Annotated in this window: 52 protein-coding genes (1 of these 52 running past the window's edge); 23 read left to right on the forward strand and 29 right to left on the reverse strand. The window is 59.5% G+C overall.

What is annotated here, in order from left to right; translation table 11 throughout:
- Positions 1-238: 238 nt before the first annotated feature.
- The 3 genes from QO005_RS24220 to QO005_RS13190 all read right to left on the reverse strand — a co-directional run bounded on the left by QO005_RS24220 (position 239) and on the right by QO005_RS13190 (position 2587).
- Positions 239-454, reverse strand: a complete 216-nt coding sequence (locus QO005_RS24220; RefSeq protein WP_370878071.1) for an integrase core domain-containing protein — start codon at positions 452-454, stop codon at positions 239-241.
- A gap of 237 nt (positions 455-691) precedes the next feature.
- Entirely contained in the window at positions 692-1681 is a 990-nt protein-coding gene (locus QO005_RS13185; protein ID WP_307158514.1) for a LacI family DNA-binding transcriptional regulator, read from the reverse strand.
- Positions 1682-2164: 483 nt separating this feature from the next.
- Positions 2165-2587: a RidA family protein gene (locus QO005_RS13190; RefSeq protein ID WP_307158515.1), complete on the reverse strand. Its 423-nt coding sequence runs from the start codon at positions 2585-2587 to the stop codon at positions 2165-2167.
- Positions 2588-2965: 378 nt separating this feature from the next.
- Here QO005_RS13190 and QO005_RS13195 point away from each other — a divergent pair, with 378 nt between their 5' ends.
- The 4 genes from QO005_RS13195 (at position 2966) to QO005_RS13210 (ending at position 8352) form a co-directional block, all read left to right on the forward strand.
- Entirely contained in the window at positions 2966-3907 is a 942-nt protein-coding gene (locus QO005_RS13195; protein WP_307158516.1) for an ABC transporter permease, read from the forward strand.
- 8 nt (positions 3908-3915) lie between these two features.
- A complete protein-coding gene (locus QO005_RS13200; protein ID WP_307158517.1) occupies positions 3916-4785 on the forward strand; it encodes an ABC transporter permease in 870 nt (289 codons plus the stop codon).
- A complete protein-coding gene (locus QO005_RS13205; RefSeq protein ID WP_307158518.1) occupies positions 4785-6599 on the forward strand; it encodes an ABC transporter ATP-binding protein in 1815 nt (604 codons plus the stop codon). Before QO005_RS13200 ends, QO005_RS13205 begins: the two co-directional genes overlap by 1 nt.
- Positions 6600-6780: 181 nt before the next feature.
- Positions 6781-8352: an ABC transporter substrate-binding protein gene (locus tag QO005_RS13210; protein WP_307158519.1), complete on the forward strand. Its 1572-nt coding sequence runs from the start codon at positions 6781-6783 to the stop codon at positions 8350-8352.
- 256 nt (positions 8353-8608) lie between these two features.
- On the opposite strand, the gene QO005_RS13215 is transcribed toward QO005_RS13210, so the two are convergent.
- The 8 genes from QO005_RS13215 to QO005_RS13250 all read right to left on the reverse strand — a co-directional run bounded on the left by QO005_RS13215 (position 8609) and on the right by QO005_RS13250 (position 16092).
- Positions 8609-9220: a cytochrome b gene (locus QO005_RS13215; protein WP_307158520.1), complete on the reverse strand. Its 612-nt coding sequence runs from the start codon at positions 9218-9220 to the stop codon at positions 8609-8611.
- Between the two features lie 2 nt (positions 9221-9222).
- Positions 9223-10008: an anti-sigma factor family protein gene (locus QO005_RS13220; protein ID WP_307158521.1), complete on the reverse strand. Its 786-nt coding sequence runs from the start codon at positions 10006-10008 to the stop codon at positions 9223-9225.
- On the reverse strand, positions 10005-10511 hold the full coding sequence (locus QO005_RS13225) for a sigma-70 family RNA polymerase sigma factor (protein WP_307158522.1): 507 nt from the start codon (positions 10509-10511) through the stop codon (positions 10005-10007). Before QO005_RS13225 ends, QO005_RS13220 begins: the two co-directional genes overlap by 4 nt.
- 6 nt (positions 10512-10517) lie before the next feature.
- Positions 10518-10910 (reverse strand): COG4315 family predicted lipoprotein, encoded by a 393-nt coding sequence (locus QO005_RS13230; RefSeq protein WP_307158684.1) that lies wholly within the window; start codon positions 10908-10910, stop codon positions 10518-10520.
- Positions 10911-11038: 128 nt separating this feature from the next.
- A complete protein-coding gene (locus QO005_RS13235; protein WP_307158685.1) occupies positions 11039-11602 on the reverse strand; it encodes a YceI family protein in 564 nt (187 codons plus the stop codon).
- 196 nt (positions 11603-11798) lie between these two features.
- Complete coding sequence (locus QO005_RS13240; protein WP_307158523.1) at positions 11799-13178, reverse strand: MmgE/PrpD family protein; 1380 nt, start codon at positions 13176-13178, stop codon at positions 11799-11801.
- Between the two features lie 79 nt (positions 13179-13257).
- Positions 13258-14571, reverse strand: a complete 1314-nt coding sequence (locus tag QO005_RS13245; protein ID WP_307158524.1) for an NAD(P)/FAD-dependent oxidoreductase — start codon at positions 14569-14571, stop codon at positions 13258-13260.
- Between the two features lie 453 nt (positions 14572-15024).
- A complete protein-coding gene (locus tag QO005_RS13250; protein ID WP_307158686.1) occupies positions 15025-16092 on the reverse strand; it encodes a LacI family DNA-binding transcriptional regulator in 1068 nt (355 codons plus the stop codon).
- A gap of 238 nt (positions 16093-16330) precedes the next feature.
- Here QO005_RS13250 and QO005_RS13255 point away from each other — a divergent pair, with 238 nt between their 5' ends.
- The 7 genes from QO005_RS13255 to QO005_RS13285 all read left to right on the forward strand — a co-directional run bounded on the left by QO005_RS13255 (position 16331) and on the right by QO005_RS13285 (position 23389).
- Entirely contained in the window at positions 16331-17311 is a 981-nt protein-coding gene (locus QO005_RS13255) for a substrate-binding domain-containing protein (protein ID WP_307158525.1), read from the forward strand.
- A 118-nt stretch (positions 17312-17429) separates the two neighbouring features.
- Complete coding sequence (locus QO005_RS13260) at positions 17430-18920, forward strand: sugar ABC transporter ATP-binding protein (protein ID WP_307158526.1); 1491 nt, start codon at positions 17430-17432, stop codon at positions 18918-18920.
- Positions 18913-19926: an ABC transporter permease gene (locus QO005_RS13265; RefSeq protein ID WP_307158527.1), complete on the forward strand. Its 1014-nt coding sequence runs from the start codon at positions 18913-18915 to the stop codon at positions 19924-19926. The genes QO005_RS13260 and QO005_RS13265 overlap by 8 nt, the downstream gene beginning before the upstream one ends.
- Positions 19926-20921, forward strand: a complete 996-nt coding sequence (locus QO005_RS13270) for an ABC transporter permease (protein WP_307158528.1) — start codon at positions 19926-19928, stop codon at positions 20919-20921. The genes QO005_RS13265 and QO005_RS13270 overlap by 1 nt, the downstream gene beginning before the upstream one ends.
- A gap of 1 nt (position 20922) precedes the next feature.
- Positions 20923-21771, forward strand: a complete 849-nt coding sequence (locus tag QO005_RS13275; RefSeq protein ID WP_307158529.1) for a sugar phosphate isomerase/epimerase family protein — start codon at positions 20923-20925, stop codon at positions 21769-21771.
- Positions 21772-21800: 29 nt separating this feature from the next.
- Positions 21801-22523, forward strand: a complete 723-nt coding sequence (locus QO005_RS13280) for a nucleoside triphosphate hydrolase (RefSeq protein ID WP_307158530.1) — start codon at positions 21801-21803, stop codon at positions 22521-22523.
- Complete coding sequence (locus QO005_RS13285; RefSeq protein WP_307158531.1) at positions 22520-23389, forward strand: D-psicose 3-epimerase; 870 nt, start codon at positions 22520-22522, stop codon at positions 23387-23389. The genes QO005_RS13280 and QO005_RS13285 overlap by 4 nt, the downstream gene beginning before the upstream one ends.
- Positions 23390-23524: 135 nt before the next feature.
- Here the strand turns inward: QO005_RS13285 and QO005_RS13290 are convergent, their stop codons facing one another.
- From QO005_RS13290 to QO005_RS13330, 9 genes are all read right to left on the reverse strand, one after another.
- Positions 23525-24514, reverse strand: coding sequence for an ROK family protein (locus tag QO005_RS13290; protein WP_307158532.1), 990 nt, complete (start codon positions 24512-24514; stop codon positions 23525-23527).
- On the reverse strand, positions 24496-25197 hold the full coding sequence (locus QO005_RS13295) for a ribulose-phosphate 3-epimerase (protein ID WP_307158533.1): 702 nt from the start codon (positions 25195-25197) through the stop codon (positions 24496-24498). The genes QO005_RS13290 and QO005_RS13295 overlap by 19 nt, the downstream gene beginning before the upstream one ends.
- Positions 25194-26009: an alpha/beta fold hydrolase gene (locus QO005_RS13300; protein ID WP_307158534.1), complete on the reverse strand. Its 816-nt coding sequence runs from the start codon at positions 26007-26009 to the stop codon at positions 25194-25196. The genes QO005_RS13295 and QO005_RS13300 overlap by 4 nt, the downstream gene beginning before the upstream one ends.
- Positions 26006-26839 carry a sugar phosphate isomerase/epimerase family protein gene (locus QO005_RS13305; protein WP_307158535.1) on the reverse strand — a complete coding sequence of 278 codons (834 nt, stop codon included), beginning with the start codon at positions 26837-26839 and terminating at the stop codon, positions 26006-26008. The genes QO005_RS13300 and QO005_RS13305 overlap by 4 nt, the downstream gene beginning before the upstream one ends.
- Complete coding sequence (locus QO005_RS13310; protein ID WP_307158536.1) at positions 26839-27915, reverse strand: Gfo/Idh/MocA family protein; 1077 nt, start codon at positions 27913-27915, stop codon at positions 26839-26841. The genes QO005_RS13305 and QO005_RS13310 overlap by 1 nt, the downstream gene beginning before the upstream one ends.
- A gap of 103 nt (positions 27916-28018) precedes the next feature.
- A complete protein-coding gene (locus QO005_RS13315) occupies positions 28019-29098 on the reverse strand; it encodes an ABC transporter ATP-binding protein (protein ID WP_307158537.1) in 1080 nt (359 codons plus the stop codon).
- Between the two features lie 5 nt (positions 29099-29103).
- Positions 29104-29961: a carbohydrate ABC transporter permease gene (locus QO005_RS13320; protein WP_307158538.1), complete on the reverse strand. Its 858-nt coding sequence runs from the start codon at positions 29959-29961 to the stop codon at positions 29104-29106.
- Positions 29962-29995: 34 nt separating this feature from the next.
- Positions 29996-30877 carry a carbohydrate ABC transporter permease gene (locus QO005_RS13325; protein WP_307158539.1) on the reverse strand — a complete coding sequence of 294 codons (882 nt, stop codon included), beginning with the start codon at positions 30875-30877 and terminating at the stop codon, positions 29996-29998.
- Positions 30878-30961: 84 nt separating this feature from the next.
- Positions 30962-32215, reverse strand: coding sequence for an ABC transporter substrate-binding protein (locus tag QO005_RS13330; RefSeq protein WP_307158540.1), 1254 nt, complete (start codon positions 32213-32215; stop codon positions 30962-30964).
- A 127-nt stretch (positions 32216-32342) separates the two neighbouring features.
- Between QO005_RS13330 and QO005_RS13335 the strand changes: the two genes are divergently transcribed.
- From QO005_RS13335 to QO005_RS13345, 3 genes are all read left to right on the forward strand, one after another.
- Complete coding sequence (locus tag QO005_RS13335; RefSeq protein WP_307158541.1) at positions 32343-32717, forward strand: CidA/LrgA family protein; 375 nt, start codon at positions 32343-32345, stop codon at positions 32715-32717.
- Positions 32710-33408: an LrgB family protein gene (locus QO005_RS13340; protein ID WP_307158542.1), complete on the forward strand. Its 699-nt coding sequence runs from the start codon at positions 32710-32712 to the stop codon at positions 33406-33408. The genes QO005_RS13335 and QO005_RS13340 overlap by 8 nt, the downstream gene beginning before the upstream one ends.
- 118 nt (positions 33409-33526) lie before the next feature.
- Positions 33527-34765 carry an ROK family transcriptional regulator gene (locus tag QO005_RS13345; RefSeq protein WP_307158543.1) on the forward strand — a complete coding sequence of 413 codons (1239 nt, stop codon included), beginning with the start codon at positions 33527-33529 and terminating at the stop codon, positions 34763-34765.
- Between the two features lie 189 nt (positions 34766-34954).
- Here QO005_RS13345 and QO005_RS13350 read toward each other — a convergent pair whose 3' ends face one another.
- Together QO005_RS13350 and QO005_RS13355 are read right to left on the reverse strand one after the other, a co-directional pair.
- Entirely contained in the window at positions 34955-35428 is a 474-nt protein-coding gene (locus tag QO005_RS13350) for a chemotaxis protein CheW (protein WP_307158544.1), read from the reverse strand.
- The gene (locus QO005_RS13355; protein ID WP_307158545.1) at positions 35428-37395 is read right to left on the reverse strand and encodes a methyl-accepting chemotaxis protein; all 1968 of its coding nucleotides are present in this window, start codon (positions 37393-37395) and stop codon (positions 35428-35430) included. Before QO005_RS13355 ends, QO005_RS13350 begins: the two co-directional genes overlap by 1 nt.
- A gap of 369 nt (positions 37396-37764) precedes the next feature.
- Between QO005_RS13355 and QO005_RS13360 the strand changes: the two genes are divergently transcribed.
- From QO005_RS13360 to QO005_RS13370, 3 genes are read left to right on the forward strand one after another with little or no spacing between them, the layout of a single operon-like run.
- Positions 37765-39171: an LLM class flavin-dependent oxidoreductase gene (locus QO005_RS13360; protein WP_307158546.1), complete on the forward strand. Its 1407-nt coding sequence runs from the start codon at positions 37765-37767 to the stop codon at positions 39169-39171.
- A gap of 29 nt (positions 39172-39200) precedes the next feature.
- Complete coding sequence (locus QO005_RS13365) at positions 39201-40469, forward strand: SfnB family sulfur acquisition oxidoreductase (protein WP_307158547.1); 1269 nt, start codon at positions 39201-39203, stop codon at positions 40467-40469.
- Between the two features lie 9 nt (positions 40470-40478).
- Positions 40479-41741 carry an SfnB family sulfur acquisition oxidoreductase gene (locus QO005_RS13370; RefSeq protein ID WP_307158548.1) on the forward strand — a complete coding sequence of 421 codons (1263 nt, stop codon included), beginning with the start codon at positions 40479-40481 and terminating at the stop codon, positions 41739-41741.
- Positions 41742-41790: 49 nt separating this feature from the next.
- Here the strand turns inward: QO005_RS13370 and scpA are convergent, their stop codons facing one another.
- Positions 41791-43929 carry a methylmalonyl-CoA mutase gene (gene scpA, locus QO005_RS13375; protein WP_307158549.1) on the reverse strand — a complete coding sequence of 713 codons (2139 nt, stop codon included), beginning with the start codon at positions 43927-43929 and terminating at the stop codon, positions 41791-41793.
- A 106-nt stretch (positions 43930-44035) separates the two neighbouring features.
- On the opposite strand from scpA, the gene QO005_RS13380 reads away from it, so the two are divergent.
- Both QO005_RS13380 and QO005_RS13385 read left to right on the forward strand, forming a co-directional pair.
- Positions 44036-44305 (forward strand): type II toxin-antitoxin system ParD family antitoxin, encoded by a 270-nt coding sequence (locus QO005_RS13380; RefSeq protein WP_307158550.1) that lies wholly within the window; start codon positions 44036-44038, stop codon positions 44303-44305.
- Positions 44295-44654, forward strand: a complete 360-nt coding sequence (locus QO005_RS13385) for a type II toxin-antitoxin system RelE/ParE family toxin (protein ID WP_307158551.1) — start codon at positions 44295-44297, stop codon at positions 44652-44654. Before QO005_RS13380 ends, QO005_RS13385 begins: the two co-directional genes overlap by 11 nt.
- A 28-nt stretch (positions 44655-44682) precedes the next feature.
- Here the strand turns inward: QO005_RS13385 and QO005_RS13390 are convergent, their stop codons facing one another.
- Positions 44683-46695, reverse strand: a complete 2013-nt coding sequence (locus QO005_RS13390) for an acetyl-CoA carboxylase biotin carboxylase subunit (RefSeq protein WP_307158552.1) — start codon at positions 46693-46695, stop codon at positions 44683-44685.
- A 14-nt stretch (positions 46696-46709) separates the two neighbouring features.
- Positions 46710-48242 (reverse strand): acyl-CoA carboxylase subunit beta, encoded by a 1533-nt coding sequence (locus QO005_RS13395; protein WP_307158553.1) that lies wholly within the window; start codon positions 48240-48242, stop codon positions 46710-46712.
- A 225-nt stretch (positions 48243-48467) separates the two neighbouring features.
- Here QO005_RS13395 and QO005_RS13400 point away from each other — a divergent pair, with 225 nt between their 5' ends.
- The gene (locus QO005_RS13400; protein WP_307158554.1) at positions 48468-49907 is read left to right on the forward strand and encodes a helix-turn-helix domain-containing protein; all 1440 of its coding nucleotides are present in this window, start codon (positions 48468-48470) and stop codon (positions 49905-49907) included.
- A gap of 41 nt (positions 49908-49948) precedes the next feature.
- Here the strand turns inward: QO005_RS13400 and QO005_RS13405 are convergent, their stop codons facing one another.
- The 4 genes from QO005_RS13405 to QO005_RS13420 all read right to left on the reverse strand — a co-directional run bounded on the left by QO005_RS13405 (position 49949) and on the right by QO005_RS13420 (position 54671).
- Entirely contained in the window at positions 49949-51196 is a 1248-nt protein-coding gene (locus QO005_RS13405; protein ID WP_307158555.1) for an SfnB family sulfur acquisition oxidoreductase, read from the reverse strand.
- A gap of 53 nt (positions 51197-51249) precedes the next feature.
- The gene (gene sfnG, locus QO005_RS13410; RefSeq protein ID WP_307158556.1) at positions 51250-52353 is read right to left on the reverse strand and encodes a dimethylsulfone monooxygenase SfnG; all 1104 of its coding nucleotides are present in this window, start codon (positions 52351-52353) and stop codon (positions 51250-51252) included.
- Between the two features lie 172 nt (positions 52354-52525).
- The gene (hutC, locus tag QO005_RS13415; RefSeq protein ID WP_307158557.1) at positions 52526-53248 is read right to left on the reverse strand and encodes a histidine utilization transcriptional repressor HutC; all 723 of its coding nucleotides are present in this window, start codon (positions 53246-53248) and stop codon (positions 52526-52528) included.
- Positions 53249-53324: 76 nt separating this feature from the next.
- A complete protein-coding gene (locus tag QO005_RS13420; protein WP_307158558.1) occupies positions 53325-54671 on the reverse strand; it encodes a formimidoylglutamate deiminase in 1347 nt (448 codons plus the stop codon).
- 125 nt (positions 54672-54796) lie between these two features.
- Between QO005_RS13420 and hutI the strand changes: the two genes are divergently transcribed.
- The 3 genes in view from hutI to hutG are tightly spaced (at most 1 nt apart) and all read left to right on the forward strand, a layout consistent with a single transcriptional unit that may run on beyond the window.
- Positions 54797-56038 (forward strand): imidazolonepropionase, encoded by a 1242-nt coding sequence (gene hutI / locus QO005_RS13425; protein WP_307158559.1) that lies wholly within the window; start codon positions 54797-54799, stop codon positions 56036-56038.
- A complete protein-coding gene (gene hutH, locus QO005_RS13430) occupies positions 56035-57570 on the forward strand; it encodes a histidine ammonia-lyase (protein WP_307158560.1) in 1536 nt (511 codons plus the stop codon). The genes hutI and hutH overlap by 4 nt, the downstream gene beginning before the upstream one ends.
- 1 nt (position 57571) lies before the next feature.
- On the forward strand, positions 57572-57671 hold the beginning of the coding sequence (gene hutG, locus QO005_RS13435; protein ID WP_307158561.1) for an N-formylglutamate deformylase. It continues 710 nt past the right edge of the window; the window shows 100 of its 810 coding nt (coding positions 1-100); it begins with the start codon at positions 57572-57574; its stop codon lies off the right edge, out of view.

The raw sequence follows: 57671 nt of genomic DNA on the forward strand, positions 1-57671 counted from the left end.
GCGGGGTGGAGCAGCCCGGTAGCTCGTCAGGCTCATAACCTGAAGGCCGCAGGTTCAAATCCTGCCCCCGCAACCAATTCCAAACATAAATCAATTACCGCTCCCATCAGGGGGCGGTTTCGGCGTTCTAAGGACTGAAAACACAAACAAACTAATCTTTGACCCGAGGTAAGGTGGTGCAGATGTTGCCCTGAGACCCACTTGTCTCCTGTTTTCGGAAGAGTGTCTGGCTTTGAAGTCAGGCCTCGTTTGGCATGTTTTCCATTACCTTTGTCATTGCGAACTCCCGGGGTGATATCGCCCAGCGAAAGTGTTGTTTGTTGCTGCTATAATCATTTTTCCATGCAGTGATTGCGGCTCGGGCTTGAGTAAGGGACGAGAAGAGGGTCTCGTTGAGGAAACTGCCATTGAAGTTTTCAAGGAAGCCGTTCTGCATCGGCTGGCCAGGGGCGATCTAGTGCCATTCGATCTTCGTCTCTTGGTTTGTATGTAAGGATAGCCATACTGGTTATCTCCGTGGCGTTGTCCGAGATAATTATCTTCGGCTTTCCCCGCCTAGCGACGAGACTGCCCGTTTGCGGACAAACCGAGCGCGAAACAGGTAAGTTTCGCCGATCAAGAATAGAGGCTAAGCGCCAACCGCAACTGCACTTTTCCCGGAAATTCTCTCACTCGCGTCTGGGGTTTGGCATTACCAGCGGTTTCTGCCGCAGCTCGCTCTCACGATCAGTTCGTAGGGAAGTATTTGCGCCTGCGTTTCGCTCAGGTCATCCGAGATCGATCTGAGCAGCGTCTGCGCGCCGACATATCCAAGGTCACGCCTTGGCACGGATACGGTTGTCAGCGGTGGGCTGAATGCCTCGCTGACCGGGTGATTGTCGAAACCCACGAAGGCAATCTGCTCTGGGACCTTGATCCCGACTTCCCGGCAGGACTGTATGGCGCCGAAAGCCAGTTCATCGCTTGCGCAGAGGACCGCATCCGGCAGATGACGCCGTGTGAGAATGTCTCTGAGGGCCTGTCTGCCGGACGTGATGGTGAAGAACGGCAGGTGCATGACTTCAGCATGGGCCTCAAGGCCCGCTTCGGCCATGGCCGCATGATATCCTTTTGCGCGCGCCGCGAAGATGGAGCTTTCGCGTGGGCCGGAGAGATGCAATATCCTGCTCCGGCCGAGCGATATGAGATATTGTGTCGCCTCAAGGGCCGCGCTCTCATTGTCGATCCCGATAAATGGCACGCCGGGAAAATCAACCGGGCGGGAAACGGCAACAATGCGTTTTGCATATTGTGGAAGCCCCTGGAATTCCTCGGGTACCCTTCCGTTCAGCAGAATCAGGCCATCGGCGGCTCCGGTAATCAGCTGCCTTGCAAGCGCATTTTCACGCTCTTCATTGCCTTTGGTGCTGCCGATGATCACACCGATTCCATGTTCTTCCAGCGCCTCTTCCACACCGAGAATGACATCGGGATGGGAAAAGGCGGCAATGTTGGGAACGATGACGAGGATCTGATGGGCCTGGCGCGAGCGCAGCATCCGGGCGTTGTGGTTGGCAACATATCCGTTCGCCTTCGCGATGGCGGCGATCCGGTTGCGGGTCTCCTCCGTGACGGATTGCGAGCCGGAGAGGGCTCTGCTGACCGTGGACGGATTCACGCCCGCGAGGCGTGCGATATCCACGATCGTGATGCTCGTTTTCGTTTTCGAGCGCCGGATATCCCTGTTGGAACTGCTCACTCTCATTGGCCTCATCAATGAACGAAGAATTTCGCTCGTGGCTGGTTGCGAGAGATGACACAGCACGCCGTTTTCTAGCGGCTGTTATGCGTGCTGTCTCGCTGTTGGCTCTTATGACCCGATCCGCGCGGACAGTCAAAAAGAACAGTGCGCGTGTGAAGTCCAACCCCACCGGGAGAGGCTTGGCCCTTTGCAGACATAACCGGCCGCCCGGGCGGGAGCGACCGGTATGCGCGTTCGAAGTCCCGATCTTCGTCTGGAGAAAGCACGAAACCGGGCTCCTGTTTCAGGCTGCCCCGAGGGCCTGCCTGTGCTCGATCTGAGCCGCGATCCCTAAGCGTTTCCGGCTTTCCCGGAAGCACTCCAACTCTCTGTTTTTAAACATTTCAGGACAGAAAACCGGTTTCCACTTTTCCTGCAAAAGCTTTAGAGGGAAACGTTGATATATTCCGGCCCGGCAGCGCCTGCGCCCTTATATGCCGTTACCTCGATTTCCACGCGGTAATCAGGTCCGCCAAGCGGGGGGCAGGTAACGGTGCTGCAGGGGTCGATACCGCGAAACTTTTCGCCGACAAACGCCATCACGGCCGCCGCGTCCTCAACATGCGGAATGACAACGCGGGAACGAACGACGTCGGCGAGAGTTGCGCCTACGGATGCCAATGCGCCTTCGATATTGTGAAAGCACTGCCGGGCCTGCTCGACCGGATCGGTCGACATTTCGCGTGTCTTGTAATTGCGGCCGGCGGTGTTGGAGACGAAGACCCAGTTATCGACGGCGACAACGCGTGAGTAGCTCTCCTTTTCCTCGTACAGGCTGCCGGACTTAACTTTAGTGACTTTGACCACAGGTCCATTCCTTCTTCATTCGGGAGATAAACAGGCGCATCCTGATTTTCTGCCAGCCCGTCCTGGGTTGGACGGTCACGGCCTTCCAGGTGATGCTCCTCTCGAAATACACACGTTTGCACAAAATGTGTATAGGCATCTCTATATCAGCGATAAAATGGACTCAATACCCGATAAAACGAAAAATTATCCGCAGAATAAAACATGCAAACGTATGCTTGACGAATGCGTGGGCCTTGTGTCTAATGAATGAAAATCAGGACGCGCTTATGAAGTGCGCGGGAACTCATTTCGCCCCGGCAGGCGACCGCAAATGTCTTTTGCGGTGGGGAAAGGCTTAGGCTTTGCCGCGCGCATGCCGCAGGGAGGGAGCTAAAAATGGTGTTATATTTGGCCAAACGGCTGGGCTTCGCCGTTGTCACGCTGTTCAGCGTGCTGACGTTGGTGTTCGTTATGATCCGGATTCTGCCCGGCGATCCGGTCGCCTTGATCCTGGGCGATCAGGCAAGTCCGGACAGCATTGCGGCAATGCGGGAAAGACTGGGTCTCGATCAGCCGATTTCCGTTCAGTATCTTCACTTCCTGGGGAATGCCGTGACAGGCGACCTTGGAAGATCCCTCGTAACGGGACGACCTGTTGCCGAGGATATTCTCCTCGTCTTGCCCTATACGCTCGAATTGACCTTTTCGGCGCTCCTTCTGGGTGTGGTGCTGGGTGTTCCGACCGGCGTCTGGGCAGCTGTCTATCGCAACAGAGCCCAGGATTATCTGTTGAGGACGGTATCGCTTCTCGGTCTTTCCCTGCCTGGCTTCGTCTCCGCCCTCATTCTGCTGATCGTATTCGCGATCAAGCTTCCCTGGTTTCCGGTGATCAGCGCAGGTGACGGCAGTGGTCTGTCGAACCGTGTCTGGCAGATGACCTTGCCTGCGGTTTCTCTGGGGCTGATCATGATGGCCTATGTGACACGCGTTACGCGGTCTGCGATGCTGGAAACGCTCGGTCAGGACTTTATCCGCACGGCCCGGGCAAAGGGTGTTACGCGGCGAACTGTCATCTGGCGGCATGCGCTTGGAAACTGCCTCATTCCCATCACCACCATCGTCGGGTTGAACCTCGGCATTCTGATCGGCAACTCGGTTCTGACGGAAATCGTATTTTCAAGACCAGGCCTGGGCAAGCTCATCCTGACGGCCCTCAGCCAGCGCGACTACACCCTGCTTCAAGGCATGATCGTCATCTACACACTCATCGTCGTCCTGGTGAACCTCGCGACCGATCTGACCTACGGCTTCCTCGATCCAAGGGTGCAATACAAATGAAGGCGTCCATGACAGTGTCCACAGCACGAACTCATAAACTTCCCCGGTTTTTCGCCGCCCTGGGCCAGCTCAATGCAACAACCTGGGCAGGGCTCGTCATCGTTGCCGTTCTCGTGGCTGCCGCCGTCTTCGCGCCGCAACTGGCGCCCTATGCTCCGGCAAAGCAGAATATTATCGACCAACTTGCGCCTCCGGGCGGGGACTATCTGCTCGGCGCGGATCAGTATGGGCGCGATACCCTGTCGAGAATTCTGTTCGGCGCGCGCTACTCCCTTGTCATCGGGTTTTTCGCCGTGCTTGTCGCCATGGTTCTCGGCACGATCATTGGCATGATCGCCGGTTTCAAAGGCGGAAGGACGGACGTTATCCTGATGCAGATCATGGATGTGGTGCTGGCTTTCCCCTCTCTGATCCTCGGCATTGCTCTGGTTGCGCTGATGGGGGCGACCATCACCAATATCGTGGCCGCCATAGCCTTCACCTCCATTCCGGCCTTTTCCCGGGTGGCCCGTTCCGCTGTGATAACCCAGCGGGACAGGGAATATGTGCAGGCATGTCGCGCCATGGGTTTTTCGCCAACCCGCATTCTTCTTCGGCATATTCTGCCGGCGATTCTTCCGGAAATCATGGTCATTGCCTCGCTCTGGATGGCCAATGCGGTTCGAACGGAAGCCTCTCTCGCCTTCATAGGTCTGGGCATCGCCCCGCCTGCGCCCACCTGGGGCGGCATGGTGCGCGATGGCTTCGAGAACATCCTGAGCTCGCCCTATCCGGCACTTTTCCCGAGCCTGGCAATCCTGTTGCTGGTGCTGGCCTTTAACCTGATCGGCGACGGTCTTCGCGATCTGATCGACCCGCGCATGAGGGATGCTTCGTGATGCAAGAGCAAACCATATTATCCGTCCGCGGTCTGAAGATTGCCCTGGGCAGGAAGCAGATCGTCCACAATCTGAGTTTCGACATTCCAGCCGGCTCGACGCTTGCGGTGGTGGGGGAGTCCGGCTCCGGCAAGAGTGTCACCTCGCTTGCGGTGATGGGATTGCTGCCGGAGGGGTTGGCGAAGGTCGAGGGCTCCATTTCCCTTCAGGGTCAGGAACTCGTGTCCCTGACGGAGTCAGAGATGCGCAGGGTCCGTGGCGGCAAGATCTCCATGATTTTTCAGGAGCCCATGACCTCGCTGAACCCGGTGCAGCGGATCGGCGACCAGATCGGTGAGGCCATCGCCATCCACAGGGGCCTCAAGGGACATGAACTGAGGAATGCCGTCCTCGACATGCTTCGCAAGGTGGGGATTCCGGATCCTGAACGGCGGATCGACAACTATCCCCACACCTTTTCCGGCGGCATGCGACAGCGCGTCATGATCGCCATGGCGCTCGCCTGTAGCCCGGCGCTCATTATTGCCGATGAACCCACCACCGCACTCGACGTGACCGTTCAGGCGCAGATCCTCGCCTTGTTGAAGGATCTCCAGCGTGAAACCAACACGGCTGTCCTGTTCATCACCCATGACATGGGCGTGGTTGCCGAAGTGGCTGATCGCGTTCTGGTGATGCGGGAAGGCAGGGAGGTGGAATCCGGTCCGGTCGAGCAGGTCTTTTCATCGCCGCAACATGCCTATACGCGCGTGCTGATCGAGGCGGCGCCGTCGGTTGCGGGCAAGCTCAGCCCGTCGAAAGAGCCCATCGAAACCCTACCGGCGCTTCCCATGACCTATCAGGGTGATCGCCCCGTTCTGGAGGTTCGTGATCTTTCCGTCCGTTTTGCCTATCGTGGCGGTTTTCTCGGCAGGGCAATCGGTCAGGTCCATGCGGTGGAAAAGGTCTCCTTCGCCATCGGCAAGGGCGAGACCCTGGGATTGGTGGGCGAATCCGGGTCGGGCAAATCCACCATCGGCAAAGCGATCATCGATCTGGTGCCCCGGCATGGGGGCGAGATCGTCATCAATGGAAAGACTGTGAATTACGGCAATTCCGACAGCCTTGCTGCGCTTCGGCGCGATGTGCAGATGATCTTTCAGGATCCTTTCGGTTCGCTCGACAGCCGCCAGACCATCGGCTCGGCCATCATGGAACCGATGCGCGTTCATGGCATCGTGTCGGGAAAGGAACTGCGCGAAAGGATGGAGTGGCTCCTCGATAAAGTGGGGCTCAATCCCAACCGGGCTGGCAGCCTGCCCCATGAATTTTCAGGTGGGCAGCGACAGCGGATCTGTATCGCCCGGGCGCTTGCCATGTCGCCGAAGCTGATTATCGCCGACGAAGCCGTTTCCGCGCTCGATGTCGCCATCAAGGCTCAGATCATTGATCTGATGATGGACCTGCAGCATGAGTTCCAGGTTTCCTACCTGTTCATCAGTCACGACATGGCTGCCGTCGAGAGAATATGCGATCGCGTTGCGGTTATGTATTTCGGCGAACTGGTGGAAATCGGCAGGCGGGACGATGTGATCGGCCGGCCGGGGCACAGCTATACCCAACGGCTGCTGTCGGCCATTCCCATCACCCATCCGCGCCAGCGGCATCTGCGCGAGAAGGAGCCTGGCGATATGCAGCCGCCCAGAAGCCCGATCAAGCCGATCGGTTTCGAGGCGGAGCAGCAATCCTGGGGCAAGATGAGCGAAGGGCATTTCATCCGCCGCCCCGTGCCTTCGACCGTGGCTGGTGAGAGCATTTCCAGGAAAACTGCCTAAAGCATGTTGCGTGAGGCTGAAAAGCCGTAACCGGCCTTCAGTCCGGCAGCCCGTCCATAATGCAGCGCTTTGGTTGGATGTCTTGCCTTGAGCCTCCGGCGGTCAGCCGGAGGGGCGGACGGGTTTGTCCATCGCGTCTTCGCTAGCCACCCATCAATCATCCACACAAAGGGGAACCACCATGAAAGTGAAATCCTGTCTTGCAGCAACAACGATTTTTGCATCGATCGCGGGAGGTGTTTTTTCAGTTCCGGCTCCGGCCTTCGCTGCAAAGACGGAACTGGTTCTGGGGGCTGCTGCTGCCGATATCGGCTCGCTCGATCCGCATTTTGCCAATAATACCTCGGACCGGACCGTTGTTGGCTGGATTTTTGGCGGGCTGGTCCGCTTTGCTCCTGGCTCGGCCAATCCCGAGACCATAGAGCCGGATCTGGCGGAGCGCTGGGAGAGCAGCGAAGACAAGTTAAGCTGGACTTTCCACCTTCGTCAGGGCGTGCAATGGCAAGCGGGCTACGGAGATGTCACCGCCGACGATGTGGTCTTCAGCCTCAACAAGACCAAAGACCCGAAGCGCTCGGCCTTTTCAGGAGATTACACCGCGTTCAAGACAATAGAGGCGATTGATCCCCACACGGTCAAGATTACGCTATCACGGCAGGTTCCAAGCCTGTTGGGTCTGTTGACCAATTATGCCGGCGGTTTCATCATCAGCAAAAAGGCCTATGAGGAGCGGGGCGAGGATTTCAAGCGCAATCCTGTCGGCTTCGGCCCCTTCTCGGTTCAGTCGGTCACGCCAGGCCAGGCGGTGACGCTGGTTGCCAATGAAACCTATTTTCGTGGCAAGCCACAGATCACCAAGGTAACCTACCGGTTTCTGCCGAACAATGCGGCCCGCGATCTCGCCTTCGATGCCGGCGAGCTCGATGCCGAGGCCGGGGTGCAGGATCAGCAATGGGTGCAGCGCATCACCCGAAATCCGGCTGTCATTGTGGATGCGTTCCAACCCGTTGAGCTTGCACTTTTACATATCAATGTCACAAAGCCGCCGTTCAACGATATCCGGGTCCGCCGGGCGCTCGCCTATGCGGTTGATGTGCCAGGGATCGTCAAATTTATCGGTCCGGTGGTGGGGCAGGCCCCTCAGTCGGTCATTCCCAGTTCCAATCTTGGCTTTACGGAGAATGCGGGTGTCCTGAAACATGATCCGGCCAAGGCGAAAGCCCTGCTGAAGGAGGCTGGATTTCCGGACGGGTTGAGCGTGACGATGATCGCCAGTCAGCTTCCGGGCATGGCAAGCGTCATGCAGGTTATCCAGGCGCAGGTCGCGGAATCCGGCATTACGCTCAATCTGCAGCCCGTCGAACATGCGAGCTGGCATCAGATGATCCGCAAGGATCTGAGCCCGATCGTCTACTACGGCGCTGCCCGGTTCCCCGTGGCAGATTACTATCTGACGCAGTTCTATCATTCCGCAAGCGCTATCGGACAGCCCGGCCAGGTCACCAATTTCAGCCACTGCAGTGTTGCCGACAAACAAATCGAGGCGGCCCGCACAGAAACGGATACCAGCAAGCAGATTGAACTGTGGCAGGAGGCGCAGAAGCTGATCGTCTCCAATGTCTGCGCCATCCCGATCATTGAAACCCGCACGGTATGGGCACACAGGAATACGGTCGACTGGGGCTACAAATTCGAGGGATCCATGTCGCTCGGCCCCCAGATCACCGAAAAGACCCGTATCAAGGGCCAATAAAGACCCGGTTGACCGGACGCAGGGGGCATCCCGGGGGGGGCGGGACGAGCTAGAGTCTGTCAGGTGCATAACGCATCAGACAGACTCTAGCTTCTCTTGTTTTCGCTTGTCTTTCAGGAAAGCCGGGTGCCACTTTTCGGTGACGCACTCTATTCCATAATTTAAGGTGTTACAGCGTCCTTTGTGCGTTTGATAAAACGCACGGCGCTGTAGGGCAGGTCGACATTCAGGATTTCTAAAAGAGTTGAAGGGTGTTTCATAGGCTGCCGTGTCGGATCCTCGGCAGCATGCGCTGAAGCGTTGCATCCTTACGCACGAAGTGATGCCAGAGCGCAGCGAAGAGATGCAGAAGAACCAGGCTTGCGGCCGTGTAGGATAGTGTCGCATGCACGGTCTTCCAAAATGCTTCCGCCTGGTCGGATATCGTCATGGGTAAGCCTGGTATCACGATCAAATTGAAAATATAGCTTGGGATCTGCAACGGTGAGGTTGAGGCGACCGCCCAGCCAGCGAGCGGGATCGCCACTGTCAGCAACATCAATAGGACGTGCACGCTACGGGCAGCGAGATTTTCGAGCGTCGCGCCACCATGCGGTTTCGGGTTAGGCCGGACAAGCGACCAGCCAAGACGGAAGACAGCGAGCACCAACACCGTAAATCCGACGGATTTATGCCACTGGAACAGCGTGAACTGCAGCGCCGGATCGACATCGGTCCCTGACATCACATAGCCGACACTGATCTGGCCGATGAACAGCAGGGCAATCGTCCAGTGGTAGAAGATGGAAAGCCAGTCGTAGGGCCGTCCCGAAGCGTTCTCGCTTTGCGACTGCCTTGCGGTTGCAGGTTTGATATTTTCTAAAGCCATGGTCAGCTCAATTGCTTGTAGGTTTCATCGGCCAGCACCTGCATGTGCTCCTTGGGCAGATCCCCGATCATGGCACAGCGGATCGTTTCGTCATTCCAGAACAGCGCTTGCAGGCCGCTTGCCCCGGTCGTCAGATGGGTCCATCTGATGGTGGTTTCGGGCTCATCGTCGGATGGGACGATATACAGTGTGACTCGCTGCCCGCTCTCATCCTGATACATCAACTGGGCCGCAGCTCCTTCCTTGCTTGGCAGCAACCTCCCGCCGACAAGTGAAAAGCCATGTGCCTTGAGATCGGGAATATCCAGCGGTCTGTTAAGCCGTTTCGACAGCCAGGTTTTCAACTGCGGGGCATTGGTACCCGAGACCTCGACGGGATGAAGCACCTCGCTCGCATAAAGCTTATGTGCTTGTGTTGCTTCCGCCAGCAACGGGTCGGGGGCAGCGTCTGCGGGCATGAGCAGTCCCCGGCCGAACCAACCGCCTGTCAAGCCCACTGCAAGCAGGACCACGGCGGCTGCGGCAAATCTGCGCCACGCAGCCCGTTCATCGCGGATGCGACGCTCCATGGCGTGCACATCGAGGCGGGATGGCAGCGGTCCCGTTGGCAGGGTAGCGTACAGCGCCTGCAAGGTTGAGGTCTGCTGGCGCCACATCTCTATTTTCTCAGCCGCATCCGGATGTGAAGCAAGATAGTCGGTGACAGCTTTGTGCTGAGCATCATCGAGCCGTCCATCTGCGAAGGCAATGAGGTCACTTTCGGTTATGCTTGGCTCGCCATTTCTCATTTTATGACTCTCAACTTTGGCTGGTCCTCTTGGGTCAGGCGGCTCAGGCTTGCGCGCGCCCGGCCAAGGCGCGACATCAGGGTCCCCACAGGGATGTCGAGCACATCTGCGGCTTCCGAGTAGCTCATCCCCTCCACCACGACGAGAAGCAGTGCTTCCCGTTGCTCGGGTGAGAGTTGCTCCATAGCCCGTGCCATTTCTGCCAGTGCCAGACGTCCACCCTGGGCGGCAGGGACGGACAACTCTCCCGTAACATCCTCGATCGGCACGGCCATGGGACGGCGCCGACGATCACGCAGATTGTTGCGGTATATGTTGAGAAGAATACTGGTGAGCCAAGGCCGCAGCGGTCCTTGCGGACGCCATAGCCCTTTTTTGCGGATTGCCCGCTCCAGACAATCTTGCACGAGATCGTCAGCCACGTCGCGATCATGCGTCAGAGCATGTGCGTAGCGCCGCAACCCGGGAATGCAGTCTGCGATTTCGTCCAGAAAATCGGGCATGGAAGCCTATTCCTTGACGATATGCCAAACGTTACCCACGCCATCTCCGGTCATATCACCAGGCTTTTTATCCATCTGCCAACGGTACAGCGGCTTGCCGTCATGCGACCACTGCATTGTGCCGTCTTTACGGGCAATTGGCTTGTAATCGCCCTTGACCCTGTCGCTCTTTTTTGCTTCGAGTGGCGGCCATTTCTTTGCGCAATCGTCAAAGCACACAGACACGTCTTTTGGGTCCTTGTCAAATGTGTAGAGTGTCATGCCCTTGGCATCGGTGAGGATCGTGCCCTTGTCGGTTTTCTTTTCCCTGATGGCACCGTCGGCATAGCTATCGGCAAGCGCTGCAGTCCCCGACATGCCAAGAAGGAGACTGGTCAGAAGCAGGTGATGTGGACGCATGATATTGTCCTTTTTCAAGAGAGGATGAGAGTAAGAGTGCTGTTCGGACATTTGGTCCTATGGGGGATAAACACCGGCCAGCGGCATTTAATCCCGGCACGGATCCTGTTTTTTGGATGACGGGAGCTTTATTTGATCCCCTTCAGATCCATGTCGAAAACGACAGCGTTGGAGTAGAGCGGTATGCCGATGCCCATGCCATACGGCACACGGAAGATCGTACCGGTGACATGGAAGGCAACGGATCCTGGCTTCTGTTCCACAAATGTCGCATGAAAGGTCTCCGTTCTGGAGACGCCCTTCGCTGTCAGCACCCCTTCGATCAGGGCGCTGGTCGGACCTTCCTGTACGACACGGCTCGAATGGAAGGTGATCTGCCGGTAATCGGTCACGTTGAAGACGGCGCTCGAGCGTAGGAAATTGTCTATGCGCTCCTGGCCGGTTTTAACGCTGGCAGGGTTCAGGGTTATTTCCACAAAGGACTGTGCTGGATGATCGGCATCAATGTCGAACCGGCCAGATATGTCGGGAAATCTGCCGTTTATGCCGGGGCCGGCGACCTGTGCAATGGAGAAGCCGATCCGGGATTCCGGATCGATACGGTAGCGTCCCGCAGCCGAAGAAAACTGCGATGCGGAAGCGCTTGCTGCGTTGAGGGCGACGGCTGTAGCGACTGTCGAGATAATTGACAGGCAACCAAGCGAAAGACGAAGCTTCAAGGTGGGATCTCCTCTGGGGCGGACGAAGATTGTCCACAGAGGAGAACACCGTGATTGCTGATTTAATCCCGTAACACCAAAAGAAGGGTGGAGGCTGCCGAGAAGATCACCATCCGGATTGAGTGTTGACCTCAGAGCCCTTCCGGTGAGCACGGGTTCACTGGACGTGCTATAAGTTTTTGGTTTTACGCATTTCCGGACGGAAAACCGCGCTGCAGTTTTCCTGGAAGTGTCCTAGCTCGGCAAGAAGCGGAGCGAGATGACCGGCCCGCATCTGCTCCAATGCGTTTTGCATGTCCACCATCGCGCCGGGTCGCATCTGGTGATAAGCCAGACGGTGGAATTTCTGGAACAGCATGTCCCAGTCCATCGGGTTGGTCGGCTCTCCCAGAGGGGCCATCACGGTTTCGGTGAAGACCGTATCTCCGCACGAAACGGAGATACGAGCTGGAACGGCTGCGGAAAAATAGCTGTCCATTTCCTTGTCCAGCACGACCTCGACCAGGGAAGCGATCAGGAGGGCTGCGTGGTCTTTCAGCAAGCCCGGATCGGTCATGGGCAGCAAGGCTTCGGGGCCGCGCGAGGCAGTCACCCCGAGACAGAACGGTGTGCTGAACTGTGCTGCCTCGAGTGTCTTGGGTGCCTTTTGATTGTTCAGCGTATGCACGCCCTTTCCGAAGGTTTCGACACGGATCCGGCTGATATCCTGAAAGGACAGTTTTTGATCAGCCATGATTTTGACCAGACCGTCTATCGGTGCATGGATCCAGCGGCAGCAGCTATAGGGCTTGAAATAAGCCGTCTCGATCAGCCAGCTTTCGCCAAAGCCGCTCAGGAGCGCCTCCGCACTGAAGTGCCGCGGGTCATCGAAAATATCCAGAGGTCCGGCAAAGCCCCGCTCGGCCAGAGAGAGGCTCATGAAACCATTCGCTGTCGCATGAGGAATGGCTTCCTTCACATGATTGCCGACCTGGGTAAATTCGGCCACTGGCATTTGCGGTGCCACCATTCCGGCGATGGAAATAGCTTCGGCCAGAACGCGGGGCGGAAGCCCCTTCAGCCAGCCGACAGCTGCTGCAACGGCCTGCCCGCACCATCGGCCACTATTGACGGTATCCAGGCGACGCAGATCGCGTGACGCGGCAATGCGAATGCCCACTTCGTATCCGATAGCAATGGCGGCTGGAGCGCGCGCTTCCAGCGCCGGATTTTCATGAACCGCCGCCAGTACCGCAGGAATGATGGACGCGCCGGGATGTCCTGCGGCGGCGCGGTGACCATCATCCAGATCGAGAATGGAGGCGGCGACAGAATTGGCAAATGCCGCGCCCGTCACAGACGTGCGGGCAGAGGTCAGCCATATCGGAACCGGCCCTTGCCCCCAGATGTCGATGGCTGCTTCTCGCCCGGCTTTGCCGCCCGGGGTGACGAGGCCTGCGACGGCAGCGGAAACCGTATCAAGGATAGAGCGGCGCGCCGCTTCGCTTGCAGAGGCCGGAACTGAATCCAGCATCGAGAGAAGGTTTGCAAGTTTTTCGGAGGTGTACATGAGACTTCCTGTGTATCGGACCGTGCAACACCAAAAGGCTCCGCAGTCAGCGGAGCCTTGATGCGAAAACCGCGAAGTGTCAGGCCGCCTTGGTCTTCCTGAAGCGTTCGAACCGGAAAAGTGCCGGGTCGATGGTGGGGCGATCGCCCGTCACCAGATCAGCCATCAGCTTTCCAGCACCCGGACCGATCCCGAATCCATGACCGGAAAAGCCGCTGGCGATATAGAAGCCAGGATTTCCAGGCACGGGGCCGATGACGGGCACGGCATCTGGCGTCACATCGATGAGCCCTGCCCAACTCTGCGTCAGCCGGCTCTTGGCAAAGGCGGGAAAAGCCTTGACCAGATGTGCAAAACCTTCCCGATTGAACCGCTCATACGGAGCGGGGTCCAGGATGCGAACCTGCTCGAAGGGAGTGATGTCGTCGGCGGCCCAACGTTTTGGAGTACGCCATTCCTGAATGAAGTGGTTGCCGACCCGCAAGGTCAGTTCTCGCCAGCTTTTGATGAGGGTCGGCATGAAATCCGTGAAAAGGCGAAAGCTGTCCGGCACGATCGGTGCAACATTGGCATTGCGCATGGCAACGGTGAAGCTGCCATCGAGGCGCCTGCGGAAGGAAAAATTATCCGCTCCGACCGGCATGTCCGGCACCCCTTCCACGGACGTCGCCCGCGCTACGGAGGCCAGAATTTTCAACTGCGGAAAATCCACGCCCATATTACCGCTGAAGAGCCTTGACCATGCGCCTCCGGCCAGGACCACGGACGAGCAGGCAATGGGTCCCCGTTCCGTGACGACGCCACTGATGGCGCCTGCCGTGCGCTCGATGGAGCGCACGGCGCATCCGGTCAGCACGTGAGCGCCTGCCCGCATGGCTCCCCTGGCAATGGCTGGTGTCGCCTTCAGCGGTTCGGCCCGGCCATCGGTAGAGGTATGAAGGGCTGCGGTAAAGTCGCCCGTGATACCGGGAAATTGCTGACCGAGTTCTTCTGATTTCAATAGCCGTGAATCCAGGCCGAAAGCGCGTGCGTGCACGAGCCACGCTTCATAATCCGCCTCCTGCCGCCTGTTGCGGCAAAGATAGGCAATACCGGTTTGCCGGAAGCCCGTTTCGTCCCCAATGCGGCTGTTCATGCCCTTCCAGAGCGCAAGACTTTCGATAGCCAGAGGTAATTCAGAGGGATCGCGGCCCATTTGCCGGACCCAGCCCCAATTACGGCCGGACTGTTCGCCGCCGATCAATCCCTTTTCGCAAAGCGCAACGCTGACACCCCGCTCGGCAAGGGTCAGGGCGGTGCATGCACCGACAATGCCTCCGCCGATGACAACTACGTCAACTTTCTCGGGCAGCACATTGCCGGTGGGGACGGCTTCAGGAATGATGCGGGACATGGTCTTGTTTCTCTCGGATAGCAGTGGATGCCAAGGCGAGGATGCGACCCCGCGTCCTCACCTTGAAAGAATTTCGAATATCCACCAGGGGCTGCTTTCACCGCCCTTGGTGGAAATGACGAAAACGATGTCGCATCGGATGACATGCAATCGTTTGCGAAATGGCTAGCGCTTGACTGACAAAAAATCAATTTAAAAAGCATAAACCCAATAAAATTCGCAAAAATCGCTGAAATTGATACGTGCAGACCTATGCATTAGAAATGGTCGGTTGCCGGGCCGGGAAATGAAAGGGCCTGCGCCGGGCTGGCCGCCATCGGCATGGCTTTGCGCTCTTGCAGGAACGGGCGCGGTGGTGGCGAGGCGGAATCCGGATGGCGCTGTCTGCTGCGATCCTGAAGGCAGGCATTGTGTTGCTTGAGTGGCGATTACCTGTTTGGCGGGGTGATGTTCTCAGCGGTGCTGGATGCTGTCCTTCAGCTCATCCAATGGCCCTTCCAAGGCCGTCCTTGGCAGGACGAGTTGTGGTGCGACCAGCACGATACGGGAGGCATTCGCCGGTGTGTCCAGGAGTTCGAAGCCTTTTTCCAGCATGTCCGCGATGTTGGGCCTGATCATGTAGACCGGAAAGGGCAGGAAGGAGCCGAAGGGGTCGTAGTCGAAACAGCCGACGACAATATCGCCGAAGGCTTCGCCGTCATGCTTGCCCATGAAGCGAAGCAATCCTTCGAAGTTGATCGACGAGTTGATGAAAAAGCACCGCGGCAGTCTGCCATGGCGCTCGTAAAAACGCTCGAAGGCCAGGGCGGTCATGCTCGGTGAGTAGCCGGTGCTTTCAATGTCATCGCTGGCATAGGTTCCGAAGATCTCCGCCTTTGCGGCATGAAAGCCGATGATCCGTTCGCGGCTGGCGTGATCGTTCCGCCCCCCGAACATGTAGACATCTTCCGGGAGGAGGGGAGCGGTTTGCTGCGCATGCCGGATAATCGCGGCGGTCAGTTCTCTGGCGCCGCGTCTGTTGTCGGAAATGACCGAACTTGCCAGCTCGCCCGGCAGGTCGATATTGACATGCGGTATACCTGCCCGCACACACACCTTGTGAACGCCGTCAGGGTCTGTGGCGCCTGCGATGAACAGGGAATCGATGGAATAGGCCACCAGCGATTCGACGGTTCGGCGCTCTTCGTCCGGATCGCGGCGGCCCGAGACGACGACCGGCAGTAGGCCGCGCCTGCGCGCCTGTGCCTCGAAGGTCTGCGCCATCGAGGAGAAAAAGCGCGTGTCGTAAACCGGCAAAAGCAATCCCGCCATTCCCGATCGTGAGCTTCTGAGCGCTCTGGCCTGCTGGTTGGCGGTATATTGATGTTCCTCGGCCAGGGAGATGATCTTTTTCGCCGTTTCTTCAGAAATGCGGCGCTTGCGCCAGGTGCCGTTCAGGACGGCGCTCACCGTGGAGGCTGAGGCACCGGATTTGACGGAAAGATCGTAAATTGTTGCTTTTTTTTGTTCTTTTTCAGTCATGCCTGAATCTCCCCACTTCTGACATTTTGTAGAGGACCAGCCCTCTTGACGAAAGTCCGCTGCATGATAATGTAATTGCACCATCGATTGTGCAAGAAAGAAATATCGATTGTGCAGGTGGTTCGCTTGAGGAGCGATCAGGGAGGAGCCTGGCACGGCCTGAAGAGTTGCGACGCGGCGCATCATGCTCTGCGGACCTGTCTTCGCGTGCCGGGGATGTTCAGAGGAGGAGGAACCCATGAAGAAAATTCTTGCAGTGGCGCTCGGTGTTTCGCTGGGGTTGCTTTCGTCAACGGCGTCATTTGCCGCCGAAACCAAGGTCGGCGTTGTTGTCAAGATCGGCGGCATCCCGTGGTTCAACGCCATGGAGGCCGGTATCAAGGAGCAGAGCGCAAAGCTTGGCGTGAATGGCTTCATGGTGGGGCCGACCAGCGCCGACCCGGCGCTGCAGGTGCGTGCCATCGAAGACCTGATTGCGCAGAAGGTTGATGTCATCGGCGTTGTTCCCAACGATGCCAAGGTGCTGGAGCCGGTGCTGAAGAAGGCCCAGGCCGCGGGCATCAAGGTCATTACGCATGAATCGCCGAAGCAGGCCGGTGCGGATTGGGATTTCGAACTGGCTTCCGCAAAGGGTTTCGGTGAAGCGCATGGCAAGTTGCTGGCCGAAAAGATGGGCGGCAAAGGCTCTTATGCCGTCTTCGTCGGTTCGTTGACAGTGCCGCTGCATAATGCCTGGGCCGATGCGGCCATTGCTTATATCAAGGCCAATTATCCCGACATGAAGCTGATTGGTGATCGCTACGGTGTTGCCGAGGATCTGGACAAGAGCCGGTCGACCGCGCTGGACCTCATGTCGGCCAATCCCGATCTCAAGGGCTTCCTGGCCTTCGGTTCGCAGGGGCCGATTGGCGCGGGCCGCGCGGTGGAAGAGCGCCGCAAGGACGGCAAGGTCTTCGTGATCGGACCTTTCTCGCCCGGGCAGGGCGCCAAGCTGATCAAGAGCGGCGCCTTGACCGGTGGGTTCATGTGGAACCCCAAGCAGGCCGGGGAAGTCTTCGTGACGCTTGCCGACCGCGTTGCCAAGGGGCAGGCGCCCAAGGCCGGTGAAACAATCGAAGGTCTCGGTACCATTCATCCCGATGGCAACACCATCGTCGTCGATCAGCTTTTGAAGATCGACAAGGAAAGCATCGACAAGCTGGTGTCCATGGGCCTCTGATCCGCGGTTCATCCAAGGGGCCGTGCGCGGAAGCTGACTCGTGCGGCCCTCTTCTTTCATGCCTGAGATCATTCAAGTGACTGCGCTGTCGCGCAGCCAGACGGGGAAACGCGCCATCATGAGTGCAGAACCGCTTCTTTCTCTGAAAAACATCAGGGTGACGTTCGGTGGAGTCCGGGCTCTCAAAGGCGTATCGTTTGAAGTCAATCCGGGTGAGGTGCATTGCCTGGCTGGTGAAAACGGCTGTGGCAAAAGCACGCTGATCAAGGTCATCACCGGTGTCTACACACCGGAGGAGGGGGCCGAACTGATCTTTGACGGCAAGCCGATTGCCGCCATGACGCCAACACTGGCGCAATCCCTCGGCATTCAGGTGATCTGGCAGGATCTGGCGCTGTTCGGTGAAATGTCGGTGGCCGAAAACATCGGTTTTCAGTTGGCGGTCAACGCCAGATACGGCCTGATTGACAAGCGCGCCATCGAAGAGGCGGCGAAAAAGGCCCTGGCACGGCTGGGCGTCAGCCTGGATATTCATCAACCCCTCAAAGAATTGCCGATTGCCCAGCGTCAGATCGTGGCCATCGCCCGGGCGCTGGTCGGCGAGGCCCGTCTCGTCTTCATGGATGAGCCCACCGCTTCGCTGACGCAATCGGAGGCGGATTACCTGATCGACATCGTGCGCACTCTTTCGGCCTCCGGCGTTGCGGTCGTCTTCGTGTCCCATCGTCTGGCGGAAGTGCTGGAAATCTCCCATCGCATCACGGTGCTGCGGGATGGGGCGCTGGTCGGGGTCTATCCCGTGGAGGGCATGACACAGTCACGCGTCACCGAATTGATGACGGGCCGCAATTTCGACAGCAATGTCATTGCCGCCGATCATGATGACGCGCCTGTCGTGCTTTCGGTCAGGAACCTGACGCGCCACGGTGAATTCACCAATGTGTCCTTCGACCTGCGGCGCGGAGAGACCTTGGGCATTACCGGCCTTCTGGGCGCGGGCCGCACGGAACTGGCCCTGACGCTGTTCGGTATGCGCAAGCCGCATTCCGGCGAAATTTTGCTGGAGGGGCAGAAGGTCAATTTCGGCTCGAACCGGGATGCGATCAGCGCCGGTATCGCCTACCTCTCCGAAGACAGGCTGTCGCTCGGGCTCAACCAGCCGCAGTCCATTGCCGATAACCTCGTCATGGCATCGCTGAACCGTTTGTTGTCGGGTGGCCTGATCTCGCCTTCCAGGAAGGCGTCTGTGGTTTCGCACTGGATCTCGGAACTGGGCGTCAAGATCGGCCTGCCGGAAGACCCGATCCGCACGCTTTCCGGTGGCAACCAGCAGCGGGTGGCGATAGCCAAGTGGCTGGCCATCGGCCCGAAGATCCTTATCCTCGATGCGCCGACTGTCGGCGTCGATGTCGGCGCGCGGGCCGGTATCTTCGAGATCGTCCGGAAACTGGCCGCGGAAGGCCTTTCGATCATCCTTATCTCCGACGAACCGCCAGAGGTCTATTTCAATGCCGATCGCGTCATCCACATGGTGGAGGGCCGTTTCCAGGCCGTCTATGACCCGCGTCATACATCGCTGCACACGTTGGAGGCCGCCGTCTATGCCTAGGCTCATCCAAGGTCATACGACCGAGTTCACCCTTCTGGCCGTGATGATCCTGCTTTGTGTCGGACTATCCTTCGGCACAGACCGGTTTTTTACCGTCTCCAATGCCTTTGATGTGCTGAATGTCTCTGCCGTCAATATCATCTTTGCAGTGGGGCTGCTGGTGGTGCTCATCTCCGGCGGCATCGACATCTCGTTTGCCGTCGCGGCATCGGTCGTTCAGTATGTCACGGTACTGGCGCTTGCTGCGCTGGGGGGTGGAAACTGGGCGGAAGGCTTTTTGATTGCCGGGGTCGTCGGCATCGGGCTTGGCTCCATCAATGCCTTTCTGGTCTATCGCCTGCAGATCATTTCCATTGTCGCGACCATCTCGACCTTCAACGTCTTCTTCGGCCTTCTGATGTTCTTCACCAAAGGCGTGTCGATCTATGACCTGCCGGACTGGCTCTCCACCCGCGTCGTGTTCTACGAGCACGAAATGGCGGACGGTTCCTGGGTGGAACTGACGCTTCCCGTCGTGGTGATGATCTTCTGCTGCCTGGCCACCTCCTTCATGATTTCGCGGACCACGACGGGCCGCAAACTCTATGCGTTCGGGGACAATCCCGAGGGTGCGCGGCGCTTCGGCATCAATATCGGCGCCATGCATTTCATCTCCTTCGGCTGGTTGGGGCTGATGGCCGGCATTGCCGGACTGATGCAGGCCCATTACGCGCAGGAGGTGGTGCCGAATGCGCTTTACGGGCGCGAGCTCGATGTTCTGGCGGCCACTGTACTGGGCGGCGCTCGGCTCGGCGGCGGCAAGGGATCGGTGCTGGGATGCGTGCTCGGCGTGCTGCTGGTCTCCATCACCCAGAACGGGCTCAATCTGATGGGGGTTTCTCCCTTCGCCTTCAAGATGATCGTCGGCGCCATCATCCTCGCCGCCATCACGCTGTCTTCTGCGCGGTTCGACCGGCTGCTGCCGGATGCCCTGAAGACATCCGCACGCAAGGGGGGCAAGCGGTGATGAAGACCTTCGTTCGGACATTCAATGCCATTTTCGGCGCGGATATGGGCGGGCCGGTGCTTGCCTTTGTCGCGGTCATGCTGATCTTCGGTCTGGCGGCAGACAACTTCCTTTCCATGGCGACCTTCGGTTCCGTGGCCTTCCAGCTTCCCGAACTCGGCCTGCTGACGCTGGCCATGCTGCTGCCGCTGCTCACCGGTGGCATCAATCTCTCCATCACCTTTGCGGCAAACCTCTCCGGGCTGGCAGCTGCCTGGGTGCTGCAAGCCCATGGCGGCGTGGATGCGCCTGCCAGCGCCTTCCTGCTGGCCTGCCTTGCAGCGCTTGTCACCGGTGCCGCTGCCGGTGCGCTGACGGGCATTGCCATTGCCTATACCCGCGCCCATCCGATCCTGGTGACGCTGTCGATGATGATCTTCCTCAGGGGGCTGGGGGAGTTTCTGACGCGCGGCGGCGATGTCTCCGGCTTTCCGGCCTATATTGCGCCCGTCGGTCATGGGTCGCTTTTCGGCCTTCCGATCCCGCTGCTGATCTTCATCCTTTGCGTGGCCGTCTGGCATGTGCTGCTGACCCGCAGCAAGCTCGGCTTCGGGCTGCTGATGATTGGCTCCAACATGGAAGCCGCCCACTATTCCGGCTTGAATACCCGCCGGATCGTGGTGCTGGTCTACACGCTGTCCGGCATCATGTGCGCGGTTGCCGGCCTCATCATGCTGGCCCGGTTCAATTCCGTCCGCGTTGGCCACGGTGAATCCTATCTGCTGATCACGGTGCTTGCGGCTTTTCTCGGCGGCGTCAATCCGTTCGGCGGCTTTGGGCGCGTGCTGCCGGTTTTCGTCGCCCTGATCGTGCTGCAATTGCTGTCGTCGGGCCTCAACCTGATGGGGGCAAACCAGCATCTCGCCACGGCGCTTTGGGGCGTGTTGATGATCGTGGTCATGGCCGCGCGCACGCTTGCGTCGCATTATCGCATTTTCATGAGAAAGAAGGCCTGACGTGCAAGGACTTGGCATTCACGCAATGATGTGGACCACGCGGTGGGACCATGCCGGGGCAGAGCGGGCCATTGCCGGTGCCGCCCATTACGCCCAGGATTTTATCGAAATCCCCTTGATCGATGTAGATGCCATCGATGCAAGCCACAGCCGTGCGCTGCTGGAAAAGCATGCGCTTCGGGCCGCCTGTTCCCTGGTTCTGCCGGAACCGGCCTGGGCCTCGGTGCGGCCCGATGCGGCCATCGACCATCTGACATCGGCGCTCGACAAGGCCGCCGAAATGGGCGCCGAGGCGCTGACCGGCGTAACCTATGGCGGCACCCATGAAAGAACCGGTTTCCCGCCCACTGAGGGCGAATATGACAATCTGACCCGGGCGCTCACGGCGGCCGCGAAGCACGCGAAGTCCCTTGGGCTTCAACTTGGCATCGAGGCCGTCAATCGCTACGAAAACCATCTGGTCAATTCGGCTGCCCAGGCGGTCGCCTTGGTCGAGCGGATCGGCATGGACAATGTCTTCGTGCATCTCGACACCTTCCACATGACCATGGAGGAGAAGGGCATCGCCAACGGCATTCTCGTCGCGCGCGATCACCTCAAATACATGCATCTCTCCGAAAGCGACCGCGGCACTCCGGGATATGGAAATGTGCCCTGGGATGCGGTTTTCGCGGCTCTGGCCGCCATCGGCTTCCGCGGCGCGCTCACGCTCGAAAGCTTCGCCAGCATGCCGGTGGAGATGGCGGGCGCCATCTCCACCTGGCGTCCCGTTGCCCCGAACGCCGAGGATGTCTTCGAAAACGGCCTCTCCTTCCTCCGCAACAAGGCGGTCCAGTATGGGCTCGTGTGAGCACAGGCGCGCAGGGAGGGAGAGAGTTCATGGCTGATACGGGTACGGCAGGTCTGGAGGCAACAGTCAGAAAGATCGCGGCAGCCTCCGCCGCATGTTTTGAAAGGCAAGGTCGCAGCCGGGTGCTCATCGCCATTGCCGGTGCGCCGGGTTCCGGCAAATCGACGCTGGCGGAAAAGGTCGTTGAGCTTTTGCGGGTTGAAGAGGGGCGTCAGGCAGCGCTCTTTCCGATGGATGGCTACCATTATGACGATGCCGTCTTGCGCGAGGTGGGGCGGCTCGCCTTCAAGGGCGCCATCGATACCTTCGATGCTCACGGTCTGCGGCATATGCTTGAGCGGCTGAAAGCCAATGAAGACGATGCGGTGGCGGTTCCGGTCTTCGACCGCGCAATCGAGATCGCGCGCGCAGGGGGGCGGCTGATCCCGCAAACGACGGAAATCATTGTCTGCGAGGGCAATTACCTGCTGGCGCGGCAGGCGCCCTGGGATCGGCTGAAGCCGATCTTCGACCTCACCATTTTCGTGGATGTCCCGGTGCAGGAGTTGCGTTCCCGCCTTGAGGAGCGGTGGCGCGGCTTTGGCCTTTCTTCGCAGGAGATCAGCCAGAAGGTCGAGGAAAACGATCTGCCGAACGGCATTTTCATCCAGTCAAACAGCGCGGAGCCTGATCTTCGCGTCAACAATAGCGCGGCAGTCGGCACAGCATCCGGCGAAGCCGCATCCATCCATCATGAAGGGAGGCATCCATGAAGCACGGAATCTACTACTCCTATTGGGAGCACGAATGGAGCGCCAAATTCGGCCCCTATATTGAAAAGGTGGCGAAGCTCGGCTTCGACGTGATCGAGGTCGCGGCGCACCATATCAATGAATACAGCGATGCCGAGCTTGCGGCGATCAAACAGAGCGCCATCGACAACAACATCATTCTGACCGCCGGGATCGGTCCGTCGAAAGCCAAGAACCTGGCCTCGCCGGATGCCTCGGTGCGCGCCGCAGGCAAGGCATTCTTCGAAAAGACGCTCACCAATGTTGCCAAGCTGGACATCAAGACCATTGGCGGCGCGCTGCATTCCTACTGGCCGGTCGATTATTCGCAGCCGGTGGACAAGGAAGGGGACAGGGCGCGCGGCGTCGAGGGCATTCACGGCATTGCCGATTTCGCAAACAATCTCGGCATCAATCTCTGCATCGAAGTGCTGAACCGGTTCGAAAACCACGTGCTGAACACCGCCGCAGAGGGTGTCGCTTTCATCAGGGATGTCGGCAAGCCGAACGTCAAGGTGATGCTCGACACCTTCCATATGAATATCGAAGAGGACAGTTTCGGCGATGCGATCCGCACCGCAGGCTCGCTTCTCGGCCACTTCCACACCGGCGAAAGCAATCGCCGCGTTCCGGGCAAGGGCCGCATCCCCTGGCACGAAATTGGTCTCGCGCTGCGCGAGATCAACTATACCGGCGCCGTCGTCATGGAACCCTTCGTCAAGACCGGCGGCACGATCGGGTCGGATATCCGTGTCTGGCGCGATCTGACCGATGGGGCAGATGAGGCGAAGATGGATGAGGATGCACGTAATTCGCTTGCCTTTTCCCGCTTCGTGCTGGGCGGGTGACGCGCCACAGCACACCTCGTCAGATAAAACCTATCGACATCATGTCCGGCGAACGCAGGTTCGCCGGACATGATTTTAGCTCGGATCAATTGAAACACCGGTTGCAAAAGCGTGATTTCAATGTTCCTGGAAAAGCTAGGGTTTTACACCCTCCGTGAGAAAAAGCAGCGCTGCTGCCCCCACCAGGCCGGAGTTCTGCCCAAGGGCGGCAGGCGTGACCATGACATCCTTGAAGGCAGGCATGGCCCATTGTGAGATATAGTTCTGGATGCCAGGCCGAAGCCGTTCGAACTCCTGGGAAAGCCCGCCTCCCATAATGAGGAGATCCGGGCTGAACATGTGAATGAGGCTGACGAACCCCCGCCCTAGAATTTGCGCTTCCTCATCGATCAGGCTGTTGGCAAGCCCATCTCCGGCACGCGCTGCCGCGAAGACGGAGCGACTGTCGATCGTGCTTCCGCCAGTTCCGAGCAAAGTCATCTCTTCACAGGAAAAGGCTCTTTCTCGCGCCCTTTGCGTAAACGCGGTGCCTGATCCATAGGCTTCGAAGCATCCTCGATTGCCACACGGGCAGAGCGCACCGTCCGGCATGACGGACATGTGGCCCACATGGCCCGCCATTCCCTTCCGGCCCCTCAGCACCCGGCCATCGGCAATCACACCGCCGCCTATGCCGGTGCTGACGGTGACGTAGACAAGGTGTTGCCTGCCTTTGCCAGCACCGAATTGCCATTCGCCAATGGCCGCGGCAATGCCGTCATTCTCCAGGGTCACCGGAAAATCGAACCGCTTCTGCAGTTCCGATTTCAGAGGAAAATCGGAAAATCCCAAGAGTGTCGGAATATCGCGGGCAATGCCGGAAACGGTATCGATCGGCCCGGGCGCGGAGACGCCAATGCCCATCAGCGGGATTGGCCCAAGGGAGGACGTCAACCCGTCGACGAGATGGCGAATTTGCGCAAGCACGCGTTCCGGACCCGCCGTGGCGGCGGTCGGCTCCTCAGCGCGCGCCAGCATACGCCCTGCCTCACTGATCAGCGCAGCCCGGACCCGCGTGCCGCCGAGATCGATGCCAACGGCAATTCGCTCTGATGCCGGATCTGCCGTCAGAGCGCGTGCAGCCATGCCATCCGGTCCGTCAATGAAGGAGCGTTGAAGGCGAGCGATCCCAGCACCACCGTTTCCGCCCCGTTCTGGCGCAGCAGTGGCACGGTATGTTCACGAATGCCGCCATCTGCGGCCAGCACGATCCGCTGCGCCGCTCCGGCTCCGGCAATAATCTTTCGCGCCGCACGCAGGCGCTCGCCCGCCCGTTCATCCAGCCCTTGCCCCTTGACGCCGATGGCGGTGCCGAGCAGCGTGACGAAATCGAGGCGATGAACGTAGGGCTGCAGCTTTTCAACGGGCGTTTCTACCTTCAGGACCATGCCGGCGGCAATACCGCGCCTTTCCAGAAGGTCGAGGGCTGCATTGGCAACGCTTTCATTTTCGGCGTGCAGGCTGATGAGATCGCTCCCCGCATCGGCAAATTGTTCGATCTGTGAAAGCAGGATTGCGTCCGCGACCATGAGATGAACATGGATCGGATGTTTGGAAATTCTGCGGATACCGGCAACCAGATCGGGAAAGAACAGCATGGCCGGGGCAAAATGTCCGTCGGCGACATCGATATGCAGAACATCGACGTGAGGATCGACGCGGGCGAGATCGTCGGCCAGCCGCACGAGATCGGCAGACCAGACGGAAAATTCCGCGATCAGCCGGTCCGCAGGAAGCTTGTTGATCCAGAGCTTGTCCGGTTTCGTCATTGGGGGAGATCCTTCAAAAATGAACTGATGGCGAGATGGAGATCGGCCAGATAGCGGCTGCGGCTTTCCGCTTTGGGCGTGATGTCCTTGAAGCGTGCGGAGGGGATGCGCTCGGCCAGTGCCCTGGCCGATGCAATGGGATGAATGGCATCCCGTGTGTGTCCGAGGATCAGCACGGGCAGGGAAAGCCGGGCGAGATCCTGATCGCTGACGCCGGGACCATCCTGCGAAATGCGGGTGAGCAACGCAGCCGTCACGCTCAACGGCTCCCGGTGGAAAAAGCCGGTCAGCGAAGCTAGATTGTCGGGCGCCTCCTGTGAGAGATGCCGCGCGGTTTCGCCAACCAGAAAGGCGGCTTTCGCCTCCTTAGCGGGCAGGGCCTGAAGAAGCCGCCCAACCTCGGCATTGGGCTGCATGTTGGCGGGCTGGGCTGCCGTGATCCAGGCTGGCCGCACCAGCACCAGTGCTTTCACGAGATCGGGGCGGTGAACCGCAAGCCGCAGCGCAATGGCCGCTCCCATGGAAATGCCGCCAATGGGGAGGGGAAAGGGCAGATGCGTTTCGATATAGGCGGCAATGTCCTCGGCGAAGGTTGCAATGGACAGGCGCGTCAGGTCACCGGCATGAGAGGGGCCATGGCCTCTGACTTCGACGGTGATGCGGCGAAAACCGGCCTTGGGCGGAAAGGCTTCATCCGTCTGATTGGCATCACCGCATAGGCCGTGCTGAAACAGCACCGGCGCACCCTGTCCGGCGGAATCGACATTCAGCACCGTTCCATCGGAGCATTTGAAAGCCTCGGATATCCTCATGGTCCGGCACCATGCAGGCATTGCATCAGGAAATTCGCGACACCGGCTGCTTCGGAAGCATCCAGTCCATGGGTGACAAGACCCTTGTCGAAGCCGATGGCCTTCAGCCTGCCTAGGTAATGCGGATAATCCAGCACACCCTTTCCGGCGGTGGCAAAGCTGCCGTCTGGATTGCGGTCCTTGGCATGGGCCATAACGATGCGGTCTGCGAGAAGATCGATGGCGGAAGCCACAATCCGGCGCTGTTCGTCCGGTGCCGCGCGCTCGAACAGATTGGCAGGATCGAGAACGATTTTCAGGCGCGGGCTTTGCAGGTCCTCGATCAGCCGATGTGCCTTTTCAGCGGAGTTGATGACATTGGCGAGTTCGGGCTCGATGCCGAGGTCCACTTCGTGGCGTTCGGCGATGTCAAGCGCAACGGCCATGGCGTCCAGAAGATCGCACCAGGCTTCGGGCGTGTTGTTGTCGGGATGCTCCTTCCACTGGTCGGCAGCGTCGCGCGTGCCGGTGCACAGCGTGATCAAGCCTGTCGACATGGTTCGGCATTGCCGGGCGATGACGTCAAGCCGCCGATGCCCGGCGCGGCGCACCTCGATATCGGGATGGATCATGTTGTAGGTGCCGGAGACGGCGACGATGCTGACCCCGGTGGTGGCGGAGGCCTTCGCAACGGCACGAGCCTCTTCCTCGGAAATGTCATCCGGCATAGAGGGCAGGCCGGAGCAGGCCATATTGTATTGCGTGCAGGCGAAACCCGCCTCGGCAACGGCCTTCAGCACATGCTGCGGATCTGTGCCCTCAAAAGTCTTGGCGAAAATCCCGATCTGCATCAGACGCCACCCGTGACATCTGCCAGTGCCACCGGTTTGCCGGTCTCCGCGGATCGGGCAATGGCCACCATGGCCCGCACGGAGGCAAGGCCGTCATCGACATCGGCCCCCTCCATTGGCGTTCCATCCAGAATGGTGCGGGCAAAACCTTCGACCTGGCGACGGTAGAAATGACCATCGGCCCCCAGCACGCGATGGGTTGCGCCATCGGCCTCGCGGAAGATATCGACCTCGCTGGTCTTGTAATACCAGGGATTATAGGTCTTGCCGATCACGCTGCCATTCTTGCCGTAAATCTGGAAACCCTCATGCCAGTCCATCCGTACCTGGACGGTAAGATCGAGGTGGCCAAGTGTGCCTGAGGCGAATTCCACATCCACGAACCAGCACCAGATGCCCGCGCGCTCGGAAAGCCGCGCCTGTACGGCGACAATGTCGCCAGCAAAATAGCGGGCGGTATCGATCAGGTGGCAACCATGGGCGAGCATATAGTAGCGCCGCAGATCGGCCTTTGGATTGGCGGAGGGTTTCTTTGCATGGGCGCTGGTGACGATCAGAGGCTGCACCGCATCCGTCATCGGATAACGGTGGGTGCTGTCGCAATACCAGGCCTTGAGCGCGATCATGTCGCCCATCTCATCGGCAATGAAAGATTTGGCCGCCTGAAGACCGGCATCGAAGCGCTTCATGTGGCCGACCTGAAATACCTTGCCGGATTGTTCGACGGCAGACTTCAACTCAAGGCATTCCTCTACCGTCAGTCCCACCGGTTTTTCGCAGAGGACATGCTTGCCGGCCTGCAGGGCGCGTAACGAAGCTGGCACATGGAAGGCGTCAGCTGTCGCGATGATCACGGCATCGATCTCCGGATCGGCCAGCATGCGGTCATAATCGCCATAGGTCTTTTCAGCGCCATGGGTGATGGCCATGCGCTCGCGTAGGTCATCGGCAATATCGCAGATCGCAAAGAGATCCGCATTGGCCGCTTTGGTGCAGCTTTCGAAATGGGCGGCCTGGGCGATCTGCCCCGCACCGAGCACACCCACCCGCAGGCGTCTTTCATGTTTGGCTGGCATTTTCGAAATCCTCTACTGTCGGGTCATGCCCTGGACGAAGGGTTGGGAGCATCATCGGACCGGCGTGACAGGAAGCTGGCCGGATGATGCTTCAGAAAAAAGGTTACAGCGCGAGACCGCTTGCGGCGTCGAACAGAACGGCTTTCGATAGATCGAGTGCGAAAGCGGCCTTCTCGCCGATGCGGACCGGGCTGCCGGTCGGCAGGCGCGCCATGATCTCCTGTTCGCCGCTGCGCAGGGCCACAAAGACATCGGGCCCGGTCGGCTCGATCACCTCGACATGGACATTCAGAACCGGACTTGCGGTTTTTTCCGTCGAGGCCAGCGACAGCCATTCCGGACGAAGCCCGAGCAGCACCTCATGCCCTTCCGGAAGCGATGTCCCGAGAGACGATGGCAGCGGCAGGGTGACATCTGCATCCGTCAGCGTCAGGATGTCGCCGATGATCCTGGTGCGCAGCAGGTTCATGGGTGGCGAGCCCATGAAGGTGGCCACGAAGACATTGGCCGGGCGATCATAGATGTCCTCCGGCGTCCCGAATTGCTGGAGAATGCCGTCCTTCATCACGGCAATGCGGGTTGCCATGGTCATTGCCTCGATCTGGTCATGTGTGACATAGACAATGGTTGCACCAAGCCGCTGATGCAGTTTCTTGATCTCCGTGCGCATCTCGACGCGCAATTTTGCATCGAGGTTGGACAGCGGTTCGTCGAACAGAAAGATCTTTGGCTGGCGCACCAGTGCCCGGCCCATGGCGACGCGCTGGCGCTGGCCGCCGGAGAGTTGGGCCGGGCGCCGCTTGAGAAGGTGTCCGATCTGCAAGAGATCGGCCACCTTGCCCACACGCTCCCGGCGTTCTGCCTTCGGCACTCCGCTCATTTCGAGGGAAAAGCCGATATTTTCCTCGACTGTCATGGCCGGATAGAGCGCGTAGGACTGGAACACCATGGCGATATCGCGCTCTTTCGGCTCCAGGCCGTCTACGGAATGTCCGTCGATGGTGATGCTGCCGGAGGTGTGGGCATCGAGACCTGCAATGATCGACAACAGGGTGGATTTGCCGCAGCCCGACGGGCCGACAAGCACCAGGAACTCGCCGTCCTCGATGGCAATGTTGATGTCCTTCAGAACCGCGAGGCTGCCGAAACTCTTGGTGAGATGGGTAATCGAAAGATGGGCCATATGTGTTATCCTTTGACGGCACCGGCCATCAGGCCACGGAGGAAATAGCGCCCGGCGGCGACATAGATGATGATGGTGGGCAGGGCCGCGATCATCGCCGCTGCCATATCCTCGTTATAGGCCTTGGTGCCGGTGGAGGTGTTGACGAGATTGTTGAGCGCCACTGTGACCGGCTGGTTGGAGCCGGCGGCGAAGGAAACGCCGAACAGGAAATCGTTCCACACGCCGGTGAATTGCCAGATGATCGACACCATGACGATTGGCCAGGAGATGGGCAGGAGAATGCGGAAGAAGACCGCCCAGAAACCTGCGCCATCGACCCGCGCCGCCTTGAAGATCTCGCCGGGCACCGTGACGAAGTAGTTTCGGAAAAACATCGTGGTAAAGCAGATGCCATAGATGACATGGACGAGAACGAGGCCGGGAATGGTGCCCGCAAGCCCGAGCAGGCCCAAGAGCCCAGCCATGGGAATAAGGACGATCTGAAAGGGAATGAAGCAACCGAAAAGGATGAGGCCGAACAGGATATTGTCGCCTCTGAAGCGGCAGATGGCGAAGACGTAACCGTTCAGCGCCCCCAGAGACACCGAGATCAGCGTGGCCGGAATGACGATCAGGAAGGAGTTGCCGAAATAACCCTTGAGACCGCCGCAGGTGACCCCGATGCAGGCCGAATTCCAGACGGATCGCCAGGCATCGAGCGTTGGCGTCTTTGGAAAGGACAGAAGATTGCCGCTGCGGATTTCATCCATGCTTTTCAACGATGTGAAGACCATGGAGAGAAGCGGCGCCAGAAAGGCGGCAGCGGCCACCGCAAGGCAGGCATAGACGAAAACCCGCCCGGCAATCCGGGATGCCCGCATTGCTGGTCTTGAACGGTTCGGCGGGCTTACACGATCAGGCGCGGCGATCATGGCGAAGCTCCGAATAGAGATAGGGAATGATGATGCTGGCAAGGGTGGCGAGCATGACCGTGGCGCTGGCGGCGCCAACTGCAAGCTCATTGCGGGTAAAGGTCATGGAATACATGAAGGTCGAAGGGAGTTCGGTGGAAACACCCGGCCCGCCCTTCGTGAGCGCCACGACGAGATCATAGCTCTTGATGGCAAGATGGGTTTCGATGACAAAAACCGTCAGGAAGACGGGGCGCAGGGCCGGAATGATGATGCGGATATAGACCTTGTGGATTGGGGCGCCATCGATGCGGGCCGCCCGCAGAATTTCCGTATCGATACCGCGCAGGCCCGCCAGGAACAGAGCCATGACAAAACCCGTCACCTGCCAGACGCCGGCAATGACAATGGTGTAGATCGCCATGTCAGGCTCGACCAGCCATTGGAACGTGAAGCTTTCCCAGCCAAGGCTGCGCATCATGTGCTCCAGCCCAAGGCCCGGATTGAGCATCCATTGCCAGATCACGCCGGTCACGACAAAGGAAAGCGCCATGGGGTAAAGAAAGACCGCCCGGAAAAATCCCTCCATCCTGATCCGCTGATCGATCAGAATGGCGATGAACAGGCCAAGGCAGGTGGCGCCGAGGATGTAGAGGCCGCCAAAGATTGCCATGTTTTCGACAGCCGTGATCCAGCGCGGATTGGCAAAAAGCCGCTCATATTGCCGCCAGCCGACAAAATCGAAACGGGCAAACATTTTCGACCCGGTAAACGACAGGATCGCGGTATAGGCAATGAAGCCGTAGACGCATACCGCGATGGCAGCGACCGACGGTGACAGGACAATGGCTGGCATCCCGTCCCGGAGGCGTTTTGAAATGGACATGGTTCTGTTCCGGATTGGCTTCTGGATAGCGCGACCGGTTCCGCCGCATGGGGCCTTGCGGCGAAACCTCTGGTATCGGCTCCGTCACCTTGCCGCGTCGATGGCCTTGACCAGCGCTGCCACGGCATCCGCAGAGGACATGTCGGAGTTGAAATGCTGGGTCACGACATCGAAGATGGCGCGCTGGATCGCAGCAGGTTCGGCGTGACCATGGGCAAGCGAGCCCATCATCGTGCCGGAGGCCTCGGCGGTCTTCAGGTCGGCCATGGATTTCTGGGCGCAGGCATCGAAGCTTGCGACAGAGACATCCGTGCGGGCTGGGATCGATCCCTTGACCTTGTTGAAGGCCTCCTGGAAGGACGGCGACATCACGCTGGATGCCAGCTTGCGCTGGGCTGCGACCTTGCCTTCGCCAACCGGGAACATGGCAAAAAAGTCGGTGTTGAACAGGAAGGAGCCGTCCGTGCCCGGGGCGGTGACGCAGAGAATATCGACACCCGGCTTCAGATTGGCCTTGACGATTTCACCCTTGGCCCAGTCGCCCATCAATTGCATGCCGGCCTCGCCCTTCAGCACCATGGCGGTGGCAAGGTTCCAGTCCCGGCCGGAGAAGTTGGGATCGACATAGCCGCGGATCTTGCGCATCTGGTCGAAGACCTTGAGCATCGTCTCCGAGGTCAAGGCCTTTTCATCGAGCTGAAGGATTGCCTTTTTATAGAAATCCGGACCGCCAATGCCCAGCACCACGTCATCGAAGATCGTCGTATCCTGCCAGGGCTGACCGCCATGGGCGAGGGGAATGATGCCCTTGGCCTTCAGCTTGTCGGCCACGGCGTTGAATTCATCCCAGGTCTTTGGCGGTGTCAGGCCGTTATCGGCAAAGACCTTTGCGTTGATCCACAGCCAGTTCGGGCGATGGATATTTACCGGCACCGCCTCCCATTTGCCGTCATGCACGGCAAAGGCCTTGATCGCATCCGGCACGACCTTGTCCCAGCCTTCCTTGGCTGCAACATCGCTCAGGTCGCCCAGCAGGCCTTCTTCCGACCACTCGTTGACCGCCATGCCCAGCAATTGCGCGGCGGTCGGCGGATTGCCCGAGGTGACGCGCGCCTTCAGGGCGGTTGCGGCAGCTTCACCACCGCCACCGGCCACCGGCATGTCCTTCCAGGTCACGCCCTGCTTCTGCAGGTCGTCCTTCAACACGCCGACCGCAGCCGCTTCGCCGCCAGATGTCCACCAATGCAGTACCTCCACGCTCTCCTCAGCAAAGGCGCTTGCAACCACGGAACTGCTGAAGAAAGCCGCAAGGGCTATCGTTCTTACCCTGAAATGCATAGTTTTCCTCCCTTGGGCGGACCCAATGCCACCCTTCCGCAAAACAACCAGATCCTCCTCTGTTTGTTTGGATTGAAAACAAACATAATACGCGGTAGGTGTCAAGCAGTGAACAAAGGAGCCTCGCATGCTGGCCGGATTAACGGTTCTTCTGGTTTTCCAACTGGCCGGAGAAATCCTCGCCTACAGTCTGGGCGGAGTTGTCCCCGGCCCGGTCATTGGCATGGCGCTGATGACCGTGACGCTTGCCGCCACGCGGCATGTGGAAAGTCTGCAGACGACCCATCAGCGCACCATCGCGACCTCCGGCGCCATTCTTGCCAATCTCGGCGTTCTCTTCGTGCCGGCAGGTGTCGGCATTCTCCAGCATCTCGATCTCATTCGCGAACGGGGATTTGCGCTGTTTGCCGTGCTGCTCCTGTCGACCGTGGTGACGCTGACGGTTACCGTCTGGGTCTTCATCCTGGTCAAGCGGCTTTCCGGAGGCTATGCCGATGAATAACAGTCTTTGGGTCTATCTCGCGACATCGCCGCTGATCTGGCTGACCGGGACGCTCGCCGTCTGGCTGGCGGCCAGAAGTCTGGCCGCGCTTCGCCCCGGCAACCCCTTGCTCAATCCCATCATGATCTCGATTGCGGTCATCACGACCGTGCTTTACCAGAGCGGCATTGCCTACAAGACCTATTTCGCGGGCGCGCAATTCATCCACTTTCTGCTCGGTCCGGCAACCGTGGCGCTTGGCATTCCGCTTTATGAAAAACTGCCGCTGGTGCGGCGAAACCTCATCCCCATGCTTGCGGCCCTGATCGTGGGGTGCCTGACGGCTGTAGGCTCGACCGTGTTCCTCGCACATCTTTTCGGCTTCACGCCATCCATTGTCGCCTCGCTTGCGCCGAAATCCACCACGGCGGCGGTTGCCATGGCTATTTCCGAAAGTCTCCATGGCGATCCGGCGCTGACCGCCGCTGTCGTCATTCTGACCGGTATCTGTGGTGCCATCATCGTGACGCCGATGATGAACGCCATGCGGATCAAGGATTATAGCGCGCGCGGCTTTGCCGTCGGCCTGACGTCTCATGGCATCGGCACGGCGCGCGCCTATTCGGTTGATCAGGTGGCGGGACTGTTCTCCGGCATCGCAATGGGCCTGAACGCGATCCTGACATCGCTGATCGTGCATCTCTTTTTTTGATAGGGTGCGGTGTTTCAGTAAAGCAGGAAATTGCTTTAAAAACTTGTTTTTACGCATTCCCTGACGGGAAACCGGTTCACATTTTTCTCAAGACAATACTCTAGATCGGGAGTTCGCGATGTCGATGCCAAGTGCCGTCCGGCACATCAACGAAAAACGGGTGCTGGATGTCGTTTTCCGCCAGGGCAAAGTCAGCCGTGCGAATATCGCCAGGGAACTCGAGATCACCCGCTCGACAGCCAGTAATCTTGTGGCGGGCCTGGCGGAAGAGGGGCTGCTGGTCGAGGACACATCGGAGGATGACAAGAGTGCCGGCACCGGGCGCCCGGGCACCTTTGTCCGGCTCAACCCGCACCACGCCCTGTTTGTGGGCGCCGATATCGGCGTGGGCCGGATCACGGTCGTGGCCCTCGATTTTGCAGGGGCGGTCGTTTCGCAACAGCATTTTCCGTTGGCGCCGGATCAGTTCGATCCGCAAGCCACGCTGCGGCAGCTTTCCGAGCGGGTAAAGGAAGTCGTGAAGCCCTATCAGCAGGAATACGGGGTCAAAGGCCTGTGCGTTACAGTTCCCGGTGTCATCGATAAATCCGGCATGGTGCTTCGCGCACCGTTTCTCGGGTGGCGCAGCGTTCCCATCCTGGAGGAACTTACGCAATTGCTGCCGGACATGCCGGTGATCGTCGCGGAAAACGATGCCAATGCCTTTGCCTTTGCCGATCACTATCGCAATGGACATCCTGTCGAGGAAACGGAAGTCTATCTGTTCCTGGACGCGGGCATTGGCGGCGCCATCATTTCCGGCGGGCAACTGTTACGGGGTCATGATGGTTATGCCGGAGAACTGGGCCACATGATTCTGGGGGAGCGCGGGTTTGTCGAGGTTGCGACACTGCCCGGTTCGTTTGAAAGCTTCATCGGGCGGGATGCGATCCTTGCCCGCCATCGGCACCATGGCGGACAGGCGGATGACATAGATGCGTTCCTCGCCAAGGCCGCCGGGCCGGATGAAGCCGCAGTTTCGGCCATGCGTGACTGGGCCTTTTATCTCGGTCGCGGCCTTGCCATCATCAGCAGTATCTTCAACCCCACCCGCATTGTTCTCGGTGGCCCGGTGGCTCGGCTTTTTTCCAGGTGTGAGGAGGATGTGCTGAGGAACACCCGCCAGAACCTGCTTTCAGACCATCCTGTTCCGGCTATTCTGCTGTCCCGGCTTGGCCTTGAGGGGCCGGCACTGGGCGGCGCTTCCATGCTTCACCGCAGCCTGTTTTCGGTTCAGGAAAGTCTGGTCTTTCGCAAGGGCCAGACCAGAGTGTTTTCAGGAAAAGGGGAAGCCGGTTTTCGGTCCGGAAACGCGTAAAAACAAAGATTCCCGCGTCCCATTGGCCTGCCCATGATACCTACAGCGAACCTTTGTGCGCCATATATGGCGCACAAAGGTTCGCTGTAGCGCTTTAAATCTGCTGCATAATTCCTTAAATCGATTCCGATTTAAGGAATTATGCAGTAGGGCAAAACCCGGATTTTACTCCGGGTTTCGCAAGGTGGTTCACGCCGCCGCAGCCCATTCGCCGCAGTCATCGTCCTTGAACATGCGTTCGAGGTTCAGCAGGCAGATCATGCCTGTGCCATGCACGATGATGCCATCGGAAAAATCCGTGCCGGTGCTGCTCGTGGGCGGAACGGGTTGCAGGTTTTCCGCAGGAACCGTCAGGATGTCGGAGACGGCATCGACCAGGAGCCCTACCACCGTATCGGCAACATCGGTGACGATGATGGCGCTGCGCTCGTTTGCCTGCATGCCCGGCATGCCGAGCTTGACGGCAAGATCGACGATGGGCACGACGGTGCCGCGCAGATTGATGACGCCGACGACCTCCTGCGGAGAATGCGGCAAGGGGGTTGCGGGGGCCCAGCCGCGAATCTCGCGGATCGCGGTGGTTTTCACGCAAAACTCCTGACCATGCAGCCGGAAGGCCAGGATCTCAAGGCCACCGGCTTGGCCATTCAGCACGGCGCGCATCAAAACTCCTCCCAGCTTTCAGCCTTGGCTGCCGTTTGCAGGCCCATGGCGCGGGCGACTTGCCCCACCATCCGCCGTGCGGGAGAGGCCACCGGGCGGTGTTGTGCCTCAGCGGCAACCGGTCTTGCCGAGCCTGAGGCCACCGCCGGAGCGTAACGGCTGGCTCCAGCAACCTGACCGTCGAGCTGGAACTGCGAAATCAGTTGGCGCAACCGTCCGGCCTCTGAAGCCAGCGAGGAACTGGCCGCCGTCGACTGCTCGACCATCGCGGCATTCTGCTGGGTTACCTGATCCATCTGGTTGACGGCGGTATTGACCTCGGCAAGGCCAACCGATTGCTCGCGGGAGGACAGAGCAATGGCATCGAGCTGGGTGTTGATGGTGATGACATGGGTTTCGATGGCCTTCAAAGCCTCGCCGGTTGCCCGCACCAGCGTCACGCCATTGCTGACCTCGCTGGCCGAGTTGCGGATCAATTCCTTGATCTCCTTGGCGGCCTGGGCTGAGCGCTGGGCAAGCTCGCGCACTTCCTGGGCAACGACCGCAAAGCCCTTGCCCGCTTCGCCCGCACGGGCGGCTTCGACACCGGCGTTGAGCGCCAGAAGGTTGGTCTGGAAGGCGATCTCGTCGATCACGCCAATGATGTTGGAAATCTGGCTGGAGGACTGTTCGATACGCTGCATGGCATCGACGGCATTCGAGACGACTTCACCGGACTGACGGGCCGAGTGATTGGCTTCCATCGCCACGTGGCGGGCTTCTTCCGCACGCTTCGAGGAGTTGGCGACATTGGTGGTGATCTGGTCAAGAGCGGCGGCGGTTTCTTCCAGAGATGCGGCCTGCTGCTCGGTCCGCTTCGACAGATCCTCGGCGGCCTGGCTGATTTCCCGCGAGCCGCTATCGATGGAGCCCGTGGCTTCGGCGACGGCTGCGAGGGTCTCGCTGAGCTGGTTGACGGTGGCATTGAAATCATTGCGCAGGCTTTCGAAATCGGAAGCGAAAGGCTGGTTCAGACGGAACCGCAGATCGCCACGCGAAAGATGCTTCAGGCCATCAGCCAGACCGGACGTGGCCTGGGCCATGTCCTCAGCGCGCTTACGGTCCAGTTCTGCCACGCGAGCGCGTTCTGCTTCACTGGCGGTGCGGACACTTTCAGCCTCACGTTCCAATTCCCGCGCCCGCAGACCGTTTTCCTTGAAGACCTGTACGGCCTTTGCCATGCCGCCTACTTCATCACGGCGCTCCGTGCCGTCCACGGTCACGGAGAGATCGCCATCTGCCAGAGTTTGCATGGTTGCGGCCACCTTGCGGATCGGCAGCACAAGCCAGGCGCGGATGGCAAAGAAGCCAATGGCCAGAACGATGGCCAGACCTGCGACGATAGCACCCACCGTCGCCATGGCGGCCTGGTTGGAGCCGTCAGACAACACCTTGCTCTTACTATCGGTCGACGCATTGAAGTCGTTGACGATCTGGCTGAATTTCGGGGTCACGGCCCGGAAAGCCGGCTGACATTCCTGAAGAAAAGCATTCTGGGCCTGCTGGACCTGTGCATCGGAATTGCCGCTTTGGCCCAATGCAATCGTGTTCTGGCAGGCGACATCGAGAATGCGCAGACCCTCGGTTTTTATCGCCTGAAGATCAGGGTTTTGCGGTGCCGCAGCCATGGCCGCGTCCATGAATTTTGCGAAGGAAGCGCGCGACTGGCTGATCTCCTGTGCAGCACTCGCATTGTCCTTGTCCGAGCGGGCGATTGTCAATTCAGCGATGGCCGTACGGGCGCCCTGCAGATTTCTGTTGGCCCGCGATACCGCCGTTGCCGCCGTTGCATCGTTCGACAGGAGATCGGAGTATGAGTTGTCGATTGAAAGAATACGCACGCCTGCATAACCGGCAACGCCGAGGGCAAAGACCCCGAACAGCGCCATAATGGTTAAAAATTTGCCAATAATCGGGAGGTTTTTCATAGAAGGTTTCCGGGTTTTGTTTCTTTTCAGGCCCGGAAAAGCGCAATTTGTTACTTTGTTCCGCTAGCGGTTCGAACATGATTAAAGATTTATGTATGAAATAGTATGATAGGTTGATAGAGCAACTTCAGATGACGCCTCGTCATCTTTGGGTTGCGTGAGGGGCGTGCCGAAGCAAGGGGAGTGGGTTTCGGCTGATAATGGATGCGCGTTGACAGGTGTTCGATGGGCAGCAGTCCGTTCTAGCGCTCCCCATGGGGCATGAAAAATTCTTCCGCCAAATCGCAAAATTATATTCTATAATATCTATAGAATTATAGCGGTTCTGCGATGCTTCTCCCAAGGCTTCATGCCAATGGGGAGAACACGATGACCGGCACAATCCATTTCAACGCCTTCGATATGAATTGTGTGGGGCATCAGTCACCGGGGCTTTGGGCGCATCCGCGGGATCGTTCGTGGAAATACAAGGATCTGGATTACTGGCAGGATCTGGCCCGCACGCTGGAGCGCGGCATATTCGATGGCATCTTCATTGCGGATGTCATTGGCTATTACGATGTCTACAAGGGCAGCAACTACCACGCCATTCATCAGGCCGCGCAGTTCCCTGTGAATGATCCGATCCAGCTTGCGGCTCCGATTGCCCTTGCCACCGAGCATCTCGGCATCGGGATTACGGCGTCCACCTCTTTCGAACATCCATACACCTTCGCCAGACGGCTGGCGACCGCCGACCATCACACCAAGGGCCGTATCGGCTGGAACATCGTCACCTCCTATCTGGAAAGCGGTGCCCGCAATGTCGGGCAATCCGGTTTGCAGCGGCATGACAATCGCTATGAGATCGCCAATGAATATCTGGAGGTGGTCTACAAGCTGCTGGAAGGTTCCTGGGAGGAGGGGGCCGTGGTTCGCGATCGGGAAAAGCGCATTTTCACCATCCCTGAAAAAGTTCATGAGATCGGCCATCACGGCAAATATTTCCAGGTGCCGGGCTATGGCTTGACCGAGCCTTCTCCGCAGCGCACGCCGGTGCTCTATCAGGCTGGCGCTTCCGGTCCCGGCAAGAAATTCGCCGCCGAACATGCCGAATGCGTCTTCGTTGCTGCCCAGACCAAGACCATTCTCAGAAATTACATCCGCGATATCGAGGAGCGCCTTCAGGCGGCTGGCCGGTCTCGCGACGATATCCGCATTTACAATCTCCTGACGGTGATTGTGGACGAGACGGATGAGAAGGCGCGCTCCCGCTTCCGGGATTATCTCGATTATGTCTCCTATGACGGCGCGCTGACCTTCATGTCCGGCTGGACCGGGGTGGATTTCTCCCGCTATGCACCGGATGACCTAGTGCGCAAGGTCGAGACCAATGCGATCCATTCCGCCATTGAAAGCCTTTCGGAAGGTGATCCGAACAAGCGCTGGACCATCCGCGAACTCGCCGAATGGGGCAGTATCGGCGGCATGGGGCCGGTCGTGGTCGGTTCGCCGCAGACGGTGGCGGATGAATTGCAGCACTGGGTGGAGGATACCGGCGTCGATGGCTTCAACCTCGCCTATGCGGTCACGCCGGAGACCTTCGAAACCATCGTCGACCTGCTGGTGCCGGAACTGCAAGCCCGCGGCGTATATCCCAAGGCTTACCGCCCCGGAACGCTGAGGGAAAAGCTCTTCGGCAAAGGTCCTTATCTTGCCGAAAATCATCCTGCAAACCGCTACCGCGATATCGAAGCCCTCAAGCGCAGCGAAGCGCTTCTGGCCACCGGCAGTTGACCCCTTCATCCAGAAACAAGGTATCGATCATGGGCACTCTTCCAGAGACGAAGTTCGACTATAGCGTTCACCCGCGTGTCAATTCCGCCGACCCCGTGCCGCCGCGTCCGCGCCCGGCGGTGCCGGCCCATATCATTCGCAGCGATGCCGAGGCCATTGAAATTGCCGAGCGGCTGGCCGAGCGGTTCAAGGTGGGAGCGGCGCTGCGCGATCGCGAGGGCCTGTTGCCGTTGGCTGAACTCGATGAATATTCGCAAAGCGGGCTGTGGAGCATGAATGTGCCCAAGGCCTATGGCGGGCCGGAGATTTCCTATGCCACGCTGGCCAGGGTCATTGCAATCATTGCCTCTGCCGATCCGGCCATTGCCCAGATCACCCAGAACCATCTGGCTGTGGTTGCGACGGTCGAACTGGACGGAACGGAGCAGCAGAAGCAATTGTTCTTCAATTGGGCTTTGTCCGGCCTTCGTTATGGCAATGCCTTTTCCGAACTGAAGAGCAAGACCGTGGCTGCCTTCGAGACCAAGGTGCGGTTTGAAGGCGATGAAGTCATCGTCAATGGCGAGAAATTTTATACGACCGGGGCGCTTCTCTCGCATATCGTGCCGATTGTCGGGGTGGATGAAACCGGTCAGGGCTATCTGGTCTTTGCCGAACGGGATGCGCCGGGCCTGACGGTCACCAACAACTGGTCGAGCTTTGGCCAGCGCACCACGGCCTCCGGCTCGGTGAAGATCGAAAATGTGCGGCTGCCGCGTGTCCGCGCCTTGAAGGTCACTTCTTTCGATCACCCGACCGTCGGCGGGCCGATCTCTCAGATCATCCAGTCGGCCATCGATGCGGGCATTGCCCGGGGAACGATCGAAGATACGATTGCCTTCATCAAAACCCATAGCCGCCCCTGGATCGACAGCGGCAAGGAGACGGCGGGTGAAGATCTTTTCACCATCGCCGCTGTTGGCGATCTGAAGATCAAGCTGCATGCTGCCGAAGCCCTGCTGGACATTGCTGGCCGGGCCATCGATGCGGGCCGCGCCAATCCGACGCTGGAAACGGTGTCCGAGGCCACGATCAAAACCGGCGAATCCAAGGTCTTGACCACGGAAATCGCTATTCTGGCCGCCAACAAGCTGTTTGAGCTGGCGGGTACCCGCTCCACGCTGGCCGAGCATAATCTCGATCGTCACTGGCGCAATGCCCGCGTTCACACCCTGCACGATCCGGTGCGCTGGAAATTCTTTCATGTCGGCAATTATTACCTGAACGGCGTGCACCCGCCGCGTCACGCCTGGAATTGAGGCCGTCTCATGAGCAGCGATGATCGCATATTGCACCGTCAGGCGGCGCTAGTGGCCGGGCGTCCTGCGCCGCATATTCCGCCGCGCCGCCAACCGGCGCACCGGATTGCCGACGATGCGGAAGCCATAGCCACGGCGGAGGCGCTGGCGCGGGATTTTGCCGGGGGTGCTGTGGCGCGGGATCGTGAGCGGCGCTTGCCGCTTGCTGAAATCGAGCGGTTTTCACAGTCGGGTCTTTGGGCCATCACGGTGCCGAAGGCCTATGGCGGTGCAGGCGTTTCCGCCGCAACGCTGGCCGAGGTGACCGCCATCATCTCGGCTGCCGATTCCTCCATTGGCCAGATCCCGCAAAACCATTTCTACATGGTCGAAGCCTTGCGGCTGGCGGGAACGGAAGAGCAGAAGCGGCATTACTTCAGCCGGATTCTGGACGGCGACCGGCTGGGGAATGCCTTTACCGAGATCGGCACGAAGACGCCCGTTGATTACAAGACACGCTTTGCCGAAAGAGACGGCAAGCTGCTGCTGAACGGCCAGAAATTTTATGCTACGGGCTCGCTCTTTGCCCATATCATTGTTGCGGTTGCCAAAAATGAAGCGGGCAGGGTGCATATCGTCTTTATAGACCGGGCAACGCCGGGGGTAGATCTGGTCGATGACTGGAGTTCCTTCGGTCAGCGCTCGACGGGAAGCGGCACAGTGACCTTCGACGATGTCGAAATATCGCCGTTTCAGGTGGTGGATCACGAGGTGGTTTTCGAACAGCCGACACCGATGGGGCCGCTGGCGCAGATCATCCATGCCGCCGTTCAGGTGGGGATTGCCCGGGGCGCATGGAAAGAAACCCTATCCTATGTGCGCGCCCATGCACGTCCCTTCTTCGAACTGGAGATTGAGCACGGCTACGAGGACCCGCACAGCATCCATGCGGTGGGGGATGTTTCCGTCAGGGTCCATGCCGCAAATGCGCTGTTGGCACGGGCCGGGCAACGTCTTGATGCCGCCATCGCTGCGCCGGATGCAAAGAGCGTGGCTGAAGCGTCCATCGCGGTTGCCGAGGTCAAGGCCTATGGGACGGAAGCGGCACAGCTTGCGGCCACGAAGCTGATCGAACTGGGCGGTGCCCGTTCGACGCTGGAGACCTACGGCCTCGACCGGTTCTGGCGCAATGCCCGCACCCATTCCCTGCACGATCCCGTGCGGTGGAAATATCACCATGTCGGCAATTATTACCTCAACGGTCAGTTGCCGCCTCGGCATGGGGCGATTTGAGATAAGCCTCTTCAAGGCGAGGATGCGTTACCATCCTCAAGCCTTGATATTACTGATTTCGCCGCCGCCCTTCCATGAGGTCGAGAATGGCGCGGGCGGCGTCCAGCACATTGGTGCCGGGGCCGAAGACGGCGGCGACACCGGCATCCAGCAGGAACTGGTAATCCTGCCGGGGAATGACGCCGCCGACCACGACGATCACATCCTTTGCGCCGCGGGCTTTCAGCGCGTCGATCAGCTGTGGCGCCAGCGTCTTGTGCCCGGCTGCCAGTGAGGACATGCCGAGAATCTGAACCTTTTGGGCAAGCGCCAGTTCTGCGGCCTCTTCCGGTGTCTGAAAGAGCGGGCCCGCGACGATCTCGAAGCCGATATCGCCAAAGGCGGAGGCAATCACCTTCGCGCCCCGGTCATGCCCATCCTGTCCCAGCTTTGCCACCAGCATTTTCGGCTTCAATCCCGTGGTTTCGGCAAAGCTTGAAAGCCTTGTCGTCAGCGTTTTGTATTCGGGGTCGTTGTCATAGGCCGGGCCGTAAATATCGCTCACCACCTCCGGTATGGCGGCATGATCGCCGAAGATGGCGCGCATGGCATCGGAAATTTCGCCGACAGTGGCACGGGCGCGCGCCGCCTCGACGGCGGCTTCCAGTAGATTGCCGTCACCGCTCTCCGCCACAGCTTTCAGCGCGGAAAGGGTCTCTTCCACCCGCTTCGTATCCCGTTGACGCCTGATCTGCTCCAGCCGCTTGATCTGCGAATTGCGCACGGCGGTGTTGTCGATATCGAGAATGTCGATGGGTTCTTCGTTCTCCAGCCGATACTTGTTGACGCCGACAATGATCTCATCGCCCCGGTCCACCCGCGCCTGACGGCGGGTGGCGGCTTCCTCGATCATCCGCTTCGGCAGGCCATCAGCCACGGCCCTGGTCATGCCGCCCATGGCCTCGACCTCTTCGATCAAGGCCCAGGCCTTCTCCGAGAGCTCATGGGTCAGGCTTTCAACGTAATAGGAGCCCGCCAGTGGATCGACCACCTTGGTCACGCCGGTCTCGTGCTGGAGGATGAGCTGGGTATTGCGGGCGATGCGGGCTGAAAATTCGGTCGGCAGGGCAATGGCTTCATCCAGCGCATTGGTGTGCAGCGATTGCGTGCCACCCAGCACGGCGGACAAGGCCTCATAGGCGGTGCGGATGACGTTGTTGTACGGGTCCTGTTCCTGCAGCGAGACGCCGGAGGTCTGGCAATGGGTGCGCAGCATCAGCGATGAGGGTTTTTTCGGCTGAAACTCCTCCATGATCCGCGTCCAGAGCAGACGGGCGGCGCGCAACTTTGCCGACTCCATGAAGAAATTCATGCCGATGGCGAAGAAGAAGGAAAGCCGCCCGGCGAAATCATCGACATTCAGGCCGCGCGCCAGGGCGGCACGCACATATTCGCGCCCGTCCGCCAGAGTGAAGGCCAGTTCCTGCACCAGCGTCGCGCCCGCCTCCTGCATGTGATAGCCGGAGATGGAAATGGAATTGAACCGTGGCATCTCCTTTGCCGTATAGGCAATGATATCCGCAATGATCCGCATGGAGGGTTCCGGCGGATAGATATAGGTGTTGCGGACCATGAATTCCTTCAGAATATCATTCTGAATGGTGCCGGAAAGTTGTGCGCGGGAAACACCCTGTTCTTCCCCGGTGACGATGAAATTGGCAAGGATCGGGATCACTGCGCCATTCATGGTCATGGAGACGGAAATATCCTGAAGCGGAATGCCGTTGAACAGGATTTTCATATCCTCGACACTGTCGATGGCCACGCCTGCCTTGCCGACATCGCCCACGACACGGGGGTGATCGGAATCGTAGCCACGATGGGTGGCAAGGTCGAAGGCGACGGACACGCCCTGCTGACCGGCGAGCAGCGCCTTGCGATAGAAGGCATTGCTTTCTTCCGCCGTCGAAAAACCGGCATATTGCCGGATCGTCCACGGGCGGCCCGCATACATGGTGGCGCGGGGGCCGCGCACGAAGGGGGCAAAGCCGGGCAGGCTGTCCAGATGCGCGATATCCTGCACATCCTCCTTCGTATAGAGCGGCTTGACGGCAATGCCTTCCGGCGTCTGCCAGACAAGCTTTTCCGGCGAGGCCTTCAACTCTTTTTCCGCCAGCGCCTGCCAGTCAGCGATGGTTTTTCTCGTCATTGGCCATTTCCTTCCGGTGCCGTCGCCGTCATGAGCGCGGTATCGAGATTGACGAAATTGCTACTGGGTAGCATGATGAGAGTGTCCATCATGGGAGTGTGCCACCATGACCGTAAAAGCATCGGTTTCCATTTCCGATCAACAGGAAGCGTTCGCCCGCCGACTCGTTGATGAAGGACGCTATTCGAGCCTGAGCGCGGTGGTGCAACGCGGGCTGGAACTGCTGCGCGAAGAAACGGAGTTGCGTGAAGAGGAACGCGCGGCTTTGCGGACCCTCGTTGAGCATCGGCGCCAAGGCAGTTTCCTCTCAGAAGACGAAAGCCACGAGCGTATCGAAGCCATGATTGCCGCGAAGAAAGCGCAATATGGGCTTTGAGGTTCAGCTTTCGGAAGAAAGCGAGATCGATCTCGCTTTGATTCTGGATCACCTGATAGAGGCTTATTGTGCCCTGGGCGACCCCATCGCCGATGCCGTCAATCAGGCTGCCGGGCGGCTTCGCAAGATCCGAGACGATATCTTCAGTATTGGCGCCAGTCCCTATCAGGGCACGCTTTCCCCGGACATAGCCGCCGGGCTGCGACATGTGACGAAGAACCGCGCTATCATCTATTTCGATGTCGATGATGCCCGACAAACGGTTCGGGTGATTGCCGTTTTCTTCGGTGGACAGGATCATCAACGGCACATGTTGGCAAGGCTCGGCAAAGGATACCGCGACGCCTGACCTTTGATGCCAGCCGTAAGAGCCCATCTTATTCGAACTCCATGATCAACTCATCCACTGCAAGGCTTTGGCCCGCGCCTGTGGCCACCCGTTTTACCACGCCCCGCCGCTCGGCTTTCAGGACATTCTCCATCTTCATGGCTTCCACAGTGGCCAGTGTCTGGCCCGCCTCCACCGTATCGCCGGGCTGGACGGCAATGCTGGTGATGACGCCGGGCATGGGGCAGAGCAGCATTTTCGAGGTATCCGGCGGCAGTTTTACCGGCATGAGGCTTGCAAGCTCCGCCACGCGAGGGGAGTAGACACGGGCCGTGAGATCAACCCCATTGTGCCGCAGCCGGATGGCGGAGCCCTTGAGGTCAACCTTCACGCCCAGCTTTTCGCCGTTCAGCAGAAAATGCGCATGGGTCTGGCCCGGCTGCCAGGTGCTGGCAAGGGTGATGGTGTCTTGCGTTTGCGCAAATTCGACGCGGTCGATGTCGCCATCCGCTGCCAGTGTCACGGCGTGGCGCTCCTCTCCCAGATCCACCACCCAATCCGCGCCGATCACCCGGGCATGGTTGCCGATAGTGCCGGAAATCTGCGCCGCGCGCCTCTGGAGCCTCTGGTGAATGACGGCGGCAATGGCAGCGAGCGCCTGCGATGTGCTGGCATCCGGTCTGACGCCGGAGAAGCCTTCTGGAAACTCTTCCGCAATATAGGCCGTTGTCAGTCTGCCGGAGCGAAAACGCTCTTGCCCCATGACGGCGGACAGGAAGGGGAGGTTGTGGCCTATTCCCTCCACCTCGAAATCATTCAGCGCGGCTTGCATTGCATCGATGGCGGCTTCGCGCGTTTCACCCCAGGTGCAGAGCTTGGCGATCATCGGATCGTAATACATCGAGATTTCACCGCCCTCGAAGACGCCGGTATCGTTGCGCACCACCGTGCCATCGGCCTGCCTTCCTTCCTGCGGCGGCCGGTAGCGGGTGAGACGACCAATCGAGGGCAGGAAATTGCGATAGGGGTCTTCCGCGTAAAGGCGGCTTTCGATGGCCCAGCCGTTGAGCGTCACATCCTCCTGCGCAAAGGACAGCTTTTCGCCCGAAGCCACGCGGATCATCTGCTCCACCAGATCAAGGCCCGTGACAAGTTCCGTCACCGGATGCTCCACCTGCAGCCTCGTGTTCATTTCCAGGAAATAGAACTGGTTGGCCTTGCCATCGACGATGAATTCCACCGTTCCGGCGGAATGATAGCCAACGGCTTTCGCCAGCGCCACGGCCTGTTCGCCCATGGCCTTGCGGGTGGCGGCATCCAGAAAGGGTGAGGGGGCTTCCTCCAGAACCTTCTGGTTTCGCCGCTGGATCGAACATTCGCGCTCGCCGAGATAAAGGCAGGCGCCGTGCTTGTCGCCCAGAACCTGAATTTCGATATGGCGCGGCTCGGTGACGAATTTTTCGATAAAGATGCGGTCGTCGCCAAAGGCGCTTTTGGCTTCGTTTCGCGAGGACTGGAAGCCTTCCCGGGCTTCCGCGTCATTCCAGGCAATGCGCATGCCCTTGCCGCCGCCGCCAGCGGAGGCCTTGATCATCACCGGATAGCCAATCGATGCGGAAATGCGCACCGCCTCGTCCGCGTCCTCGATCAAGCCCATATGGCCGGGCACGGTGGAAACGCCTGCTTCCGCCGCCAGCTTCTTTGAGGTGATCTTGTCACCCATGGCCTGAATGGCGCCAACCGGCGGACCGATGAAGGTGACGCCCGCCTTTTCCAGCGCTTCGGCAAAGGCGGCATTTTCCGAGAGAAAGCCATAGCCGGGATGCACCGCATCCGCCCCCGTCTGGCGGATGGCCTCGAGGATCCTGTCGATGACGATATAGGACTGGTTGGACGGGGCCGGGCCGATATGTACTGCCTCATCGGCCATTTTTACGTGCAGCGCATTGGCGTCCGCATCGGAGTAAACCGCCACCGTCTTGATGCCCATCTTCTTCGCGGTGCGGATGACGCGGCAGGCGATTTCGCCACGATTGGCAATGAGAATTTTGGTAATCGTCATGGTTTGCCCCTGTCTCACAGCGGTATCGTGTCGTGCTTGCGCCAGAGGCAGTCCTGCTTCTTGGAGCGCAGGGCGGCAAAGGCCCGTGCAATGCGCCTGCGCGAGGAATGCGGCATGATCACCTCATCGATGAAGCCGCGTTCCGCCGCAACGAAGGGATTGGCAAAGCGTTCCTCATAATCGCTGGTGCGCCGGGCGATCTTTTCCGCATCGCCAAGCTCGGAGCGATAGAGAATTTCCGTTGCGCCCTTGGCGCCCATCACGGCGATTTCCGCCGTTGGCCAGGCATAATTCACATCCGCGCCAATATGTTTCGAGGCCATCACGTCATAGGCGCCGCCATAGGCTTTGCGGGTGATCAGCGTGACCATGGGCACGGTGGCCTGCGAATAGGCAAAGAGCAGTTTCGCGCCGTGCTTGATGATGCCGTTATATTCCTGGCTGGTGCCGGGCAGGAAGCCGGGCACATCTACCAGCGTCAGCAGTGGAATGTTGAAGGCGTCGCAGAAGCGAACGAATTTTGCCGCCTTGCGGGAGGAATCGATATCCAGGCAGCCCGCCAGCACCATCGGCTGATTGGCCACCACGCCGACAGTCTGGCCTTCGATTCGGATGAAGCCGGTGAGAATGTTGCGGGCAAAGCTTTCGGCAATCTCGAAGAAATCGCCCTCATCGGCAATGGCCAGAATGAGTTCGCGCATGTCATAGGGCTTGGTGGCGCTGTCGGGGATCAGCGTATCCAGCCGCATGTCCAGCCGCGCCGGATCGTCGTAAAACGGTCTGACCGGCGGCTTTTCGCGGTTGCTGAGGGGCAGGAAATCGAAGAGATCGCGCACCCGCATCAGCGCCTCGACATCGTTGTCGAAAGCGCCATCGGCCACGGAGGATTTTTTCGTATGGGTGGCCGCACCGCCCAGCTCTTCCGCCGTGACGATTTCATTGGTCACCGTCTTCACCACATCCGGGCCGGTGACGAACATGTAGGAGCTGTCGCGCACCATAAATATGAAATCCGTCATGGCCGGAGAATAGACGGCACCACCGGCACAAGGCCCCATGATCACCGAAATCTGCGGAATGACGCCGGAAACCTCGGCATTGCGGCGAAACACCTCCGCATAGCCCGCCAGCGAGGCAACCCCTTCCTGAATGCGTGCGCCGCCGGAATCGTTCAGCCCGATGACCGGCGCCCCGACCCTTGCCGCCATATCCATGACCTTGCAGATCTTCTGGGCATGGGTTTCCGACAGGGAACCGCCGAGAACGGTGAAATCCTGCGAAAACACATAGACCTGACGGCCATTGATCGTGCCCCAGCCGGTGACCACGCCGTCACCCGGCACTTTCTGGCCTTCCATGCCGAAATCGACGCAGCGATGGGTGACATACATGTCGTATTCTTCAAAGGAGCCTTCATCGAGCAGAACCTCGATGCGTTCCCGCGCCGTGAGCTTGCCCTTCTTGTGCTGGGCGGCAATGCGGGCTTCGCCGCCACCCAATCGGGCGGCCTGACGCCGCTGCTCAAGTTGATCCAGGATGTCGCGCATGTCCTCGCCCTTGCTCCTCCAGCATCTCCAGGAAAAGTGCGTAGCGGTTTTCCGTCTGCAGATGCATAAAACAAAGAGGGAGCGCGTTTCTGCGTTTCCGTGAAATATTGAAACGCTCTCCCCGCCTTATCAAAGGGATACACGCGCTGCTCACATTGCAAAACCGTGGAATGTGTGAAAATGTGCATACTTCAAAACTTCACTCTGAATTTTGTGAAATTGTGAATGGCGATCGGCAAACTCTATATCGGGCGCAAGGTTCGCGACCTTCGCCTTGCCAACCATGCGACGCAGGCCCAGTTTGCCGAGCGGCTCGGCATTTCCGTGAGCTATCTCAACCAGATCGAGAGCAACCAGCGCCCGGTCTCTGCCGCGGTACTCCTGTCGCTTGCCGACAAGTTCAAGATCGACCTCTCGGACCTTTCTGGCGGGGAGGGGGATCGCCTGCTGTCGGCGCTGGCGGAAACGCTGGCCGATCCGCTGTTTGGCGTGCATGGCGCAAGCGTTCAGGAATTGAAGATGGTGGTGCACAATGCGCCGGGCATCGCCCATGCGCTGATTACGGCCCATCGCGCCTATCGGCATAATTCCGAGCGGCTGGCCAGTATTGGCGACACGCTGGACCGCGCCGCCACCACCGTGGAGCAGACCCCCTATGAGGAGGTGCGGGATTTCTTCCACTTCATGGACAATTACATCCATGACATCGATGTACTGGCGGAAAAGCTGGCGGAAGAGATCGGCATCGGCGAGCAGGAGGCGAGCGGTGCGCTCTCCGATTATCTGGCAAGCCGGTTTCAGGTGCGCGTCCGCCGCATGGCCGAACCCAACGATGTCATCCGCAGTTTCGATGAGACGGGCCGCGTGCTGACGCTCAGCCCCTATCTTCAGCCCGCGACGCGGGATTTCCAGATGGCGTTGCAAATTGCGCAACTGGCGGGGCAGGAGGTGATCGATCGCATTCTACGGAATGCCGGTTTTCGCTCGAAGGAAGCGGTGGAGGTGTGCCGCATCGGTCTGCACAATTACTTTGCCGGTGCTCTGATCCTGCCCTATCGCCGCTTTCTGGCGGCTGCGCGGGATTTACGGCACGATCTCGATCTCTTGTCGGCGCGTTTCGGGGCCAGCCTGGAGCAGGTCTGCCATCGGCTCTCGACCTTGCAAAGGCCGGGTCACAAGGGCATTCCGATCTTTTTCGCCCGTATCGACCGGGCCGGAAACATCACCAAGCGCCACAGCGCCGCCAAGCTGCAATTCGCCCGCTTCGGCGCGGCCTGTCCGTTATGGAACGCGCATCGTGCTTTCGAGGCGCCGGGCCAGATTATCCGGCAACTGGCGGAAACACCCGATGGCGTGCGCTATCTCTGCATCGCCACCCAGATCACCAAGGGAGATCGCGGCTTTCACGCCCATCGCCAGCATTATGCCTTGGCGCTGGGCTGCGAAATTTCCTATGCCGACCAATTCGTCTATGCCGATACCATGGATCTTGGCAGCCGGATTGCCTATGATCCCATCGGCATTTCCTGCCGCATCTGCGAGCGCACCGATTGCGCCAGCCGCGCCGTTCCCTCGATCAAGAGCCAGTTGATCATCGATCACCACCGGCGCGGGCCGCTGCCCTATAAAATCCGCTCGATCACGGAGACCGAGCGGCAGGTATGAGCTTTTTTGCGCGTGTTTCCGTGAAACCCTGAAGAAAACTGTCAGCTCCAGGCATGCAAGGGCGGTTTTTCGCCATTGAGGAAATAATTGCCGAGAATGGCGTATTTCCAGCGCACCGGATCATGCAGGGTATGGGTGCGGGCATTGCGCCAATGGCGGTCGAGCTGGTGTTCTGCCAGCGTCGAGCGGGTGCCGGCCAGTTCGAACAGCTTGTTGGTGGCGGCAATGGCAATTTCCGTCGAAAGCACCTTGGCTTCTGCCGTCACGATCTGCGCTTCCGCAACGGTGTCGGCAGTCGGATTGAGGATGGCGCGGTCGATGGCATGGCCCGCTTTTTCCAGCAGGGCCTGGGCGGCATGCAGCCTGAGCGTCAGGTCGCCCACGGCCTGAATGGTGTAGGGGTCCTGCCAGGCGTGATCCACGCCGCTATCCACCCAGGCGCGGCTTTTGCTGCGCACGAAGGAGACCGTTTCATCAATGGCTGCCTGAGCGATGCCGGTATCCACGGCCACCTGGATGATCTGGAAAATCGCACCATCGGCGGTGGGGACTTCATAGCCTTTGTAGCCCGGTACCAGATGGGTTTTCGGCACTTTCACATTGTCGAGGATCACCGTCCCGGAGAGCGTGGTGCGCTGGCCGAAGGAGGACCAGTCGTCGATCACCGTCAGGCCGGGCGCATCGCGTTCGGCAATGGCATACCAGGCGCGGCCCTGATCATCGAGCGCGACGATGGGCACCAGATGTGCCAGAAGCGCACCGGAGGAGTAGAATTTCCGGCCATTGACGATGACGTGGTCACCATGATCGGTGAATTTCGTCTCGAAATCCACGGCGCGCTTGGAGCCGAATTCGGAAAAGGCATTGCCGAAGCGCGTGCCTTTCAGAACTTCGGCAAAGAGAAGGCGCTGTTGCGTCTCATCGGAGACCGTCCTGATGGCCGCCACGACGCCGAGATGGTTCTGCGCGATCTGGCCAATGGAAGAATCGGCGGCGGAGATGATCTCGATCACCTTGGCCAGCGTTGCATAGGAAACCTCCGGCCCGCCGAATTTTTTCGGCACATTGATCGACCACAGACCGCTCTGGGAGAAGGCATCCAGTTCGCGTACCGGCCAGATACGGTCCCGGTCCCGCGCCGCCGCGCCGGGCGCAAATTCTGCCGCCAGCACTTTTGCCACCGCAATGGCTTCGGCGTCGTCCTTGATGATGTGGGCCGGTTCGCGCGGCCGCGCTACGGCTGGCACGCCATGGGTTTCGTCGCGGCTTTGAAATTGGGCAATGGTCATGGAAAACTCCTTTGAAAGGCAAGGATGCGTGAAAGGCTGCGCCTGCCCGTGGATTATTCTGCAGCGATGGCGGCTGCGGCTTCCGCCTGTTCCAGTTCGCGCACCAGCGGAATGACGTGTTTGCCGAAATAGTCCACCTCCTCCTGGAAATGCAGGAAGCCGAGAAGGATGAGGTCAGCCCCGGCCTGTTTCAGCCGCAGAATGCGCTCTGCCACCTGGCGTGGCGTGCCGATCAGGTTGGAGCGGAAGCCGTCATTATACTGGACGAGATCCTCGAAGCTGGATTTGGCCCAGTTGCCTTCCCCTTCCGGTGAGGCCTTGCCCGCGTTCTTGACCTCATGGCCGAAAGCATTCACGGCCTCGGGATTGGCCTTTTCGATGATTTCCGCCAGAACCGCCTTGGCTTCCTCCTCCGTCTCCCGGACGATGGCGAAAGCGTTGACGCCCACCTTGACGCTGTGATTGTTGGCGCGTGCCTTGGTCCGAATATCGTCCACCTGCTTGGCGATTTCTTCCGGCGTATTGCCATTGGTGAAGTACCAGTCGGACACACGGGCGGCCATGTCGCGGGCGGCGCGGGACGAGCCGCCCTGGAAGATTTCGGGCTGCGGATCGATCGGCTTCGGTTTCAGGGAATAATTGTTGAAGCGGTAGAAATCGCCCCGGAAGGTGAAATTGTCTTCCGTCCAGATACCGCGCAGCGAGCGGATGAATTCCTCAGAACGGCGATAACGTTCGTCATGGTCGTACCATGGTTCGCCAATGGCATGGAATTCGCCCCGGAACCAGCCGCTGACGATGTTGACCGCGATACGGCCATTGGTGAGATGATTGATGGTGGCAATCTGCTTTGCAGCCAGCGCCGGGTTCCACGGACCGGGCAGAAGGGCGGCAATGACCTTGAGCGTCTTGGTGGATTCCAGCAGGGCATGGCTGAAAGAGACAGATTCATGCTGGAATTCCGCGCCGTAACCGGCGGTAAACCGGATCTGGCTCAGCGCATAGTCGAAGCCGCTGGCCTCGGCGATCTGGGCGAGCTTGCGGTTATAATCAATAGTCCAGGACGTGCGTTGCTCGATATTCGAGATTACCAGTCCGCCCGAGACATTCGGAACCCAGTAGGCAAATTTCACTGCATCACGATGTGCTTCAGTCATGCTCTTTCCTCCGGTCAAATGCGAGCGCTTCGGTCAGTTCGAGCTTTCGCAATTGCCCTATTAATCTATGGAATTTATAGAAATTAAAGCAAAACGGTTCCAAATCCGGCGGGTGAAACGGTGCCGTTTCCCTTGGCGGGCAGCTTTGCGGAAAATCCGAAAATTGGATTGTTCAGGCGGAAGCGGGCGTGAAGCGGGCGATCAGCGCATGCTGCTCACCGGGATAGGTGAAGCGCACGAAGGTAACGGCCTTGCCGTCATGCCAGGTGCGGCGCTCCACCACGAGGCAGGCGGCATGACGGGAAAGCGAGAGGGTGCCGGCCATCTGCTTGTCGGCGGATACGGCGCGGATTCGGTGCTCGGCGGCGCTCCACGGCACTTCCATCCGGAGCCATTTGCCCGGTGCCGTTCCGGCAAAATCCGCCTCCCGCGCTTTGGGCACCACATCGAGATTGATCAGGCGGTATTCATGGCAAAAGGGCGCGTCTGCGGCAAAATGCACGCACTCGATTTCCAGAAGCGTCGTATTCTCACCCAAAGCCAGTCCCGTGAGATCCTCGTCGGATGCCCGGCGCAACCGCTGTGACAGCACGGCAAAGCGGTAGTCCCGGTTCAGCGAGCGAACTTCAGCCTCGATATCATGGAGTTCGAGAACGGCGGACTGGACCTGCGGCTGGGCGACGAAGCTGCCGGACTTCTTGCGTCTTTCGATCAATCCGGCGCTCGCAAGCTGCGTCAGCACCTTGTTCACCGTCATCCGCGAGACGTTATAGGATTTTGCAAGCTCCACCTCGAAGGGCAGGCGAAAGCCGGGCGGCCATTCACCGGAGACGATACGGGTCTCGATATCGCCGAGAATTTGCTGATGCAGGGTCGGTGAGGGCTTCGCGGTCATGAGTGTTTCCGACGCAATGGTCAGGCGTGGCTTATAGACTATGATGATACCGGAGCAAACGCCGGTGCTTCCCTCGCTACCGTGAAAGCAATTGCACCATCGTTTTCTGAAAAGCACGGGCGATTTCGCCGCGGCGGATATGGTGGCCTTCGCGCACCACCTGCTGCCCACGGACCCAGACCGTATCGACACCGATGCCGCCTGCGAAAATCCAGTGATCCAGCACCTGATCCGGCGAAAGATAGGGCACGGCGCTGGTGTCCAGCGCCACCATATCGGCATCGCCCCCGATGCTCAGGTGGCCTGCCCCGTGCAGCGCAAGGCCGCCGCCGCGAATGGCGCGGTTAAACAGGTTGAGCCCGGTGGATTGGCCGGGGGCTGCAATGACGTTGCGGGATTTCAGATGCAGGCGCTGCGAATATTCAAATTGCCGCAATTCTTCGGACACGGAGATCCGGATATTGGAATCCGATCCCACACCGAACTCGCCGCCCTCTTCAAGGAAAAGCGGGCCTGCAAAGGTGCCATCGCCCAGATTGGCTTCGGTGATCGGGCACAATCCGGCAATGGCGCCGCGCCGGGCCATGGTGGCGGTTTCGGCTTCCGTCATGTGGGTGGCATGGATCAGCGTCCAGCGCCGGTCCACCGGCGCATGATCCAGCAGCCATTGCACGGGTCTTGCACCGCTCCAGGCTAGGCAATCTTCCACTTCCTTCATCTGTTCGGCGACATGGATATGGATCGGTCCTTTTTCGGCGAGCGGCAGGATCTCTATGAGTTCCTGCGGTGTGACCGCCCGGAGGCTGTGGGGAGCGATGCCCAGGCGGGCGCTTGGCATGTCTGCCAGCAGATCCCGGCAGCGCGTGATCAGCGTCGTAAAACTGTCCACCGAATTGATGAAGCGTCGCTGGCCTGCCGTGGGCGCCGCGCCGCCAAAGCCGGAATGGGCGTAAAATACCGGCAGCAGCGTCAGGGAAAGCCCCGTTGTCTCAGCGGCGGCGACGATGCGGCCAGCCAGTTCACCGATATCGCCATAGGCCTGCCCGTTGCTGTCGTGATGCAGGTAGTGAAATTCGCCGACGCGCGTGCAGCCGGCTTCCAGCATTTCCATGTAAAGCTGGCCGGCCACGGCTTCCAATTGCTCCGGCGTGAAGGCAAGTGCCATCTCGTACATGAGCGTGCGCCAGCTCCAGAAACTGTCGCTGTCCAGCCCACGCCGTTCGGCAAGGCCCGCCATGGCGCGCTGAAAAGCATGGCTGTGCAGATTGGCAAGGCCGGGCACGAGCGCGCCATGCCGCTCGTCTTCCGCTTCTGGGGCTTTGCCGGTCTCAAGCGAGGCGATCAGCCCGTTGTCGATGCCGATCCGCACATTCTTCGCCCAGCCGGTTTCCAGAAGCGCTGCCGTTGCATGAATGTGTTTCATCTGTGCTTTTCCTCCGGTGGACCTCTTCTGGCTTTTCACGCCGTGGGGGGCATGATGAGCATGCAAAAAGCCGGTTGCCAATCTGAAATTATGTATATACATGTTTTGAGCAAAGGGAAGAGCAAATGGGGAGCGCCTTGGATAACAGCGAGCTTGTGATTCTCCGCAATGGCCGCATTGCCACGCTGCAGGCGGGGGCCGCCGGGCTTGGAATCATCGAGGGTGGAGCGGTAGTCTTTGCCCGCGGCCGCATTGTGTATGTGGGGCCTGAGCGGGATTTGCCGCTGGGGGCGCTGGTGGGCGGCGAGGTGGTGGATCTTGAAGGCCGCTGGGTGACGCCGGGGCTGATCGATTGCCATACGCATATCGTTCACGGTGGCAACCGCGCCCGCGAATTCGAGATGCGGCTGCAAGGCGCCACCTATGAGGAGATTGCCCGGGCTGGCGGCGGCATCGTCTCCTCTGTCAAGGCCACCAACGCGCTGTCGGTTGAAGCGCTGGTGCAGACGGCGCTGCCGCGTCTCGATACGCTGCTTTCGGAAGGGATCACGACGGTTGAAATCAAATCCGGTTACGGGCTTTCCATCGAAGGCGAGCTGAAAATGCTGCGCGCCGCGCGGGCTTTGGAGCAGGTGAGGCCGGTGCGGATTGTTACCTCTTGGCTGGCTGCCCATGCAACGCCGGTGGAGTATAAGGGCCGCAACGGGGATTATATTGCCGAGGTGGTCATTCCCGGTTTGAAGCGCGCCCAGGCGGAAGCTCTGGTGGATGCGGTGGATGGCTTTTGTGAAGGCATTGCCTTTTCCCCCGCCGAGATCGCCCAGGTTTTCGATGTTGCCCGCGAACTGGGCCTGCCGGTCAAGCTGCACGCAGAGCAATTGTCCAATCTGGGCGGGGCGAAGCTCGCGGCCTCTTACGGGGCGCTCTCAGCCGATCATCTGGAATATCTGGATGAAGAGGGCGTGGCTGCAATGGCAGAGGCCGGGACTGTGGCCGTGCTCTTGCCCGGCGCTTTCTACGCCATTCATGAGACGCGCAAGCCGCCGGTCGCTGCTCTTCGCGCGGCGGGCGTGCCGATGGCGATTGCCACGGATTGCAATCCCGGCACATCGCCGCTGACCTCGCTGCTCTTGACCATGAACATGTCCGCCACCCTGTTTGGCCTGACGGTGGAGGAGTGCATCGCGGGCAGCACGCGGGAAGCGGCGCGCGCTCTGGGTCTTCTTTCGGAAACGGGAACAATTGAGGCCGGAAAATCCGCCGACCTCGCCATCTGGGATGTCGAAAGCCTTGCCGAGCTTGTCTACCGCTTCGGCTTCAATCCCCTTCATTCGCATGTCTTCAAGGGACAAAGGATTGCATCATGACGATCACCCTCCTGCCGGGTCAGGTCACGCTGTCTGAGCTCATGGCCATTTACTGGGATGGCGAAGCCGCGGTTCTGGATGCGTCCGCCGACGCCGCCATTGCCCGCGCCGCCCAGCGTATCGCAGAGATTGCCCGGGGCAATGCACCGGTCTATGGCATCAATACCGGCTTTGGAAAGCTCGCTTCGATCAAGATCGACGCCGCCGATGTCGCCACGCTTCAGCGCAATCTCATCCTGTCGCATTGCTGCGGCGTGGGCCAGCCGCTCAACGAGAATGTCGTGCGGCTGATCATGGCGCTGAAGCTTGTGTCGCTGGGGCGGGGCGCCTCCGGTGTGCGGCTGGAACTGGTGCGGCTGATCGAGGCCATGCTGGAAAAGCGCGTGACGCCTGTCATTCCGGAAAAGGGATCGGTCGGGGCCTCCGGCGATCTTGCCCCGCTTGCCCATATGACCGCGGTGATGATGGGCGAGGGCGAGGCTTTTTACCAGGGCGAGCGCCTTTCCGGCAGCGAAGCGCTGAAGCGGGCCGGGCTGGAGCCGGTGGTGCTGGCCGCAAAGGAAGGGCTGGCGCTGATCAACGGGACGCAGACCTCCACGGCGCTGGCGCTTGCGGGCCTGTTCCGCGCCCATCGCGCGGCGCAGACGGCACTGATGACCGGTGCGCTCTCCACCGATGCCGCCATGGGGTCTTCCGCGCCTTTCCATCCCGATATTCACATCTTGCGCGGCCACAAGGGCCAGATCGATGCAGGCAATGCGCTGCGACGCTTGCTCGAAGGCTCGGAGATCCGCGAAAGCCATGTGGAAGGCGATGAGCGCGTGCAGGATCCCTATTGCATCCGCTGCCAGCCGCAGGTGGACGGCGCCTGCCTGGATCTGTTGCGCTTTGCCGCCCGCACGCTGGAAATAGAAGCCAATGCGGTCACGGACAATCCGCTGGTGCTTTCCGACAATTCCGTGGTGTCCGGCGGCAATTTCCATGCCGAGCCGGTGGCTTTCGCGGCAGATCAGATCGCCATGGCGGTATGTGAAATCGGCGCGATTGCGCAGCGGCGCATCGCGCTGCTGGTGGATCCCGCGCTGTCCTATGGCCTGCCTGCCTTTCTTTCGAAAAAGCCGGGGCTGAATTCCGGCCTGATGATTGCCGAAGTGACCAGTGCCGCGCTGATGAGTGAAAACAAGCAGATGGCGCATCCGGCCTCGGTGGATTCAACCCCTACCTCCGCCAATCAGGAGGATCATGTCTCCATGGCCTGCCATGGTGCGCGGCGGCTGTTGCAGATGACGGATAATCTCTTCGCCATCCTCGGGATCGAGGCGCTTTGTGCTGTGCAGGGCGTGGAACTGCGCGGCCCGCTCACCACCAGCACGGAGTTGCAGAAGGCCATGGCCGTGCTGCGGCAGGCGGTGCCGGCGCTCGAAGAGGACCGGTATATGGCGCCCGACCTTCAGGCCGCCGCCGATCTCGTCGGCTCTGGCGCGCTGGTGCAGGCGGTGTCCCCGGGTATTCTGCCGGTTCTGGAGAGCTGACATGGCTGTTTTTGAAGTGGTTCAGGGCTCATCGCCCGTCATTCTCGCTTTTCCCCATACCGGCACAGAGGTGCCGCCCGAGATTTGGGAGAGGCTGAACG

The sequence above is a fragment of the Allorhizobium paknamense genome (assembly GCF_030815125.1).
Classification (GTDB): domain Bacteria; phylum Pseudomonadota; class Alphaproteobacteria; order Rhizobiales; family Rhizobiaceae; genus Allorhizobium; species Allorhizobium paknamense.

Excerpts from the sequence above, each read along its gene's own strand:
- QO005_RS13195 (WP_307158516.1), top strand. The coding sequence starts at position 2,966 with ATGGTGTTATATTTGGCCAAACGGCTGGGCTTCGCCGTTGTCACGCTG.
- QO005_RS13200 (WP_307158517.1), top strand. The coding sequence starts at position 3,916 with ATGACAGTGTCCACAGCACGAACTCATAAACTTCCCCGGTTTTTCGCC.
- QO005_RS13205 (WP_307158518.1), top strand. The coding sequence starts at position 4,785 with ATGCAAGAGCAAACCATATTATCCGTCCGCGGTCTGAAGATTGCCCTG.
- QO005_RS13210 (WP_307158519.1), top strand. The coding sequence starts at position 6,781 with ATGAAAGTGAAATCCTGTCTTGCAGCAACAACGATTTTTGCATCGATC.
- QO005_RS13215 (WP_307158520.1), bottom strand. The coding sequence starts at position 9,220 with ATGGCTTTAGAAAATATCAAACCTGCAACCGCAAGGCAGTCGCAAAGC.
- QO005_RS13220 (WP_307158521.1), bottom strand. The coding sequence starts at position 10,008 with ATGAGAAATGGCGAGCCAAGCATAACCGAAAGTGACCTCATTGCCTTC.
- QO005_RS13225 (WP_307158522.1), bottom strand. The coding sequence starts at position 10,511 with ATGCCCGATTTTCTGGACGAAATCGCAGACTGCATTCCCGGGTTGCGG.
- QO005_RS13230 (WP_307158684.1), bottom strand. The coding sequence starts at position 10,910 with ATGCGTCCACATCACCTGCTTCTGACCAGTCTCCTTCTTGGCATGTCG.
- QO005_RS13240 (WP_307158523.1), bottom strand. The coding sequence starts at position 13,178 with ATGTACACCTCCGAAAAACTTGCAAACCTTCTCTCGATGCTGGATTCA.
- QO005_RS13245 (WP_307158524.1), bottom strand. The coding sequence starts at position 14,571 with ATGTCCCGCATCATTCCTGAAGCCGTCCCCACCGGCAATGTGCTGCCC.
- QO005_RS13250 (WP_307158686.1), bottom strand. The coding sequence starts at position 16,092 with ATGACTGAAAAAGAACAAAAAAAAGCAACAATTTACGATCTTTCCGTC.
- QO005_RS13255 (WP_307158525.1), top strand. The coding sequence starts at position 16,331 with ATGAAGAAAATTCTTGCAGTGGCGCTCGGTGTTTCGCTGGGGTTGCTT.
- QO005_RS13260 (WP_307158526.1), top strand. The coding sequence starts at position 17,430 with ATGAGTGCAGAACCGCTTCTTTCTCTGAAAAACATCAGGGTGACGTTC.
- QO005_RS13265 (WP_307158527.1), top strand. The coding sequence starts at position 18,913 with ATGCCTAGGCTCATCCAAGGTCATACGACCGAGTTCACCCTTCTGGCC.
- QO005_RS13270 (WP_307158528.1), top strand. The coding sequence starts at position 19,926 with ATGAAGACCTTCGTTCGGACATTCAATGCCATTTTCGGCGCGGATATG.
- QO005_RS13280 (WP_307158530.1), top strand. The coding sequence starts at position 21,801 with ATGGCTGATACGGGTACGGCAGGTCTGGAGGCAACAGTCAGAAAGATC.
- QO005_RS13285 (WP_307158531.1), top strand. The coding sequence starts at position 22,520 with ATGAAGCACGGAATCTACTACTCCTATTGGGAGCACGAATGGAGCGCC.
- QO005_RS13290 (WP_307158532.1), bottom strand. The coding sequence starts at position 24,514 with ATGGCTGCACGCGCTCTGACGGCAGATCCGGCATCAGAGCGAATTGCC.
- QO005_RS13295 (WP_307158533.1), bottom strand. The coding sequence starts at position 25,197 with ATGACGAAACCGGACAAGCTCTGGATCAACAAGCTTCCTGCGGACCGG.
- QO005_RS13300 (WP_307158534.1), bottom strand. The coding sequence starts at position 26,009 with ATGAGGATATCCGAGGCTTTCAAATGCTCCGATGGAACGGTGCTGAAT.
- QO005_RS13305 (WP_307158535.1), bottom strand. The coding sequence starts at position 26,839 with ATGCAGATCGGGATTTTCGCCAAGACTTTTGAGGGCACAGATCCGCAG.
- QO005_RS13310 (WP_307158536.1), bottom strand. The coding sequence starts at position 27,915 with ATGCCAGCCAAACATGAAAGACGCCTGCGGGTGGGTGTGCTCGGTGCG.
- QO005_RS13315 (WP_307158537.1), bottom strand. The coding sequence starts at position 29,098 with ATGGCCCATCTTTCGATTACCCATCTCACCAAGAGTTTCGGCAGCCTC.
- QO005_RS13320 (WP_307158538.1), bottom strand. The coding sequence starts at position 29,961 with ATGCGGGCATCCCGGATTGCCGGGCGGGTTTTCGTCTATGCCTGCCTT.
- QO005_RS13325 (WP_307158539.1), bottom strand. The coding sequence starts at position 30,877 with ATGTCCATTTCAAAACGCCTCCGGGACGGGATGCCAGCCATTGTCCTG.
- QO005_RS13330 (WP_307158540.1), bottom strand. The coding sequence starts at position 32,215 with ATGCATTTCAGGGTAAGAACGATAGCCCTTGCGGCTTTCTTCAGCAGT.
- QO005_RS13335 (WP_307158541.1), top strand. The coding sequence starts at position 32,343 with ATGCTGGCCGGATTAACGGTTCTTCTGGTTTTCCAACTGGCCGGAGAA.
- QO005_RS13340 (WP_307158542.1), top strand. The coding sequence starts at position 32,710 with ATGAATAACAGTCTTTGGGTCTATCTCGCGACATCGCCGCTGATCTGG.
- QO005_RS13345 (WP_307158543.1), top strand. The coding sequence starts at position 33,527 with ATGTCGATGCCAAGTGCCGTCCGGCACATCAACGAAAAACGGGTGCTG.
- QO005_RS13350 (WP_307158544.1), bottom strand. The coding sequence starts at position 35,428 with ATGCGCGCCGTGCTGAATGGCCAAGCCGGTGGCCTTGAGATCCTGGCC.
- QO005_RS13355 (WP_307158545.1), bottom strand. The coding sequence starts at position 37,395 with ATGAAAAACCTCCCGATTATTGGCAAATTTTTAACCATTATGGCGCTG.
- QO005_RS13360 (WP_307158546.1), top strand. The coding sequence starts at position 37,765 with ATGACCGGCACAATCCATTTCAACGCCTTCGATATGAATTGTGTGGGG.
- QO005_RS13365 (WP_307158547.1), top strand. The coding sequence starts at position 39,201 with ATGGGCACTCTTCCAGAGACGAAGTTCGACTATAGCGTTCACCCGCGT.
- QO005_RS13370 (WP_307158548.1), top strand. The coding sequence starts at position 40,479 with ATGAGCAGCGATGATCGCATATTGCACCGTCAGGCGGCGCTAGTGGCC.
- scpA (WP_307158549.1), bottom strand. The coding sequence starts at position 43,929 with ATGACGAGAAAAACCATCGCTGACTGGCAGGCGCTGGCGGAAAAAGAG.
- QO005_RS13380 (WP_307158550.1), top strand. The coding sequence starts at position 44,036 with ATGACCGTAAAAGCATCGGTTTCCATTTCCGATCAACAGGAAGCGTTC.
- QO005_RS13385 (WP_307158551.1), top strand. The coding sequence starts at position 44,295 with ATGGGCTTTGAGGTTCAGCTTTCGGAAGAAAGCGAGATCGATCTCGCT.
- QO005_RS13390 (WP_307158552.1), bottom strand. The coding sequence starts at position 46,695 with ATGACGATTACCAAAATTCTCATTGCCAATCGTGGCGAAATCGCCTGC.
- QO005_RS13395 (WP_307158553.1), bottom strand. The coding sequence starts at position 48,242 with ATGCGCGACATCCTGGATCAACTTGAGCAGCGGCGTCAGGCCGCCCGA.
- QO005_RS13400 (WP_307158554.1), top strand. The coding sequence starts at position 48,468 with ATGGCGATCGGCAAACTCTATATCGGGCGCAAGGTTCGCGACCTTCGC.
- QO005_RS13405 (WP_307158555.1), bottom strand. The coding sequence starts at position 51,196 with ATGACCATTGCCCAATTTCAAAGCCGCGACGAAACCCATGGCGTGCCA.
- sfnG (WP_307158556.1), bottom strand. The coding sequence starts at position 52,353 with ATGACTGAAGCACATCGTGATGCAGTGAAATTTGCCTACTGGGTTCCG.
- hutC (WP_307158557.1), bottom strand. The coding sequence starts at position 53,248 with ATGACCGCGAAGCCCTCACCGACCCTGCATCAGCAAATTCTCGGCGAT.
- QO005_RS13420 (WP_307158558.1), bottom strand. The coding sequence starts at position 54,671 with ATGAAACACATTCATGCAACGGCAGCGCTTCTGGAAACCGGCTGGGCG.
- hutI (WP_307158559.1), top strand. The coding sequence starts at position 54,797 with ATGGGGAGCGCCTTGGATAACAGCGAGCTTGTGATTCTCCGCAATGGC.
- hutH (WP_307158560.1), top strand. The coding sequence starts at position 56,035 with ATGACGATCACCCTCCTGCCGGGTCAGGTCACGCTGTCTGAGCTCATG.